The organism is Pseudomonas sp. MCal1 (assembly GCF_026341415.1).
GTDB lineage: Bacteria > Pseudomonadota > Gammaproteobacteria > Pseudomonadales > Pseudomonadaceae > Aquipseudomonas.
Window position 1 is genome coordinate 57,672 of the sequence record NZ_JAKUMP010000009.1, and the last position, 57,671, is coordinate 115,342.

At 61.0% G+C, this 57,671-nt stretch carries 49 protein-coding genes and 1 tRNA gene (2 of these 50 cut by a window edge); 30 read left to right on the forward strand and 20 right to left on the reverse strand.

Annotation, left to right across the window (positions count from 1 at the left end):
- The 13 genes from MKZ87_RS16115 to MKZ87_RS16175 form a co-directional block, all read left to right on the forward strand.
- Positions 1-2,298, forward strand: partial view of a bifunctional diguanylate cyclase/phosphodiesterase gene (locus MKZ87_RS16115; RefSeq protein ID WP_085697724.1) — the 3' portion only. It extends 1,449 nt beyond the left edge of the window; 2,298 of the gene's 3,747 nt are visible here — the last part of the coding sequence; the start codon falls outside the window, past its left edge; the stop codon is at positions 2,296-2,298.
- Between the two features lie 15 nt (positions 2,299-2,313).
- Positions 2,314-2,390 (forward strand) — tRNA-Ile (locus tag MKZ87_RS16120).
- 203 nt (positions 2,391-2,593) lie between these two features.
- Positions 2,594-3,154, forward strand: coding sequence for a PBECR2 nuclease fold domain-containing protein (locus MKZ87_RS16125; protein WP_085702835.1), 561 nt, complete (start codon positions 2,594-2,596; stop codon positions 3,152-3,154).
- A 309-nt stretch (positions 3,155-3,463) separates the two neighbouring features.
- On the forward strand, positions 3,464-3,925 hold the full coding sequence (locus MKZ87_RS16130) for an Lrp/AsnC family transcriptional regulator (protein WP_266201292.1): 462 nt from the start codon (positions 3,464-3,466) through the stop codon (positions 3,923-3,925).
- A gap of 146 nt (positions 3,926-4,071) precedes the next feature.
- Positions 4,072-5,754: a flavin monoamine oxidase family protein gene (locus MKZ87_RS16135; protein ID WP_085702836.1), complete on the forward strand. Its 1,683-nt coding sequence runs from the start codon at positions 4,072-4,074 to the stop codon at positions 5,752-5,754.
- A gap of 12 nt (positions 5,755-5,766) precedes the next feature.
- Positions 5,767-6,561 carry a carbon-nitrogen hydrolase family protein gene (locus MKZ87_RS16140; RefSeq protein ID WP_085702837.1) on the forward strand — a complete coding sequence of 265 codons (795 nt, stop codon included), beginning with the start codon at positions 5,767-5,769 and terminating at the stop codon, positions 6,559-6,561.
- Between the two features lie 38 nt (positions 6,562-6,599).
- Positions 6,600-9,026, forward strand: a complete 2,427-nt coding sequence (pqqF, locus tag MKZ87_RS16145) for a pyrroloquinoline quinone biosynthesis protein PqqF (protein ID WP_085702838.1) — start codon at positions 6,600-6,602, stop codon at positions 9,024-9,026.
- A 159-nt stretch (positions 9,027-9,185) separates the two neighbouring features.
- Complete coding sequence (gene pqqA, locus MKZ87_RS16150) at positions 9,186-9,260, forward strand: pyrroloquinoline quinone precursor peptide PqqA (protein ID WP_003444522.1); 75 nt, start codon at positions 9,186-9,188, stop codon at positions 9,258-9,260.
- Between the two features lie 84 nt (positions 9,261-9,344).
- Entirely contained in the window at positions 9,345-10,256 is a 912-nt protein-coding gene (pqqB, locus tag MKZ87_RS16155; RefSeq protein WP_085702839.1) for a pyrroloquinoline quinone biosynthesis protein PqqB, read from the forward strand.
- A 79-nt stretch (positions 10,257-10,335) separates the two neighbouring features.
- Positions 10,336-11,088 carry a pyrroloquinoline-quinone synthase PqqC gene (pqqC, locus tag MKZ87_RS16160; protein ID WP_085702840.1) on the forward strand — a complete coding sequence of 251 codons (753 nt, stop codon included), beginning with the start codon at positions 10,336-10,338 and terminating at the stop codon, positions 11,086-11,088.
- Positions 11,085-11,360 carry a pyrroloquinoline quinone biosynthesis peptide chaperone PqqD gene (gene pqqD, locus MKZ87_RS16165; protein ID WP_085688496.1) on the forward strand — a complete coding sequence of 92 codons (276 nt, stop codon included), beginning with the start codon at positions 11,085-11,087 and terminating at the stop codon, positions 11,358-11,360. Before pqqC ends, pqqD begins: the two co-directional genes overlap by 4 nt.
- Before the next feature lie 7 nt (positions 11,361-11,367).
- On the forward strand, positions 11,368-12,504 hold the full coding sequence (gene pqqE / locus MKZ87_RS16170) for a pyrroloquinoline quinone biosynthesis protein PqqE (RefSeq protein ID WP_371918973.1): 1,137 nt from the start codon (positions 11,368-11,370) through the stop codon (positions 12,502-12,504).
- Entirely contained in the window at positions 12,470-14,278 is a 1,809-nt protein-coding gene (locus tag MKZ87_RS16175) for a S9 family peptidase (protein WP_085702842.1), read from the forward strand. The genes pqqE and MKZ87_RS16175 overlap by 35 nt, the downstream gene beginning before the upstream one ends.
- A 3-nt stretch (positions 14,279-14,281) precedes the next feature.
- Here the strand turns inward: MKZ87_RS16175 and MKZ87_RS16180 are convergent, their stop codons facing one another.
- Positions 14,282-14,440: a YqaE/Pmp3 family membrane protein gene (locus tag MKZ87_RS16180; RefSeq protein WP_003228885.1), complete on the reverse strand. Its 159-nt coding sequence runs from the start codon at positions 14,438-14,440 to the stop codon at positions 14,282-14,284.
- A 206-nt stretch (positions 14,441-14,646) separates the two neighbouring features.
- Positions 14,647-15,930 (reverse strand): aspartate aminotransferase family protein, encoded by a 1,284-nt coding sequence (locus tag MKZ87_RS16185; RefSeq protein ID WP_085702843.1) that lies wholly within the window; start codon positions 15,928-15,930, stop codon positions 14,647-14,649.
- A 169-nt stretch (positions 15,931-16,099) separates the two neighbouring features.
- Here MKZ87_RS16185 and MKZ87_RS16190 point away from each other — a divergent pair, with 169 nt between their 5' ends.
- Positions 16,100-17,029, forward strand: coding sequence for a LysR family transcriptional regulator (locus MKZ87_RS16190; RefSeq protein ID WP_085697732.1), 930 nt, complete (start codon positions 16,100-16,102; stop codon positions 17,027-17,029).
- A gap of 227 nt (positions 17,030-17,256) precedes the next feature.
- Here MKZ87_RS16190 and MKZ87_RS16195 read toward each other — a convergent pair whose 3' ends face one another.
- The 11 genes from MKZ87_RS16195 to bioB form a co-directional block, all read right to left on the reverse strand.
- Positions 17,257-19,035: an acyl-CoA dehydrogenase C-terminal domain-containing protein gene (locus MKZ87_RS16195; RefSeq protein WP_085702844.1), complete on the reverse strand. Its 1,779-nt coding sequence runs from the start codon at positions 19,033-19,035 to the stop codon at positions 17,257-17,259.
- Between the two features lie 184 nt (positions 19,036-19,219).
- A complete protein-coding gene (locus tag MKZ87_RS16200; RefSeq protein ID WP_234206055.1) occupies positions 19,220-21,016 on the reverse strand; it encodes an acyl-CoA dehydrogenase C-terminal domain-containing protein in 1,797 nt (598 codons plus the stop codon).
- A gap of 90 nt (positions 21,017-21,106) precedes the next feature.
- On the reverse strand, positions 21,107-22,396 hold the full coding sequence (locus MKZ87_RS16205) for a GGDEF domain-containing protein (RefSeq protein WP_085697735.1): 1,290 nt from the start codon (positions 22,394-22,396) through the stop codon (positions 21,107-21,109).
- Positions 22,397-22,605: 209 nt separating this feature from the next.
- Positions 22,606-24,720: a cytochrome-c peroxidase gene (locus tag MKZ87_RS16210; protein WP_085702846.1), complete on the reverse strand. Its 2,115-nt coding sequence runs from the start codon at positions 24,718-24,720 to the stop codon at positions 22,606-22,608.
- A 261-nt stretch (positions 24,721-24,981) separates the two neighbouring features.
- The gene (locus tag MKZ87_RS16215; protein ID WP_074692190.1) at positions 24,982-26,787 is read right to left on the reverse strand and encodes a phenylacyl-CoA dehydrogenase; all 1,806 of its coding nucleotides are present in this window, start codon (positions 26,785-26,787) and stop codon (positions 24,982-24,984) included.
- 275 nt (positions 26,788-27,062) lie between these two features.
- Positions 27,063-27,359: a pyrroloquinoline quinone biosynthesis protein PqqE gene (locus MKZ87_RS16220; protein ID WP_085697737.1), complete on the reverse strand. Its 297-nt coding sequence runs from the start codon at positions 27,357-27,359 to the stop codon at positions 27,063-27,065.
- Between the two features lie 106 nt (positions 27,360-27,465).
- Entirely contained in the window at positions 27,466-28,146 is a 681-nt protein-coding gene (gene bioD, locus MKZ87_RS16225) for a dethiobiotin synthase (RefSeq protein WP_085697738.1), read from the reverse strand.
- Positions 28,143-28,949 (reverse strand): malonyl-ACP O-methyltransferase BioC, encoded by an 807-nt coding sequence (bioC, locus tag MKZ87_RS16230; RefSeq protein ID WP_085702847.1) that lies wholly within the window; start codon positions 28,947-28,949, stop codon positions 28,143-28,145. The genes bioD and bioC overlap by 4 nt, the downstream gene beginning before the upstream one ends.
- Positions 28,942-29,673 carry an alpha/beta fold hydrolase gene (locus MKZ87_RS16235; protein WP_266201298.1) on the reverse strand — a complete coding sequence of 244 codons (732 nt, stop codon included), beginning with the start codon at positions 29,671-29,673 and terminating at the stop codon, positions 28,942-28,944. The genes bioC and MKZ87_RS16235 overlap by 8 nt, the downstream gene beginning before the upstream one ends.
- Positions 29,666-30,844, reverse strand: coding sequence for an 8-amino-7-oxononanoate synthase (gene bioF, locus MKZ87_RS16240; protein WP_085702849.1), 1,179 nt, complete (start codon positions 30,842-30,844; stop codon positions 29,666-29,668). Before bioF ends, MKZ87_RS16235 begins: the two co-directional genes overlap by 8 nt.
- A gap of 161 nt (positions 30,845-31,005) precedes the next feature.
- Positions 31,006-32,061 (reverse strand): biotin synthase BioB, encoded by a 1,056-nt coding sequence (bioB, locus tag MKZ87_RS16245; RefSeq protein ID WP_007959840.1) that lies wholly within the window; start codon positions 32,059-32,061, stop codon positions 31,006-31,008.
- 91 nt (positions 32,062-32,152) lie between these two features.
- Here bioB and MKZ87_RS16250 point away from each other — a divergent pair, with 91 nt between their 5' ends.
- From MKZ87_RS16250 to rarD, 5 genes are all read left to right on the forward strand, one after another.
- The gene (locus tag MKZ87_RS16250; RefSeq protein ID WP_085702850.1) at positions 32,153-32,890 is read left to right on the forward strand and encodes a ComF family protein; all 738 of its coding nucleotides are present in this window, start codon (positions 32,153-32,155) and stop codon (positions 32,888-32,890) included.
- 56 nt (positions 32,891-32,946) lie between these two features.
- Positions 32,947-33,711: a TOBE domain-containing protein gene (locus MKZ87_RS16255; RefSeq protein ID WP_085702851.1), complete on the forward strand. Its 765-nt coding sequence runs from the start codon at positions 32,947-32,949 to the stop codon at positions 33,709-33,711.
- 68 nt (positions 33,712-33,779) lie between these two features.
- Entirely contained in the window at positions 33,780-35,681 is a 1,902-nt protein-coding gene (locus MKZ87_RS16260) for a PhoX family protein (protein WP_085697744.1), read from the forward strand.
- A 116-nt stretch (positions 35,682-35,797) separates the two neighbouring features.
- Positions 35,798-36,772, forward strand: coding sequence for a serine/threonine protein kinase (locus tag MKZ87_RS16265; RefSeq protein ID WP_266201301.1), 975 nt, complete (start codon positions 35,798-35,800; stop codon positions 36,770-36,772).
- Between the two features lie 66 nt (positions 36,773-36,838).
- Positions 36,839-37,726 (forward strand): EamA family transporter RarD, encoded by an 888-nt coding sequence (gene rarD, locus MKZ87_RS16270; protein WP_085697746.1) that lies wholly within the window; start codon positions 36,839-36,841, stop codon positions 37,724-37,726.
- Positions 37,727-37,949: 223 nt separating this feature from the next.
- Here the strand turns inward: rarD and MKZ87_RS16275 are convergent, their stop codons facing one another.
- Positions 37,950-38,468 (reverse strand): glycine cleavage system protein R, encoded by a 519-nt coding sequence (locus MKZ87_RS16275; RefSeq protein WP_007959830.1) that lies wholly within the window; start codon positions 38,466-38,468, stop codon positions 37,950-37,952.
- A 453-nt stretch (positions 38,469-38,921) separates the two neighbouring features.
- On the opposite strand from MKZ87_RS16275, the gene MKZ87_RS16280 reads away from it, so the two are divergent.
- Positions 38,922-41,099: a malate synthase G gene (locus MKZ87_RS16280; RefSeq protein ID WP_266201302.1), complete on the forward strand. Its 2,178-nt coding sequence runs from the start codon at positions 38,922-38,924 to the stop codon at positions 41,097-41,099.
- Between the two features lie 70 nt (positions 41,100-41,169).
- Here MKZ87_RS16280 and MKZ87_RS16285 read toward each other — a convergent pair whose 3' ends face one another.
- Positions 41,170-41,616: a response regulator gene (locus MKZ87_RS16285; protein WP_085609066.1), complete on the reverse strand. Its 447-nt coding sequence runs from the start codon at positions 41,614-41,616 to the stop codon at positions 41,170-41,172.
- A 254-nt stretch (positions 41,617-41,870) separates the two neighbouring features.
- Here MKZ87_RS16285 and MKZ87_RS16290 point away from each other — a divergent pair, with 254 nt between their 5' ends.
- The 8 genes from MKZ87_RS16290 to MKZ87_RS16325 all read left to right on the forward strand — a co-directional run bounded on the left by MKZ87_RS16290 (position 41,871) and on the right by MKZ87_RS16325 (position 50,788).
- The gene (locus MKZ87_RS16290; protein WP_266201306.1) at positions 41,871-43,811 is read left to right on the forward strand and encodes a putative nucleotidyltransferase substrate binding domain-containing protein; all 1,941 of its coding nucleotides are present in this window, start codon (positions 41,871-41,873) and stop codon (positions 43,809-43,811) included.
- The gene (locus MKZ87_RS16295; RefSeq protein WP_085697749.1) at positions 43,808-44,515 is read left to right on the forward strand and encodes a PolC-type DNA polymerase III; all 708 of its coding nucleotides are present in this window, start codon (positions 43,808-43,810) and stop codon (positions 44,513-44,515) included. The genes MKZ87_RS16290 and MKZ87_RS16295 overlap by 4 nt, the downstream gene beginning before the upstream one ends.
- A 110-nt stretch (positions 44,516-44,625) precedes the next feature.
- Entirely contained in the window at positions 44,626-45,144 is a 519-nt protein-coding gene (locus tag MKZ87_RS16300) for an RNA polymerase sigma factor (protein WP_085702854.1), read from the forward strand.
- Positions 45,141-46,112 carry a FecR family protein gene (locus tag MKZ87_RS16305; RefSeq protein WP_085702855.1) on the forward strand — a complete coding sequence of 324 codons (972 nt, stop codon included), beginning with the start codon at positions 45,141-45,143 and terminating at the stop codon, positions 46,110-46,112. The genes MKZ87_RS16300 and MKZ87_RS16305 overlap by 4 nt, the downstream gene beginning before the upstream one ends.
- A gap of 161 nt (positions 46,113-46,273) precedes the next feature.
- Entirely contained in the window at positions 46,274-48,712 is a 2,439-nt protein-coding gene (locus MKZ87_RS16310; protein WP_085702856.1) for a TonB-dependent siderophore receptor, read from the forward strand.
- A 74-nt stretch (positions 48,713-48,786) separates the two neighbouring features.
- A complete protein-coding gene (locus MKZ87_RS16315) occupies positions 48,787-49,917 on the forward strand; it encodes a PepSY-associated TM helix domain-containing protein (RefSeq protein ID WP_085702936.1) in 1,131 nt (376 codons plus the stop codon).
- Complete coding sequence (locus MKZ87_RS16320; RefSeq protein ID WP_085697754.1) at positions 49,914-50,093, forward strand: hypothetical protein; 180 nt, start codon at positions 49,914-49,916, stop codon at positions 50,091-50,093. The genes MKZ87_RS16315 and MKZ87_RS16320 overlap by 4 nt, the downstream gene beginning before the upstream one ends.
- 65 nt (positions 50,094-50,158) lie before the next feature.
- On the forward strand, positions 50,159-50,788 hold the full coding sequence (locus MKZ87_RS16325) for a glutathione S-transferase (protein ID WP_085702857.1): 630 nt from the start codon (positions 50,159-50,161) through the stop codon (positions 50,786-50,788).
- Between the two features lie 202 nt (positions 50,789-50,990).
- Here MKZ87_RS16325 and creD read toward each other — a convergent pair whose 3' ends face one another.
- The 4 genes from creD to MKZ87_RS16345 form a co-directional block, all read right to left on the reverse strand.
- On the reverse strand, positions 50,991-52,361 hold the full coding sequence (gene creD, locus MKZ87_RS16330) for a cell envelope integrity protein CreD (RefSeq protein ID WP_085702859.1): 1,371 nt from the start codon (positions 52,359-52,361) through the stop codon (positions 50,991-50,993).
- Positions 52,362-52,443: 82 nt separating this feature from the next.
- A complete protein-coding gene (gene creC, locus MKZ87_RS16335; RefSeq protein WP_085702860.1) occupies positions 52,444-53,859 on the reverse strand; it encodes a two-component system sensor histidine kinase CreC in 1,416 nt (471 codons plus the stop codon).
- Positions 53,859-54,539, reverse strand: coding sequence for a two-component system response regulator CreB (creB, locus tag MKZ87_RS16340; RefSeq protein WP_085702861.1), 681 nt, complete (start codon positions 54,537-54,539; stop codon positions 53,859-53,861). The genes creC and creB overlap by 1 nt, the downstream gene beginning before the upstream one ends.
- A gap of 232 nt (positions 54,540-54,771) precedes the next feature.
- A complete protein-coding gene (locus MKZ87_RS16345) occupies positions 54,772-55,275 on the reverse strand; it encodes an ATP-dependent zinc protease (RefSeq protein WP_085697759.1) in 504 nt (167 codons plus the stop codon).
- A gap of 238 nt (positions 55,276-55,513) precedes the next feature.
- Between MKZ87_RS16345 and MKZ87_RS16350 the strand changes: the two genes are divergently transcribed.
- Positions 55,514-56,401 (forward strand): acyltransferase, encoded by an 888-nt coding sequence (locus MKZ87_RS16350; protein WP_085697760.1) that lies wholly within the window; start codon positions 55,514-55,516, stop codon positions 56,399-56,401.
- A 1-nt stretch (position 56,402) separates the two neighbouring features.
- On the opposite strand, the gene MKZ87_RS16355 is transcribed toward MKZ87_RS16350, so the two are convergent.
- Positions 56,403-56,960 carry a DUF2780 domain-containing protein gene (locus MKZ87_RS16355; protein ID WP_039768021.1) on the reverse strand — a complete coding sequence of 186 codons (558 nt, stop codon included), beginning with the start codon at positions 56,958-56,960 and terminating at the stop codon, positions 56,403-56,405.
- A 583-nt stretch (positions 56,961-57,543) separates the two neighbouring features.
- Between MKZ87_RS16355 and MKZ87_RS16360 the strand changes: the two genes are divergently transcribed.
- On the forward strand, positions 57,544-57,671 hold the 5' portion of the coding sequence (locus MKZ87_RS16360) for a cold-shock protein (protein ID WP_085688552.1). 88 nt of this gene lie beyond the right edge of the window; the window shows 128 of its 216 coding nt (coding positions 1-128); the start codon lies at positions 57,544-57,546; the stop codon falls past the right edge of the window.

Here is a 57,671-nt window from a genome sequence, read left to right on the forward strand (position 1 = left end):
GCTACCGAACTCAACATCTGGGGCATTCCCGGAGTCGGCCCTGGCCTGCTTCAGCGGCTGCAGGCCGGCAGCATTCGCAACCTGGAGATGCCCTTTCGCCGCAACAATGGCCAGGTGTTCACCGGGCTGATTTCCGCCGAACCTTTCGAGCTCGACACCACACCCGCGCTGGTTGTGGTGGTCCGCGACATTACCCAGCTCAAGGAAACCCAACAGCAACTGCAAACTTCCGAAGAGAAGTTCGCCAAGGCCTTCCACGCCTCGCCAGACGGTCTGCTGCTGTCGCGCCAGAGCGATGGTCTGCTGCTGGAAGTCAACGAAGGTTTCAGTCGTATCACCGGTTTCAACAGCGCCATGTCGGTGGACCGCTCGACGCTGGACCTGGGAATCTGGGTCAACCTTAACGAACGCAAGCAAATGCTCGACCTGCTTCACCGCGACGGGTTCGTTCGCGACTTCAGCTGCCATATCCGCCGCAGTGACGGGCAGATCCGCCTCTGCGAGGTATCCAGCCGTCCGCTGCCGATCGGCGATGAAGATTGCATGCTGACCATCGCCCGGGACATTACCGAACGCCACCTGATGCAGGAAAAACTGCAACAGGCCGCGACCGTGTTCGAAAGCACTGCCGAGGGCGTGCTGATCACCGACACCCAGCAACACATCAGCGCGGTGAACCGGGCCTTCACCGAAATCACCGGCTACAGCGAAAGCGAAGCGCTCGGTCACACTCCGCGCCTGCTTGCATCTGGCCTGCACGACAGCGCGTTCTACGCGGCGATGTGGCATCAATTGACTGCCGAAGGTCATTGGCAGGGCGAAATCTCCAACCGGCGCAAGAACGGCGAGCTGTACCCGAGCTGGCTGACCATCAGCGCCGTACGTAACCGCGACAAATTCATCACCCACTTCGTTGCTGTGTTCGCCGATATCTCCAGCCTCAAGCACGCCCAGGCCAAACTCGACTATCAGGCGCATCACGACCCGCTGACCGGCCTGCCGAACCGCACACTGTTCGAAAGTCGCCTGTTGATGGCTCTCAACAGCCAGCAGGAAAACGGCGGTCAAGGTGCGGTGCTGTTTCTCGACCTCGACCGCTTCAAGCACATCAACGACAGTCTCGGTCACCCGGTCGGCGATCTGCTGCTCAAGGGGATCGCCGTGCGCCTGAAGGAGCAGCTGCGCGATATCGACACCGTCGCGCGCCTGGGGGGCGATGAATTCATCATTCTGTTGCCCGGCCTGCAACAGCCCGGCGATGCCGACAACATCGCCACCAAACTGCTGAACTGCTTTGGCGCACCCTTCCAGGCCGGCGAGCATGAGTTCTTCATCAGCGCCAGCATCGGCACCAGCCTCTACCCGCGCGACGGCTGCGATGTTGCGACCCTGATCAAGAACGCGGACGCGGCGATGTATCGCTCCAAGGCCAAGGGCCGCAACCGGGTCGAAAGCTACACCCGCGATCTCACCGCCCAGGCCAGCGAGCGTGTGGCGCTGGAGCACGAACTTCGCCGAGCCATCGAGCGCGAGGAGTTGTACCTCTATTACCAACCGAAAATCAGCCTCGACGATCACAGTCTGGTCGGCGCCGAAGCCCTGATCCGCTGGCGCCACCCGAACTTCGGCGAAGTGCCGCCAGAGCACTTCATCCCGCTGGCGGAAGAGAACGGGATGATCCTGCAAATCGGCGACTGGGTGCTGGAAACCGCCTGCCGGCAGATGTTCGAGTGGGGCCAGATCTACGAATCTCTCGGCCCGCTGTCGGTGAACCTCGCCGGCGCGCAACTGCGACAGCCAAACCTGCTGGGACGCATCGAGCAACTGCTCAAGGACAACCGCCTGCGGCCGGAATTACTGCAACTGGAAATTACCGAAAACTTCATCATGAGCCAGGCCGAAGAAGCGCTGGCGGTGTTGCACCAGCTCAAACACCTGGGCGTGCAACTGGCCATCGACGACTTCGGCACCGGTTATTCTTCACTGAGTTATCTCAAACGCCTGCCACTGGACATCCTCAAGATCGACCAGTCTTTCGTCCGCGGCCTGCCCGACGACCCGCACGACGCGGCAATCGTGCGCGCAATCATCGCCCTGGGCCGCAGCATGCAATTCACCGTGATCGCCGAAGGCGTGGAAACCCAGGCCCAGCAACAATTCCTCACCGCCGAAGGCTGCGAACAGATCCAGGGCTACATCGTCAGCCTGCCGCTGCCACCTGAAGAGTTCGCCGCGACGTTTCTTCGTATAGCCGTATCAGATTTTTCGGATAGCACAGCCGAGAAACCGTCGCTATAATCCGCGGCCTACTGAGGGCCTATAGCTCAGTTGGTTAGAGCAGAGGACTCATAATCCTTTGGTCCACGGTTCAAGTCCGTGTGGGCCCACCAAACATGAAAAAGCCGCGCACTCGCGCGGCTTTTTTTCGCCAGTCGGTTGGCGTTTACGTTCTTCCCAAACGCAATGTTCGGAAGACTACCGCAAAGTCTGTAGGTTATTTCCCAAGCTGTGTTTTCACTCAGTTTTCGGCCTTGTTGGCCTTTTCTCCGAGCGAGTAATCTCCGGGCGCCGCTGTTCGCCAAGGATTACTTTCATGCTCGTGAATGCTGCGCCGCTGATAAAAGAATCTAGTGGCCAACAAACATGGATCGACTTAGCTCTGCCCGACCTGCGTACGCTGGCCAGGGAGCTTCGCTCAGCCGCAATTGATGAAGTGAAAAGGGCAGACGATGCGCAAGGAGCCCTCAGAATTCTCCTGGTTCACTTCGGATTCATCGATGAAGCGTTGCTCGCAGTTACCATCCTCACCCCGATCGGAAACGTTGCGGTCATGAGGGACAAACTTGCCCACATCGTCGAAAAACGCGCTGACTCACGAGAGCGCTACGTTCGGCATGCGATTGATACGCTGACGGGACCGTTTGAAATATGGAGAGTGCTGTACGACAACGGCGGATACCGCATGGCCTTCATCAATGCCTACGAGGCAAAGAATGACATGCTCGTCGTGGTGGATGTCAGGCACGGACATGTCCTGTGGAACTTCATGCATGCCCCGGCTAGAGCGATGAACAAGCACCGCCAAGGCGAGCTTCTCTACAAGAGATACGTTCTTCAGGACAAACAAAAAGGGGAGCCTGTTGGCTCCCCTTGAATATTTGAATCCTGATATTGGCATCCTCAGGAAATGGGATGAAGAGGTCTCACCTTACACCGATGTTGCAGCATCGCTGAGGTACCTACGTCTGCTGAAGCCCTGCAAGGCAGCAGATTTCGCGCTCTTGAGGCCATTTTTGATAAAGGCAGCAGGCAAGTCAAATCATTTGTCTGTTCTTTTGTTTCGGTAAAATCCCCCGATCCGATGACTGCCTAATCCCCCGCCGCTCAATCAGCGCTTACAAGCGCCTCGCGTGACGAGCCTGTAACATGCAGCCCCATTGATCCATACCGCTGGAGCCTGCCCTTGCCCGACATCCGCCCACCCGTGCTCGATGAAATCGACCGCCAGCTGATCGCCGCCCTGCAAATCAATGCCCGTGAGAGCGTGGCGATGCTGGCCCGGCAATTGGGGATCGCCCGTACCACCGTGACTTCGCGACTGGCGAGGCTGGAAAAGGCCAAGGTCATCACAGGTTATGGCGTGCGTCTGGGCCAACGCGTGGTGGATGGCGGTTTGCAGGCCTACGTCGGGATCAAGGTGCAGCCACGCTCCGGCAAAGAGGTACTGCGCCGCTTGAGCGCAATGGCTCAGGTACAGCAATTGTGCGCAGTGAGTGGCGAATTCGATTACGTGGCGTGGCTGCGTACTGATTCACCGGAACAGCTCGATCAGCTTCTGGATCAGATCGGCAGTGTAGACGGGGTAGAGAAGACCACGACGTCGATCATCCTCAGCGGCAAGATTGATCGCGGACATCCAGTCTGATCACTGCCTTCGTCATATTGCAGCATCAATGCTCAAAACGACGACACATTGCGTCTTATTAACGTGTTCTACGCTCCCTAGAATGGCTGGCATCTTTTCCTATACTCAGACGCGCATCCAGCGTCGGGTCGCCAGCAAGGTCAGCCATGAACAAGAACAATCGCCATCCTGCAGACGGTAAGAAACCAGTCACCATTTTTGGCCCGGACTTCCCTTTCGCCTTCGACGACTGGATTGAACACCCGGCCGGCCTCGGCAGCATTCCCGAGCACAATCACGGTGCCGAAGTGGCAATCGTCGGGGCCGGTATCGCCGGTCTGGTGGCGGCTTATGAGCTGATGAAACTCGGCTTGAAACCCGTCGTGTATGAGGCCTCGAAGCTCGGCGGCCGTCTGCGTTCGCAAGCGTTCAATGGCACCGATGGCATCGTCGCCGAACTCGGCGGCATGCGTTTTCCGGTGTCGTCCACCGCGTTCTATCACTACGTCGACAAACTCGGTCTGGAAACCAAGCCCTTCCCCAACCCGCTGACGGCGGCGTCCGGCAGTACCGTGATCGACCTGGAAGGCAAAACTCATTACGCACAAAGCCTGAAGGATCTTCCTGCACTGTTCCAGGAAGTTGCCGATGCCTGGGCTGACGCTCTGGAGGCCGGCTCGCAGTTTTCGGATATCCAGCAAGCGATTCGTGACCGTGACGTGCCACGCCTCAAAGAATTGTGGAACACCCTGGTGCCGCTATGGGACGACCGCACGTTCTACGACTTCGTCGCCACCTCCAAAGCTTTCGCCAAATTGTCGTTCCATCACCGCGAAGTGTTCGGCCAGGTCGGTTTCGGCACCGGCGGCTGGGATTCGGACTTCCCCAACTCGATGCTGGAAATTTTCCGCGTGGTGATGACCAACTGCGACGATCACCAACATCTGGTGGTCGGCGGTGTGGAACAAGTGCCACAGGGTATCTGGCGTCATGCGCCGGAGCGCTGCGTCCACTGGCCACAGGGCACCAGCCTGAAATCGCTGCACCACGGCGCACCGCGCTCCGGGGTAAAGAAAATTGCTCACGCACCCGACGGGCGTTTCGCAGTCACCGACAACAACGGCGACACCCGCGAATATGCGGCCGTACTGACCACCTGCCAGAGCTGGCTGCTGACCACCCAGATCGAATGCGACGAAACCCTGTTCTCGCAAAAGATGTGGATGGCACTGGACCGCACGCGCTACATGCAATCGTCGAAAACGTTCGTGATGGTCGACCGCCCGTTCTGGAAGGACAAGGATCCGGAAACCGGTCGCGATCTGATGAGCATGACCCTCACCGATCGCCTGACCCGTGGTACTTACCTGTTCGACAACGGCGACGATAAACCGGGCGTGATCTGCCTGTCGTACTCGTGGATGAGCGATGCGCTGAAGATGCTCCCGCACCCGGTGGAAAAACGCGTGAAGCTGGCGCTGGATGCGTTGAAGAAGATCTACCCGAAAGTCGACATCGCCGCGCGAATCATCGGCGATCCGATCACCGTATCGTGGGAAGCCGATCCGCACTTCCTCGGCGCGTTCAAGGGCGCCCTGCCCGGCCACTATCGCTACAACCAGCGCATGTACGCACACTTCATGCAGGACGACATGCCGCCGGAGCAGCGCGGGATTTTCATCGCCGGCGACGACGTGTCGTGGACGCCAGCGTGGGTCGAGGGCGCGGTGCAGACTTCGCTCAACGCGGTATGGGGAATCATGAAGCACTTCGGCGGGTCCACACATAAAGAGAACCCCGGCCCGGGAGATGTGTTCAACGACATCGGCCCGATCGCCCTGCCCGAGTAAGAGGAATCCCTGATGCGTGTAGCCCTTTACCAATGTCCACCGCTGCCACTGGAACCTGCTGCCAACCTCCAGCGCCTGCATCAACTGGCGATGGAGGCCAAAGGCGCCGATCTGCTGGTGGTGCCGGAAATGTTCCTGACCGGCTACAACATCGGCAAGGAGGCGGTTGCGACATTGGCCGAGGTCCACAACGGTGAATGGGCGCAGCAGATTGGACGAATCGCCAAGGCTGCCGGTCTGGCAATTCTTTACGGTTACCCGGAGCGAACCGCCGAAGGACAGATCTATAACGCCGTGCAACTGATCGACTCGAACGGTGAGCGCCTGTGCAATTACCGCAAGACGCATCTGTTCGGTGATCTGGACCGTTCGATGTTCAGCCCCGGCGATGGCGACTTTCCCATCGTCGAGCTCAACGGCTGGAAGCTCGGTTTTCTGATCTGCTACGACCTGGAATTCCCGGAAAACGCCCGGCGCCTGGCCCTCGAAGGCGCCGAGCTGATTCTGGTACCGACAGCCAACATGATTCCTTTCGACTTCATTGCCGATGTTTCCGTCCGCTCCCGCGCCTTTGAAAACCAGTGCTACGTGGCTTACGCCAACTACTGCGGCCACGAAGGCGACATCCATTACTGCGGACAAAGCAGCATTGCCGCGCCGGATGGCAGCCGCATCGCAAAGGCCGGACTGGACGAAGCACTGATCGTCGGCGAGCTGGATCGCCAGTTGATGGCCGACTCCCGTAGCGCCAACCGCTACTTCAACGACCGCCGCCCCGAACTTTACGACGCGCTCAGCAAGCGCTAATCCGCTAGCATTGGCACTTCACTGTTCTGGAAGTGCCCATGCCTGCGCCGACTCACCCCCGCCCCCACACCGAAACCCTGGCCAACGGCTTGCGCGTGACCCTGCGTCACGTGCCCGGCCTGAAGCGCAGCGCCGCTGCGTTGCGGGTGGCTGCCGGCAGTCATGACGTGCCATTGGCGTGGCCGGGGCTGGCGCATTTCCTTGAGCATTTGCTGTTCCTCGGCACCGAGCGCTTTCCTGCACAGCAAGGGCTGATGGCCTATGTACAAGGTCACGGCGGCCAGGTGAATGCCAGCACCCGCGAGCGCACCACCGATTTCTTCTTTGAGTTGCCGCCAGCGTCCTTCAGCGGTGGGCTGGAGCGCCTGTCAGACATGCTCGCCCATCCGCGTATGAATCCGGACGATCAGTTGCGGGAACGGGAAGTATTGCAGGCAGAGTTTATTGCGTGGTCGCAGGATGCGGCGGCTCAGCAGAAAGAGGCGCTGTTCGAGGGGCTGGCGGCAGCACATCCTTTGCGCGGCTTTCATGCCGGAAACCGCGAAAGCCTGCCGGTAGATCAAGCGGATTTTCAGCAGGCGTTGAAAGACTTTCATCAGCAGTTTTACCGCACCGGGCAGATGAGCCTGAGCCTGGTCGGGCCGCAGAGTGTTGAAGAACTGCGAGCGCTGGCCGAACAGTTTGCCGCCATGCTGACGCCAGGGGATAAAACTGCCCAGGCAGCGCCCGTTCGCTTGATGAATAATCCACAGGCAAGTTATCAACAGGCCGGCGATTGGCACGGCAACCTGCTGTTTGCGTTGGAGGAGTTGCCGGAGTCGTCGGCCGAAGCGCTGGCGTTTCTCTGTCACTGGTTGAACAGCGCCAAACCCGGCGGGTTGCTCGCGCATTTGCAGCAGATGGGGCTTGCGGAAGATTTACAGGCCTGTGTGCTGTATCAGTTTGCTGAGCAGGCGTTGCTGCATCTTCAATTCACGGCGGCATCCGGATCACTCGACGCCATCCAGGCACAGTTTCTCGACGGGCTGAGCTTCTTCGCTGCGCAGCAAGACTGGCCGGCACTTCGCGAGGAATATTCGGCACAGCATCAACGCCAGCAGCAGGTCAGCGGTGCATTGCAGCTTGCGCGACTAGACAGCGAACAACTCGAAAGAGGGCTTTCTGAATCAGCCGTTGCGGCGCTCAATGTGATTCTCGGCAAAATCGGCACTGTGGATAACTTCAGCAATCACTGGCACCTGCCCGCTGCCAACCCGTTTCTGCGCGCAGCCGAGCCGCTGGCCAACGCCGGACTTATCCGCGGCCAGACCAGCGCCCACCGAGGCCTGCGCACGTTTGCTCAGGATCGCTCGCGCAACCGCCGCGAACGTTCGCCGATGCAATTCAGCCAGGCGCTGCCGGACAACAGCGACGAAGGGGCGGTGTATGTGCGCTGGCAGACAGAGGCGGCGGCCACGGCCGAGCTGCAGGCGAAACTGCAACGCAGTCTGCGGGAGGTTTCCGACGACGCACGTCTGGCCGGAGTCGAGTTGTCCTTCAGCGCCACAGGTAATCAGTGGCTGTTGAGACTCAACGGCCTGCAGGACACGCTGCCTGTTGTGCTGGAACACGCGCTGAAATCTCTGACACAAGTGGGCGTCGATTGCGCAAAAGGCGAACCGAAAACGGCGCTGATACCGATCCGCCAGCTGCTCAAAGTACTGCCCGAACTGTACCTGCCAGCGGTAGGTGAATCCGATGACGCCGCGCACCTGTGGGCAACTTCTAGCTGGGACGGTCTGGCTTTGGGGCTAAACCCACAGACCCAGTCAGCCATGGGCCTGGCCCTGAGCCGCATCCCGGGCATCCCGGACAATCAAATCCCCTCACCGTCGGCAATCCATAACGGATACCGGTGGAGTCAGATCGACAGCGCGTCCAGCGAACACGCCTTGCTGCTGTTCTGTCCGACCGCCAGCCGTGAAATCGACGACGAAGCCGCGTGGCGCCTGCTCGCCCACCTGTGCCAGACACCGTTTTACCAACGCCTGAGAGTCGAACTGCAATTGGGTTATGCGGTGTTCAGCGGCCTGCGTCAGCTACACGGCCAGACCGGATTACTGTTCGGTGTGCAATCGCCCTCGGCCACCGCCGCGCAATTGCTCGAGCACATTCAGCAGTTTCTCGAAGGACTGCCAGCCCTTGTCGAACAACTCGACGACGCCGGCCTCGCCCGGCAACGCCAGACACTTTCCGATCAATTCGATGACAGCGTCCTGTCCGGCAAAGATGCGGCCGAGATCCTGTGGCAGGCTCGACTCGCCGGCCACTCGTCGGATTATCGGGTGCAATTGCGCAGCGCCATCGCTCGACTGGATCACCCGGCATTGCTGACCGCCGCACAACGTCTGATCCGCGCCGAAGGCGGCTGGCACGGCCTGGCCAACGGCCCCGCGCCAGGCGCGCCATGGCAATCGGCAAAATGATCATTACCGGGGCTGCAAGGAGCTTTCTCAAAGATTCACGGGCCAACCTTCTGAAATTTTGAGTAACATAGCCACCTAACTATTTGGAACATCCCTGCGCTGCCGTGGACTATACCTATGGATAGCGCTATCTCACCCACCTGAAAAAGGAGTCACCCGATGGCTTGGACCAAACCTGCTTACACCGACCTGCGCATCGGCTTCGAAGTCACCATGTACTTCGCCAGCCGCTGAGTCCTGCCTCAAGCAGAACACTGCAGTGCAACGCCTCGGCTCGCCGGGGCGTTTTATTTTCAGCGTTGAAATGATGGAGCGTTCATGTTCGTCCAGATTCTGGGTTCGGCCGCCGGTGGCGGTTTTCCGCAGTGGAACTGCAACTGCGTCAATTGCGCCGGTTTTCGCGACGGCAGCCTGAATGCCCAGGCCCGTACCCAATCGTCCATCGCGATTTCCGATGACGGCGTGAATTGGGTGCTGTGCAATGCCTCGCCGGACATCCGCGCGCAGCTCCAGAGCTTCGCCCCGATGCAACCGGGCCGGTCCCTGCGTGACACCGGCATCAGCGCGATCATCTTGATGGACAGCCAGATCGACCACACCACCGGCCTGCTCAGCCTGCGCGAAGGCTGCCCGCATCAGGTCTGGTGCACGGACATGGTTCACGAAGACCTGAGCACCGGTTTCCCGCTGTTCACCATGCTCAAGCACTGGAACGGCGGGCTCGACTGGAACCGCATCGAACTCGACCAAAGCTTCACCGTAGCCGCCTGCCCGAACCTGCGCTTCACCCCGCTGCCGCTGCGCAGCGCCGCGCCGCCCTACTCGCCGCACCGCTTCGACCCGCACCCGGGCGACAACATCGGCCTGATCGTCGAAGACCTCAGCACCGGCGGCAAACTGTTCTATGCGCCAGGCCTGGGCAAGGTCGACGCGCCGCTGCTGGAAATCATGGCCGGCAGCGATTGCGTACTGGTGGACGGGACGATGTGGGACGACGATGAAATGCAGCGCCGTGGTGTCGGCACCCGCACCGGCCGCGAAATGGGCCACCTGGCGCAGAACGGCCCCGGCGGCATGCTCGAAGTGCTGGAACAGCTTCCCGAGCAGCGCAAGGTGCTTATCCACATCAACAACACCAACCCGATTCTCGACGAGGACTCCCCGGAACGCGCGGAGCTGGTTCGGCGCAATGTTGAAGTGGCGTATGACGGCATGAGTATTGTGCTGTAGCTGAGGGCCTCATCGCTGGCCAGTCGAAGGCGTCCTGACAGACACCAAAGAATCCAATGGTTGTTCCCGGAGAACAGACATGACTGACACTCCAATGTCCCCCGCCGAATTCGAAGCGGCCCTGCGCGCCAAGGGCGCCTATTACCACATTCATCACCCGTATCACGTGGCGATGTATGAAGGCCGCGCCACCCGTGAGCAGATCCAGGGTTGGGTCGCCAACCGCTTCTACTATCAGGTGAACATTCCCCTGAAAGACGCAGCGATCCTCGCCAACTGCCCGGATCGCGAGATCCGCCGCGAGTGGATCCAGCGGCTGCTCGACCACGACGGCGCTCCCGGTGAAGACGGCGGCATCGAAGCCTGGCTGCGACTGGGCCAGGCCGTCGGTCTCGATCCGGCTCAATTGCGCTCCCAGGAACTGGTGCTGCCCGGCGTTCGGTTCGCCGTCGATGCCTACGTCAACTTCGCCCGCCGTGCCAGTTGGCAGGAAGCCGCCAGCAGCTCGTTGACCGAACTGTTCGCGCCGCAGATTCACCAGTCGCGGCTCGACAGCTGGCCGCAGCATTACCCGTGGATCGACCCGGCCGGCTACGAATATTTCCGCACCCGTCTCGGTCAGGCCCGACGCGATGTCGAGCATGGTCTGGCGATCACGCTGGAGCACTACAAGACTCGCGAAGGCCAGGAACGCATGCTGGAAATTCTCCAGTTCAAACTGGACATCCTTTGGAGCATGCTCGATGCCATGAGCATGGCCTACGAACTGAACCGCCCGCCGTATCACAGCGTCACCGATCAACGGGTCTGGCATAAAGGAATCGCCTTATGAGTTTCGACCGCAGCAAGACCCCGAACTGGCGTCCCGGCTACCGTTTCCAGTACGAACCGGCCCAGAAAGGCCATGTGCTGCTGTACCCGGAGGGCATGATCAAGCTCAACGAAAGTGCCGCGCTGATCGGCGGCCTGATCGACGGTGAGCGGGATGTCGCGGCGATCATCGCCGAACTCGACAAACAGTTTCCCGGCGTACCCGAGCTCGGTGACGACATCGAGCAATTCATGGAGGTTGCCCGTGCGCAGCACTGGATCGAACTTGCCTGAGTCCTCGGTGCAAGTCCCGGCCAAACCGGAAATCGGCCTGCCGCTATGGCTGCTCGCCGAGCTGACTTATCGCTGCCCGCTGCAATGCCCGTACTGCTCCAATCCGCTGGATTTTGCCGGGCAGGGCAAAGAGCTGAGCACCGAGCAGTGGATCAAGGTGTTCCGTGAAGCGCGGGAGATGGGTGCGGCGCAACTGGGCTTTTCCGGCGGTGAACCGCTGGTGCGCCAGGACCTTGCCGAGCTGATCCGTGAAGCGCGCCAGTTGGGTTTCTACACCAACCTGATCACCTCCGGCATCGGCCTGACCGAGCAGAAGATCAGCGACTTCAAGAAGGCCGGGCTCGATCACATCCAGATCAGTTTCCAGGCCAGCGACGAGCAAGTGAACAACCTGCTCGCCGGCTCGAAAAAAGCCTTCGCGCAGAAACTGGAAATGGCCCGCGCCGTGAAAGCCCACGGCTATCCGATGGTGCTGAACTTCGTCACTCATCGGCACAACATCGACAAGATCGACCGCATCATCGAGCTGTGCATCGCGCTGGAAGCGGACTTCGTCGAACTCGCCACGTGCCAGTTCTACGGCTGGGCGCAGCTCAATCGTGTCGGCCTGTTGCCGACCAGGGAACAACTGGTCCGCGCCGAACGCATCACCAACGAATACCGCGCCAAGCTGGAGGCCGAAGGGCATCCGTGCAAACTGATTTTCGTCACCCCGGACTATTACGAAGAGCGCCCGAAAGCCTGCATGAACGGCTGGGGCAGTCTGTTTCTGACGGTCACACCGGACGGCACCGCCCTGCCCTGTCATGGCGCCCGACAGCTGCCGGTGCAATTTCCCAATGTGCGCGACCACAGCATGCAGCACATCTGGTACGACTCGTTCGGCTTCAACCGTTTCCGCGGCTACGATTGGATGCCCGAGCCGTGCCGCTCCTGCGATGAAAAGGAACAGGATTTCGGCGGCTGCCGCTGCCAGGCCTTCATGCTCACCGGCGATGCCAGCAATGCCGATCCGGTGTGCAGCAAGTCCGAACATCACGGTGTGATTCTCAAGGCCCGCGAAGAAGCCGAGCACGCCACCCAGACCATCGAACAACTGGCCTTTCGCAATGAACGAAACTCGCGCCTCATCGCCAAAGGCTGAGCCTTTCAGCGCCACTGCCGCCGTTGCTGCCGGTGTGGATTTCGCCGAACTGCAGCTCGGCGCCCATGGTTTGTTCTGGAACGAATACCGGCCGGCAGACGCCGCGTGCCGGATCTGGCACTGGCGCGATGGCTCGGCGAAATGTCTGACACCCGCGGGTTTCAGCGTGCGCAGTCGGGTGTACGAATATGGCGGTGGGGCGTTTTGTCTGACGCCTGAGGGAGTGGTTTTCGTCAACGAGGCGGACCAGCAGTTGTACCGACAGGCGCTGGACGGCGAACCCGTAGCATTGACGTCCGGGGAATGCCGATATGGTGATCTGCATTTTGCCAACGGGCAGGTGCTGGCTGTTGAAGAGAACGGTGATCGGCATCGGCTGGTGGCTATTGATCTGGCGAGTGGCGAACGCCACAGGCTGGTTGATGGCGCGGATTTTTACGCGTCGCCCATTATCAGCCCGGACGGCCAACGCCTTGCATGGATCGAGTGGAGCCGCCCGCATCAGCCGTGGACCTCCACCCGTTTGATGATCGCCGAGCGCACAGGTAATGGATTTTCTGCTCCACGTTGCGTGGCAGGTGAAACGCTTGAAGAGTCGATCCAGCAACCGCGCTTCGATGCCAGTGGCCGACTGGGCTGTCTGACTGATCGTGGCGGATATTGGCAACCGTGGATCGAGTCCGCAGCCGGTTTGCGAATGCTGCCCTGTGCCGAAGCCGATCACGCACCAGCGCCGTGGCAACTCGGCGGCTGCACCTGGCTGCCCGTCGGCGAAAGCCATTTGGCGAGTTGGAGCGAAGACGGTTTTGGTCGTCTGGCGCTCAACGGCGAAGACTTCACCGGCGACTACAGTCGCTTCCGCCATCTGGCTGTCGATGATCAGTTCATTTACTGCATCGCCGCTTCACCGATCAGCCCTTCAGCGGTACTTGCCATTGATCTCGAGTCGCGTGAAGTGAAGGTGCTGGCCGGCGGCGTTGCGCCGCTGCCCGCTGAACGCATCAGCCGTCCGCAAACCCTGCGCTATCCCAGCGGTTCAGGTGAAGCGCACGGTTTCTTTTATCCGGCCACCAATGGCGATGCCAAACCGCCGCTGGTGGTCTTCATCCACGGCGGCCCGACGTCGGCGTGCTACCCGATGCTCGACCCGCGCATCCAGTACTGGACGCAACGCGGCTTCGCCGTCGCGGACCTCAATTACCGAGGCAGCAGCGGCTATGGCCGGGAGTATCGACAGGCGCTGCATCTGAGTTGGGGCGCGGTGGATGTCGAGGATGCCTGTGCGGTGGTGGCCTACCTGAATGATCGCGGCATGATCGATGGCGACCGTGCATTCATCCGTGGCGGCAGCGCCGGTGGTTACACGACGCTATGTGCCCTGGCGTTCCATCAGGTATTCCGCGCCGGTGCCAGCCTTTATGGCGTCAGTGACCCGGTTGCTCTCGGTCGCGCGACACACAAGTTCGAAGGCGATTACCTGGACTGGCTGATCGGCGATCCGGAGCAGGACGCCGAGCGCTACGCCGCCCGCACGCCATTGCTGCACGCAGACAACATTCGCGTACCGATGATTTTCTTTCAGGGCGAACTGGATGCCGTTGTCGTACCGCAACAGACCCGCGACATGGTCGCGGCCCTGGAGCAAAACGGCATTGAGGTCCAAGCGCATTACTACGCCGATGAGCGCCACGGCTTCCGCCGGGCCGCCAATCAGGCCCATGCGCTGGAGCAGGAATGGCGGTTCTATCGGCGAGTAATGGGTTTGACGGACTGAGACTCAGCGCTTGGCGATGATGTACACCGCGTGCACGATCCCCGGGATATAACCGCACAGCGTCAGCAGAATGTTCAGCCAGAACGCGCCGCCGAACCCGACTTGCAGAAACACGCCCAGTGGCGGCAACAGAATGGCGATGATGATGCGGATAAAGTCCATGGGGCAGCTCCTGATTGGGGGTTGGCTCACCTGAGCCATACAAGCTAATCGACCTTTGCCGTTTGTCAGGGTTCAGTGCAAACCGCGGTCTCGCCATCTGATGGCCATTACCGACCACAAAAAAAACGCCCCACGCCAAAAGAATCAGGCGTGGGGCGTGCGTTATACCGCGAGACGGTTCTTGAATTCGGGTGGGAAACTTCAGCTCAGACGGCAATCCCTTTTCGGCATTGCAGTTGCGCCGTGCGTACCCGGGAGAAGGCGCGGGTCAGGCGCAGGAGCATTTCGTCGATGTTGGCCTTGCTGACGTTGAGCGCCGGGGTGAAGCGCAGGCAGTCGGCTTGTGGGGCGTTGAGCAGTAAGCCCTCGTGAAGCGCGGCTTTTACCACGGCTTCGGCGGAGTCTTCCGACAGGGTCAGTCCCCAGAACAACCCTTGTCCACGCAACTCGCCATGTTCATAACGATGGGCCAGACGGGCGAGCCCTTCGCGCAGGTGCTGGCCGTTGTCCCGGATTTGTTCGAGGAATGCGCGGTCCTGCACGCTGTCGAGCACCACCAGCCCTGCGGCGGTCATTAACGCGTTGCCGTGATGAGTGCCGCCCAACTCGCCGGAATCGAAACAGCAGGCCTTGCCTCGCGCCAGCAACGCCGCCAAGGGAACACCACCGCCAAGGCCTTTGCCGAGCACGACGATATCGGCGCGCACGCCGTAGGATTGTTCGGCGAGCAAGGTGCCGCAGCGGCCGATGCCGGTCTGAACCTCGTCCAGGATCAGCAAAATCCCCAGCTCACGGCACAGACGCTCGACACCCTTGAGGTAATGCTCGGTGGCAGGAATCACACCGGCATCGCTCTGGATCGGTTCGAGCATGATTGCCACGGTCTGCGCATCGACCGCGGCATGCAGCGCCGGCAGATCGTTGAACGGCACCAGATCGAAACCCGGCAGCAACGGTGCGAAGCGGTTGTGCAGGTTGCAACTGTCCGACGCCGAAATAGTCGCCAGACTACGTCCGTGACAGCCTTGTCTGGCGACAATGATCCGCGAGGCGCCGCCGCGATGCAGTTGGCCCCATTTGCGCGCCAGTTTGATTGCCGCTTCACAAGCTTCACTGCCACTGTTGAGCAGATACGCTTGATCGCTGGCAGTGCTGGCACACAGGCGTTCGGCCAGGCTGAGCATGCCGCGGTTATGCAGATTGAAGCCGGGATTGATTAACGCTTGAGCCTGGTTGGCGATCGCCTTGACCAGCGCCGAAGGGCTGTGGCCGAGGCTGTTGGCACCACCGGCCTGGGAAAAGTCCAGGTAGGCGCGATCATTGCTGTCCCACAGCCAGGAGCCCTGGCCACGAACGAATACCTGCTGCGGGCGCTCGACGCTGGGCATCAGGCGCTCGGCATTCAAGCCATCAGCGGCGTCCGATTCCCGGGTTTCAAAAGACAGGTCATCGAGGCTCGGCGTCTGGCGCCGCAAACTGAACAGATTCATTGAAAAAAACCTCGATCGAGGTTTTTTGAACTGCCTATGTAAACACTTTCAAAACAAACGCTGGTCATTGCGCTTTCCGGCCCTGCAAGCCTTGTGAATGCGGTTAGACTAGGCCCGTTTACGGCGTCGAGCCATTTCGATTTCCCAGCATTTTCAATAAGTGTTACTTATGGATTTCAAACAACTGCGTTATTTCGTCGCGGTCTACGAAGAAGGTCATGTCGGACGCGCCGCCGAGCGCCTGTCGATCTCTCAACCCGCGTTGTCCCAGCAGATTCGCCACCTGGAACAAAACCTCGACGTCACCTTGTTCGAACGCAGCAGCAAACGCCTGTTGCCGACGCTCGCCGCCCACACCTTGTACAACCACGCCCTGCCGCTGCTCGACGGCATGCAGCGGGCGCGTGAGGCGCTGGGCAACTTCAAGGGTCAGGCATTGCGGACACTGGCGATCGGCGTTCTGCAGACCGTGCACACCAGCCTGGTGCCGCAAATGCTCGAGCGAGTGCGCAAGGCCCAGCCGCATCTGGTGGTGCAGATTTATGAATTGACGGGGCTGGAGATCGAACGGCGTCTGCTCAATGGCCTGCTGGATATCGGCATCAGCTATCTGCCGCCACGGCAGCCCGGTCTGCACGGCGTAATGTTGTACGAAGATGAACTGACACTGGTCATTCCGGCGGATCATCCGCTGCGGGAATTCAAGAAAGTCTCGATGAGTCAGGCGGCCGAATTACCGATGTTGCTATTGGGTGAAGAGTTTCAGATCCGCCAGATCTGGCAGGCGCAATTGGCCAATCTCGGACGACGCCCGCAAGTGCAGGCGGAACTGAACAATATGGTGGGGATTCTCGACAGCCTGCCGCACACGCGTCTGGCGACGGTGCTGCCCGGTCGTTCGCAAAAGGAGTACGACGATCAGGATCTGCTGTGGAAACCGTTGAGTGAGCCGCGTGTGCCGTTGAAGGTCGGGCTGGTGTGTCGCGATGTGCAGCGCCAACAGGCACCATTGGCCTTGCTGCGAACGTTGCTGGAAGAGGTGATGCAGCGTGAGGACAAACCGCTGAAAGGTACGCCGCCACTGGATGCGCTGAACTGAAAACTTTTTTGCGGGCATAAGAAAACCCCGCCGAAGCGGGGCTTTGCAGACTGTTTCCCTGACATCCATTTCACTCCGCCACCCTGGCAGAATCCTACGTGTCCGTGTTGTTACTTTGCGCTTCCTGCGCGACGTCCATGGAAAATAGATTAGCTCTGGATCCAATCTTCGCCTATGGGAGAACAGCAGCACGTCATGTAAGAGATCGCTTACATGACGTTACATCATCAAAACTGCGCAGCGTCCAGCAGGAACAGCGACTCGCTGCCGGCCTTGACCGACGCGTTCAGCGAGTGAATCCGCGGCAGCAGACGGGCGAAATAGAACCGCGCCGTACCGAGTTTGCTCGCGTAGAAATCGTCCTGCGCTTCTTTGCCCAGCGATGCCTTGGCCATCAGCGCCCACATGTAGGCGTAAGCGGTGTAGCCGAACACCTGCAGGTACTCGACCGACGCCGCGCCGATTTCGTTCGGGTTGGTTTTCGCCCGGTCCAGCAGCCACGAGGTCAGCTCGTCGAGGATGTCGACGGCATCATTCAGCGGTTTGGTGAACTCGCCCAGATCGGCACTGGCAGTCGCGGTGAAATGGCGGATCTCGTCGGCGAACAGCTTGTAGAACGCGCCGCCGCTGCCGACGATCTTGCGACCCACCAGGTCCAGCGCCTGAATGCCGTTGGTGCCTTCATAGATCTGGGTGATGCGCACGTCACGCACCAGTTGTTCCTGACCCCACTCGCGGATGTAGCCGTGGCCGCCGAAAATCTGCTGGCCGTGGACGGTGGTTTCCAGACCCAGATCCGTCAGGAACGCCTTGGCCACTGGCGTCAGCAAGGCCACCAGATCTTCCGCACGTTTGCGGGTGGCGGCGTCTTCGCTGAACTTGGCGGTATCGAGTTGCATCGCCACGTAGGTGGAGAACGCACGACCGCCTTCGTTCGAGGCTTTCATGGTCAGCAACATGCGACGCACGTCCGGGTGGACGATGATCGGGTCAGCAACCTTGTCCTTGTTCTGCGCGCCGGTCGGCGAACGGCTTTGCAGACGGTCACGGGCGTATTCGATGGCGTTCTGATACGAACGCTCGCCGGTGGCCAGGCCCTGGATGCCGACGCCCAGACGCTCGTAGTTCATCATGGTGAACATCGCGGCCAGGCCTTTGTTCGGCTCGCCGACCAGATAACCCACGGCTTCGTCGAAGTTCATCACGCAGGTGGCGGATGCCTGAATACCCATCTTGTGTTCGATCGAACCGCAGTTCGCCGGGTTGCGCGCACCCAGGCTGCCATCGGCATTGACCATGAACTTCGGCACCAGGAACAGCGAAATGCCTTTCGGCCCAGCCGGAGCGTCCGGCAGTTTGGCCAGCACCAGGTGGATGATGTTTTCGGTCAGATCGTGCTCACCGCCGGTGATGAAGATCTTGGTGCCGCTGACCTTGTAGGAACCGTCGGCCTGAGGCTCGGCCTTGGTGCGGATAATGCCCAGGTCGGTACCGGCGTGCGGTTCGGTCAGGCACATGGAACCGGCCCAGACACCGGCGTACATGTTCGGCAGGTAAGCGGCTTTCAGCTCTTCGCTGGCGTGGGCATTGATCGACAGGCAGGCGCCGGCGGTCAGCATCGGGTACAGGCCGAAAGCCAGACTGGCGGAGTTGACCATTTCTTCGACCTGAGCCGACACGGCTTTTGGCATGCCCATGCCGCCGTAGGCCGGATCACCGCCCACACCGACCCAGCCACCTTCGGCATAAGTCTGATAGGCCTGTGGGAAACCGGCCGGCGTGGTGACGGCACCGTCGGCCCAGTGGCAGCCTTCTTCGTCGGCGGCCCGGCTCAGGGGCGCGATGCTTTTGCTGGTGACCTTGCCGGCCTCTTCGAGAATGGCTTCAACGGTTTCCGCGTCCACGGTTTCGGCCAGGGCCGGCAGTTCGGCCCAGAGTTTGGCGACTTCGAACACTTCATTGAGGACGAAGCGCATATCGCGCAGCGGCGCTTTGTAGTCAGCCATGGCAAACCTCGCAAAGATCTAAACAGGTGATTCGTGGAAGGGTGTTTTCGTTGAGCTGGAGTGTAACCCAACAACTTTTGCGACACATAGGGTCAGGCGGTGACTGTTTTGTTATTTTTAGTCATCAACAATCAACCATAAAGAAGCCCGCAATCAGCGGGCTCTTTTGTTTAACAGGGGCGTGTTACAGCGAGAACAACTGGGCCGGCAGTTTCATCAGGCAATCGCTGCCCGCCTCGATCGCCGAACGATGCGCCTCCGTACGCGGCAACAGACGCTTGAAGTAGAACTCGCACGTCGCCAGTTTGCCCTGGCAGAAATCGCCATCACCCTCGCCCGACTCCAGCTGCGCCTGGGCGACCAGGGCCATGCGCAGCCACAGGTAGCCCAGAACGATGTAACCGCTGTACATCAGGTAGTCCACCGACGCGGCGCCAACTTCATCGGGATTTTTCATCGCGGCCATGCCGACCTTCATGGTCAGTTCGCCCCACTGCTGATTGAGGCCATCGAGCTGCGCGACAAACCCGCCCAATTGCGCGTGCCCGGCGTTGGCGGCGCAGAACTTGTGGACGATTTTGGTGAAGTTGCGCAGCAGCTTGCCCTGGCTGCCCAGCACCTTGCGTCCGAGCAGATCCAGCGCCTGAATGCCGTTGGTGCCCTCGTAGATCGGCGCGATCCGGCAATCACGAACCAGTTGCTCCATGCCCCACTCGCGGATAAATCCGTGGCCGCCGAACACCTGCATGCCGTGGTTAGTCACCTCCAGCCCGGTATCGGTCATGAAGGCTTTGCAGATCGGAGTCAGGAACGCCAGAAGGTCTTCGGCCTCCTGACGCGCCTCGGCGTCCGAGCTCAGATGCGCGACATCGAGCATTTGCGCGGTGAAATAGGTCAGCGCACGGTTGCCTTCGTTAAAGGCCTTCATGGTCAGCAGCATGCGTCGCACGTCCGGGTGGACGATGATCGGGTCGGCCGGTTTGTCCGGGGCTTTGGCGCCGGTCAGGGCACGCATCTGCAGACGGTCGTTGGCGTATTTGATGGCGCCCTGGAAACTTGCCTCGCCCAGACACAGGCCCTGCATCCCGGTACCGAGACGCGCATGGTTCATCATGGTGAACATGCAGTTCAGGCCCTTGTTCGGCTCGCCGATCAGGAAGCCTTTGGCGTCGTCGAAGTTCAGCACGCAGGTGGCCGAGGCCTTGATACCCATTTTGTGTTCGATCGAACCGCAGGAAACGCCATTGCGCTCGCCGGCCTCACCGGAGGCGTCCGGAAGGAATTTCGGCACGATGAACAGCGAGATGCCTTTGGTCCCCGCTGGCGCGTCCGGCAATTTGGCCAACACCAGATGAATGATGTTGTCGCTCATGTCGTGCTCGCCGGCGGAGATGAAAATCTTGCTGCCGGTCACTGCATAACTGCCGTCGGCCTGAGGCACGGCACGGGTCTTGATGATGCCCAGATCAGTCCCGCAATGGGCTTCGGTCAGGCACATGGTGCCGGTCCACTGGCCAGCGGTGAGTTTGCGCAGATAGGTGTTTTTCTGTTCCTCGGTGCCGTGGGCGTGGATCGCCGACATGGCGCCGTGAGTCAGGCCCGGGTACATGCCCCACGACGTGTTGCTGGAGGCGACCATTTCGCTGATCACCAGCCCCAGCGAACTCGGCAGGCCCTGGCCACCGTAGGTCGGATCTGCCGCCAGACCGTGCCAGCCACCTTCCACGTATTGTGCGAAGGCCTGCTTGAAACCTGTAGGCGTTGTCACCACGCCATTGTCGAAATGGCAGCCCTCTTCGTCACCGCTGCGATTGAGCGGTGCCAGAACGTTCTCACAGAACTTCGCACCTTCGTCGAGGATCGCGTTGATCATGTCCGGGCTGGCGTCGTGGGCGCCGAGGGCCGCGTACTGAGTGTGGAAGTCAAAGACGTGGTCGATCAGAAAGCGCATGTCGCGCAGGGGAGCTTTGTACTCGGGCATGGTGGCTTCTCCTTCAGCAGATTGCTTCAACCTACTGCCGGCCACCCTGCCCCACAATCACTGTCCAGACGCTGAATGCGCCGTCATCACTCAACCTGCGGCGCTGTCCATGCGCACCGCGCCACGGCGGTTTTGACCGAACGCCATCACACAGTTTCGCCCTGCGCCCTTGGCGCTGTAGAGCGCCTGGTCGGCGGATTTCAGCACTTCCTCCGGGGTGCGCTGTTCCAGACGTTCGGCTACGCCGATACTGACCGTGACCGACACGCTGGACGCGCCCGAACCCGAGCGACGCTGACGTCCCTGCTGATCATCCTGCGGGCGGCTTTCCTGATTACGTAACTGGATGTTGTAGGACGCAATCGATTCGCGGATGACCTCAAGGTGCGGCATGCACTCCTCGAGGGTCTTGCCTGCAAACACCAGGGCAAATTCCTCACCGCCATAGCGATAAGCCCTACCGCCGCCGCTGATTTTGGACAGCTTGCTGGCGACCAGGCGCAAGACCTGATCCCCCACGTCGTGGCCGTGGGTGTCGTTGAATTTCTTGAAGTGATCGACGTCGCTCATCGCCAGCACATAGTTGCGCCCCAGACGCTGCATGCGCTCGTTGAGTGCGCGGCGCCCGGGCAGGCCGGTGAGCTCGTCGCGGAAAGCCATTTGATAAGCCTCGTGCGCCACCGCCGCGGCAATCATCAACATCACCTGGCTGCACATGATGTTCAGGGTGAACGGCAGGATGAAGGTTTTCGGCAGCATCCAGAACACGCCGAGCAACCCCACCAGTTGCGCCGCATGCAGCGGACGCGGGTTGCGCCAGTATTGCCAGGCCAGCAGCAGGAACGCCGAGATGAACACCGGATACGACAACTGGATCAGGCTCATCCACGCGCCGTGCAGCGCCGGCCAGCGGATTTCGGAAAGCCACATCAGCAACGCCTGCGGATAACTTTGCTCAAGCCCCAGCGCCACGCTGCCAAAGGCCAGCAGCACGGCGAAGCGCGCGACCATGTCCTGAAACAGGTGCGTGCGCTCTTGCCACGCGGCGAACAGACCGAACAGCAGCGGCAACAGCAGACAGACCAGATGGAACACCACGGCCGCGTCGTCGCGGACCTTGCCGTTGTCGCGGTAATAGTCGGTCTGGGTATCGAGCAGGAAGTAGGCGATGTAGACCGTGACCATCAGAAACAGCTCGCGCTGACGTCGGTAAACCGCACAGTACGAACCGCCCAACAGCAGCACCAAGGTCGGCAACACGTTGAACAGCGAAGTGAAGAACACGTTGAGGTCTTTGACGTACGCAGCCGCCAACCCCGCGAGCAACAACAGCAGTGAAGGTAGGAAATGACTGAAACGTACAGCTGAAGAACGCGGCAAGGGTAAAGCTCCGACCCGTCATGGCAAAGAGATGGCATTGTGCCTGCAATATGGCCAGTTAAGCACACACAATGTGATCCAGATCACAGGCTGTCTCTTTAACGGCCGAAATCGTCGGTAGCTGAGGGATTCAGTAAGGTTTTTTGCGGAATGGCCGCTAGACGGCCACCATGGCCATCATTCTTGATGGCCATGGTCTGTTTTTCTTTTCAGAGATCGTTGTAGAACGGCTGTAATGGCCCTTCGGACGCGGGCCTGCCTTCAGCACCGTAAGGCTTGAGATTGAGCGATGCGTCCATCGCCTGACGGGTGGTGACTTTCGGACTGGCCGGGCGCTGGGTCACGGCATTTTCATCGCCGATATGGCCTTGCGGGATCACCAGCGACGGATGATCGAACGGTGCTCGCTCCCAGGCCACGCGCGGATCGGTCAAGCCGACTTCCATGAATTTCACCAGCGCATCGATTTCATCGGGCGTCAGGTTCAGCGCCGTCATGTCCGGGTCGAGGTTGGAAGTGTTGTGCTGGTTCACCGCCGGATGCTCGAAGCCGCTGGTGTTGTTGGCGTCTTCCCCGCGCCGGTCCCCGCCACGGTTGTAGAACTCCATCACCTGTTTGAGCGTCGAGCGGCTGCCGTTGTGGAAGTACGGCCCGGTCAGCGCGATGTTGCGCAGAGTCGGGGTCTTGAACGCGCCGTCGACCGAATCGCGGAAACCGACATTCGGCTTGAGCGTGGCATCGCATGGAATGGCCGCGCTCAACGGCGCCTCGAACGTGCAGACATCGACGTCCAGCGGATCGGCCGATTTTCCGCCCTGCAACACCGTGTTGTACTGCCGAGTGAACGACCACGGGTTGCCCCACGCATCCGCGCCCCCGAGGGCCAGGTCTTCCGAGGTCGGACGCACGCCGGTGTTGTAGAAGCCGTTGTCGTAGAGAGTGGTCAGGTTGTCGGCCATCACCATCCGTTCGATGCGTTCGCGCGGATGCATCAGCAGGCGGCTGGCGGCGTTGGTCAGCTCCGGACCGCCGTGGCAATTGACGCATTTACCCTTGCCGAGAAACAGATTCATGCCCTCGACCTGTTGCGCGTTCATCGCGGTGTGATCGCCTTGCAGGTAGGCGTCGATCGGCGCCTGATCGGACACCAGCGTCGCCTCATACATCTGGATCGCCAGGCCGAAGAACAGCGGGAAGTTGGCCTCCATCTGGGTGTACGGCGCACCGCCCACCAGAACGTTTTGCGTGGCGTTCCACAGCCGGGGCTGGAAGGCGTTCTTGATCAGCTCGCGATAGGTCGGCCGTCGTGCGCCGGACACAGGACCCAGTACCGAATCGGTGGATGAGATCCGTTGCTGCTTGAGCATCAACGTGTCGAGCATCCTGCGGCCGATGTCGGCAAAGGTGCGACCGCCGCAGGACATTTCCACCGGGCTACCGGGCGGGCCGACCGCTTGCGAGGCGGCTGACGCATCGTTGAGCGCCAGCCGCACTTTGGTCGCGATTGTGCTGCGCTCGCTGGTCACGTAGATCCCGGCATCCGGATCGCGATTGCCGAACGGCGAGAAGCCGTTGAACACGTTGTTGGCCCGACCGTCCCAGAAGTTGCGCACGTTGAACGCGGCATTGATCACCGACGGCGCATTGCGCCCGGTGCTGCGGCGAACGTTGATGCCACCGACCTGGAAAATACCGTCCGGCTGCTGAGTGCATTTGTCGAAACGCGCCTGATTGGGTTTGACGAAGTTGGCGTCGAACACGCCTTGCGAGCCGACCACATCGTCCGTCGAGTACACGATGGGCGAGTTGCGCTCCAGCGGATTGCTCAGCACGTGAGTCGGGAAGTCGGTTTTCTTCAGCGTGTAGTTCGGGCCACCCTTGCCGCCGGACAACGTTGCGTAGGACGCCACGTCACCCGGAATGTCCGAGGCCACAAACGGCTTGTTGAAGATCGACGCGACGTTGGCGTTGGTGTGTGCCTGGCCGGGGTTGAGCTGGTTGGTGATGCGGTGATCGACGCCGGCGTGGTAGTGGCAGGAGGCGCAGGCGGTGGCGCCATCGCTGCCGATCTCCATGTCCCAGAACAGCGCCTTGCCCAGCAGGATCGCGGCCTGGCGATTGAGCACGTAGTCGGTCATCAGGTCGACCTTGCGTCCGCCCTCGGTCCCGGACGGATCGGGGGGCACCATTCCGCGCAACGATTGCAGCGAGGGAACCTCCGGCACGGGAGGATCGACTTCGGCGGGGTCGGCGGCCCATGCGCTGTGGACTGCCAGCGCGACGGGTAACCAAAAGGTCAAACGAGCGAGTCGACTGATGTTCATAGGCTTCACCCTGACTGTTGTTGTTAAGTGCCGGGCGTCTTGCTTCTTTGAGCAGGCAGTTCTGATAAGCACCGGTAAATCGGGCGGTGCAATTAATTGGCCACTCTTCTGGAAACATTTTGAATCAATAAGCGCAAGGGTTCGGCTGAGCAGCGCCCTTATCCATGCTGGGGAATGAGCCCCGGGATTGGGGAAATCCGGGTACAAAAAAAACCGCTGCCCCCGAAGGAGCAGCGGTTTTTTGAAGGACTGCGTTAAGGCTTAGTAGCCCAGTGCGAAGTCTTCTTCTTTCATGTCCATCAGGTTGTTGGCGCCCGACAGCATGGTGGCCACGTGTGTACGGGTACGCGGCAGGATGCGCTGGAAGTAGAAGCGCGCGGTTTGCAGCTTGGCGGTGTAGAACGCCTCGTCGGTGGTACCGGCAGCCAGTTTTTCAGCAGCCAGACGCGCCATGTCAGCCCAGAAGTAGGCCAGGCAGGCGTAACCGGAGTACATCAGGTAGTCCACGGAGGCCGCGCCGACTTCTTCGCGATCTTTCATGGCGGCCATACCGACCTTCATGGTCAGCTCGCCCCACTCTTTGTTCAGTGCAGCCAACGGTGCGACGAATTCTTTGACGGCTTCGTTGCCTTCGTTGTTCTGGCAGAACTTGTGGACGATCTTGGTGAAGCCCTTCAAAGCCTCGCCCTGAGTCATCAGCACCTTACGGCCCAGCAGGTCGAGTGCCTGGATGCCGGTGGTGCCTTCGTACAGCATCGAAATGCGGCTGTCGCGAACGTTCTGCTCCATGCCCCACTCGGCGATGAAGCCGTGGCCGCCGTAGATCTGTACGCCGTGGTTGGCGGATTCGAAACCGACTTCGGTCATGAACGCTTTGGCGATCGGAGTCATGAAGGCCAGCAGTGCGTCGGCTTTCTTCTTCTCTTCTTCGTCCACGCCGTATTTGACGATGTCGACCTGTTTGGCGGTGAAGTACACCATCGCACGGTTGCCTTCGGCGAATGCCTTCATGGTCAACAGCATGCGGCGTACGTCCGGGTGAACGATGATCGGGTCAGCCGCTTTGTCCGGCGCTTTCGGGCCAGTCAGGGAACGCATTTGCAGACGATCGCGAGCGTATTTCAAGCCGCCCTGGAAGCCGATTTCGGCGTGGGCCAGACCTTGCAGCGCGGTACCCAGACGTGCGGTGTTCATGAAGGTGAACATGCAGTTCAGGCCTTTGTTCGCCGGGCCGATCAGGAAACCGGTCGCGCCGTCGAAGTTCATCACGCAGGTCGCATTGCCGTGGATGCCCATCTTGTGTTCGATCGAACCGCAGGTCACAGCATTGCGTGCACCGACGGTGCCGTCGGCGTTCGGCAGGAACTTGGGAACGATGAACAGCGAGATGCCTTTGGTGCCGGCCGGTGCGTCCGGCAGGCGGGCCAGCACGATGTGGACGATGTTGTCGGCCATGTCGTGTTCACCGGCCGAGATGAAGATCTTGGTACCGGAGACTTTGTAGGAACCGTCGGCCTGAGGTTCGGCCTTGGTGCGCAGCATGCCCAGGTCTGTGCCGCAGTGCGGTTCGGTCAGGCACATGGTGCCGGTCCATTCGCCGGAGACCAGTTTGGTCAGATAGGCTTCTTGCTGCTCTGGGGTGCCGTGTTCGGAGATGGTGTTCATCGCGCCATGCGACAGGCCAGGGTACATGCCCCACGACCAGTTGGCTTCGCCGACCATCTCGCTGACGGCCAGACCCAACGACTCAGGCAGGCCCTGACCGCCGTGCTCGACGTCATGGGCCAGGCTTGGCCAGCCACCTTCCACGAATTGCTTGTAGGCCTCTTTGAAGCCGGTCGGGGTTTTCACGCCGGACTCGCTCCAGGTGCAGCCTTCGGTGTCACCCACTCGGTTCAGCGGTGCCAGCACCTGCTCACAAAACTTGGCGCCCTCTTCGAGAATGGCGTCAACCATGTCCGGCGTTGCTTCTGCGCACGCTGGAAGGCTCTGATAGTGCGCTTCGTAGCCGAGCAGTTCGTCACGAACGAAGCGAATATCACGCAAGGGGGCCTTGTAGTCAGGCATAGCGATAAACCTCTGCTGATGTAACCGGGAATGAACGACCGCGTTGATTTGTTGTGACGGTCAAACAGTTGTTTGAAACATACGTTTACGCCGAAATCTTGTCAAGCGTCGTTCTTTTGCCATTCGTCATCACATTTTCCGAACGCCGGACAGAGCAATACGACATGCGCCCGACCGAGGCATGTGCACTGAAAAAAGATTAGTTGAGGGAGAAGGACTTACAACGAAAAACGCCGCGAACAGTCGCGGCGTCTGGCAAAGCGCAGGTCAGAAAATCAGGCGAAGGTATCGATGATCGTACCGAGCACTTCGTCGGAAGCCTTGGCGACTTTCACACCCAGTTCCGCTTGAAACTTGCCTTGGGCCATCTCGACCATGTTGCTGGCCAGGTCCGATTGCTGGGCGCGGTCCACAGAACGCAGACGATCGACCTGCACTTCCGAAGACTGACTGGTGACCGAACGCTCGATGGTGCTGCTGGCGATCTGGCTGGCGGCCTGGTCGACGCGGTTCTGTCCGGTCTGAATGGTGCTCAGACCTGCATAAAAAGCTGTATTTCCAGAGATTTCCATGGGAGCTCTCATCCTTGGGAAGGATCAATGGGTGCCATTGAACCAGAGGCGCCAGAAAAACACCCGTCAAAAACACTAATGGCACAGTGCCTTGCCATAGCCAAAATCAGTCGAGCAGATCCAGTTGCAAGTGATCGGCAACCGCTTCGGCGCTGACCGCCTTGAGTTTCGGCACTCGCCCCAGGCACGGCGCCGGAATTCGCTCGGCGAGTGTCGCGAGGTTTTCTTCAAGCCGCGACGTCTTCGGATCAATGATGTTCGCCACCCAACCGGCCAGTTGCAGGCCGTCCCGGGCAATCGCCTCGGCAGTCAGCAATGCATGGCTGATGCATCCCAGACGCACACCGACCACCAGAATCACCGGCAGCTTCAGCGCGATGGCCAGATCCGAGAGATTGTCCTGATCCGCTAACGGCACCCGCCAACCGCCCGCGCCTTCGATCAGCGTGAAGTCGGCGTTCATGGCCAGAATCTCGCGCATCGGCGCCAGCAACGATTGCACGGTCAGCGCCACACCGGCCTCACGCGCTGCCAGATGCGGCGCGATCGCCGGCTCGAACGCCACCGGGTTGACCTGTTGATACGTCAGCGGCAACGAGCATTCGGCCTGCAACGCCAGCGCATCGGAGTTGCGCAAACCTTTGGGCGTCACTACACAACCGGACGCCACCGGTTTGCCCGCCGCCGTACTCAGCCCCGCCGACCGCGCAGCGTGCAGCAACCCGGCGGCCACGGTGGTCTTGCCAACGTCGGTGTCGGTTCCGGTGATGAAATAGGCTGCGCTCATAAGGGTTTCTCCAACACGGCGTAGACTACCTGATAGGTCGCCGGCAGTCCCGCAGGCTGGCGGAACTGCTCGTAAGCCTCGACCAAGCCCAGAATCCGCGCCCGCCCGGTCAATCCACCCGGCCGACCGGGGTTCAGGTTATGCGCGCCCAAGGCCTTGAGTTCATGAGTCAGGCTGCGCACATCCGGGTAATGCAGCACATGCGGCCGGTTCTCCAGACAAACACTGCACAAGCCACTGGCCGCGCACAATTGCTCATAACGTGCGAACTCGCGGAAACGGTTGACGTGCACCAGGCCGTCTACCTGACGCCAACTGTCGCGCAGTTCGTACAGCGTCCCTGCACAAAGACTAGCAAACGCGAAAATCCCCCCAGGTTTCAGCACTCGAAACGCTTCGCCGAGCACCGCTCCAAAGTCCGCGCACCATTGCACGGCGAGGCTGGAGAAGATCAGATCACACGTTGAATCCTGCAACGGCAAACGCTCGGCATCGCCAGCGATGAAGTGCGTGGCGCCGCCCAACGGCCGGGCGTGATTGAGCATGCCCTCAGCGATATCCAGCGCCAGCCCCTCACCAAATCGCTCGGCCAGCGCCCGTGTGAAATACCCTGTGCCACAGCCGAGATCCAGCCAGCGTGACGACCGAAAACCCACCGGCAAGCGATTCATCAACTGTGTACCGACATCGCGCTGTAACTCGGCGACGCTGTCATAACTGGCTGCCGCGCGAGAAAAAGAAGCCGCGACCTGGCGCTTGTCAGGCAAGCCGCCGGGCAACGCAGCAACAGACAAATCAGTCATCACCACACTCACTTAAAAACGCCTGGATCGCACCCGCCACACCGTGGGGGTCTTCCAGAAGAAACGCATGGCTGGCCTGCTCGATCAGACCCACTTCGACATCCGCCAGCAACGCGAACAGCTCGCCCGCAGACTCCGCCGGCACCAACCCGTCCAGCCCACCAAACAAATGCAGTTGCGGGCCACGAAACGCCTGCAAGGCTTCCCGCGTATCGATCTGCGCCAACAATTCCAGACCCGCCATCAAAGCGGCCGGCGAAGTATTCGGCGCGCCGCCGAGCAACAACCGCGACAAGCCGCGCGCATCTTGCGCGCCTTGGGCGCAGAGCAAAGAGAATCGCTTCAGGGTCGCCCGCGGATCAGCGCTGCAACCGGCAAGAAACGCATCGAAGGTCTCGCCGGGCATCGCACAAGGCCACTGTTCATGAGCGACAAACGAAGGATTACTCGCCAGGGTCAGCAAGCCGCAGCAATGTTCGCCACGCCGTGCCGCCAGCTCGGAAGCGAGCATGCCGCCCAGCGACCAGCCGCCGAGCCAGGCATCTTCGGGGATGCGCTCATCGAGTTCGTCGAGCCAGTCTTGCAGATCGCTGGAATCCAGCTCCGGCAACGGTTCGACGTCGACCTGCAGGTGTTCATCGAGTCCACGCAACGCAGCGGCCAGCGGCTCCAGCGGCGAAACGCCGAGCCCCCAACCCGGTAGCAGAATCAGACGATCACGCATGGCTTGGCTCCGACTTGAGTTTGGCAAAGCAATCGGCCAGTCCTTCCAACAATAGCTGCACCTGCGCCTCGCTGTGGGCGGCGGTCAGCGTCACCCGCAACCGCGCACTGCCGGCGGGCACGGTCGGCGGGCGGATCGCAGTGACCATCAGCCCACGCTCGCGCAGCATCTGCGACAGACGCACGGCGCGACCGGCATCGCCGATCAGGATCGGCTGGATCGGCGTGAAGCTGTCCATCAGTTCCAGACCAATCTGCTCGGCGCCGTGGCGGAACTGGCGGATCAGCGTGCGCAGATGCTCGCGACGCCAGTGTTCGCTGCGCAGCAGTTCCAGACTTTTCAATGTTGCACAGGCCAGCGCCGGCGGCTGGCTGGTGGTGTAGATGTACGGACGGGCGAACTGGATCAGGCTTTCGATCAGCTCTTCACTGCCCGCGACGAACGCACCCGCCGTGCCGAACGCTTTGCCAAGAGTCCCGACCAATACCGGCACATCCTCCTGGCTCAAACCGAAATGCTCGACGATCCCGCCACCATTCGCGCCCAAAGGACCGAAGCCGTGGGCGTCATCGACCATCAACCACGCGCCTTTGGCCTTGGTTTCCCGGGCCAGGGCCGGCAGATCGGCAAGGTCGCCGTCCATGCTGAACACGCCGTCAGTGACCACCAGCGTATTGCCGGTGGCTTTCTCCAGACGCTTGGCCAGACTGTCGGCGTCGTTGTGCAGATAACGATTGAAGCGCGCGCCGGACAACAATCCGGCATCCAGCAACGAGGCATGATTGAGCCGGTCTTCCAGCACCGTATCGCCCTGCCCGACCAATGCGGTGACCGCGCCGAGGTTGGCCATGTAACCGGTGGTGAACAACAGCGCGCGAGGCCGTCCGGTGAGATCCGCCAAAGCCTCTTCCAGCGCGTGATGCGGGCCACTGTGGCCGATCACCAGATGCGAGGCTCCACCGCCGACGCCCCACTTCGAAGCACCGGCGCGCCAGGCTTCGATCACTTGCGGGTGATTGGCCAGCCCCAGGTAATCGTTGTTGCAGAACGCCAGCAATGGCTGGCCGTCGACCACCACTTGCGGCCCTTGTGGGCTTTCAAGCAATGGCCGCTGGCGATAAAGATTTTCGGCACGACGGGCAGCAAGGCGTGCGGCGAGATCGAAAGACATGCAAGCCTCGACATTCAAGTGACACAGATCCCCTTGTGGGAGCGGGCCTGCTCGCGAGGAGGCCTTCACATCCGACATCAATGTCGACTGAAGCACCGCTATCGCGAGCAAGCTCGCTCCCATAGGGGTTTGCATTCCTTCAGAGGAATCCGCGCAGGTTTTTACACCGCCGCGTTGTAGAACTGCTCGCTGCTCTTCTGCTCCACCAGCGCCTGCTCGATGGCGGCCTGATGCACTTCGTCGGCATGCTCTTCGCGGGCTTCCGGCTGAATGCCCAGACGCGCAAACAGCTGCATGTCCTTGTCGGCCTGCGGGTTGGCGGTGGTCAGCAGTTTGTCGCCGTAGAAGATCGAGTTGGCGCCGGCGAAAAACGCCAGGGCCTGCATCTGCTCGTTCATTGCTTCGCGGCCGGCGGACAGGCGCACGTGAGATTGCGGCATCAGGATGCGCGCCACGGCGAGCATGCGGATGAAATCGAACGGATCGACGTCGTCGGCGTTTTCCAGCGGCGTGCCGGCGACTTTCACCAGCATGTTGATCGGCACCGATTCCGGGTGCTCCGGCAGGTTGGCCAACTGGATCAGCAGGTTCGCGCGGTCATCGAGGGACTCGCCCATGCCGAGAATGCCGCCGGAGCAGATCTTCATCCCCGCATCGCGCACGTACGCCAGGGTTTGCAGGCGCTCGCTGTAAGTGCGGGTGGTGATGATGCTGCCGTAGAACTCCGGCGAGGTGTCGAGGTTGTGGTTGTAGTAGTCGAGCCCGGCCTTGGCCAGCGCTTCGGTCTGATCCTGATCGAGACGACCGAGGGTCATGCAGGTTTCCAGGCCCATGGCCTTCACGCCTTCGACCATCTTCAGTACGTAAGGCATGTCCTTGGCCGACGGGTGTTTCCACGCCGCGCCCATGCAGAAGCGGGTTGAGCCGATAGCTTTGGCGCGGGCAGCCTCTTCGAGGACTTTCTGCACTTCCATCAACTTTTCTTTTTCCAGCCCGGTGTTGTAGTGACCGGACTGCGGACAATATTTGCAATCTTCCGGACAGGCGCCGGTCTTGATCGACAACAGGGTGGAAACCTGGACGCGGTTGGCGTCGAAATGCGCGCGGTGCACCGTCTGCGCCTGGAACAGCAAATCGTTGAATGGCTGAACGAAAAGTGCTTTGACTTCGGCCAAAGTCCAGTCGTGACGCAGGGTGGCAGTGGTGCTGGCGCTCATGGGCGTTTCCTTGGTTATGCTTGGCTGGCGCCTGGGGAAACGGAATACCCACAGGCACGACACGGATGTTCGGCATATTTAAGGAAGAGTCATGCGCTGTCAACCACACTACAAAAGGCCGGTTTACATCTGGTTAAAAAACAAACAACACTGTTTATTGTGTGACGAACCGGCAGACGGGCAAATCCCGATCTGCACTGCCTGTGAAACCGATCTGCCGTGGCTGGGCGATCAATGCGTGACCTGCGCCCTGCCCCTCGCCGCCAGCCTGACCTGTGGTGCCTGCCTGCAGGATCCACCGGCCTTTGAACAAGTCGCCGTGCCATGGACTTACAGCTTTCCCATGGACACGCTGATCACCCGCTTCAAGCACAACGGCAAATGGCCGCTTGGCCACTTGCTCGCCGACGTTCTCGGCGAGTTCCTGCAACATCGCTTCGAAGAAGACCTGCCTCGCCCGGACGCCCTGCTGCCGGTGCCGCTTGCACCGAAACGCCTGCGCCAGCGCGGCTTCAATCAAGCGGCGATGCTGGCGCAGTGGCTGGGCAAGTCACTCGACCTGCCTTGCGAAGAGCACAACCTCTTGCGCGTGCAGGATACCGACGCCCAGCAAGCCCTCAATGCCAAGGCACGTAAAAGCAATCTGCGACACGCCTTCGCCCTCAGTCCCGATGCCCAGGTGAAAGGCCGGCACCTGGCCCTGGTCGACGACGTGCTGACCACCGGCGCCACCGCCCAGGCGCTGGCCCGTTTGCTGATGAACGCCGGCGCCGCACGGGTGGATGTGTACTGCCTGGCCCGCACGCCAAAACCCGGCGACCCGGCTTGACGGATACGCCTCGAGCCGCCAACGTCCTCCCTCAACCCTTCAGCAAAGCGTCCGCCATGTCCTTGCCCACCCTGTTGTCCCAGCACATCGTCCGCCGTCCGCAGCGCATCGCCTTGCTGCAACACATCGCCGAGCAGGGTTCGATCACCCGCGCCGCGAAAAGCGCCGGCCTGAGTTACAAGGCGGCGTGGGATGCCATCGATGAGCTGAACAACCTCGCGCAAAAGCCTCTGGTCGAGCGCGCGGTCGGCGGCAAGGGCGGAGGTGGCGCCAAACTGTCGAGCGAGGGCGAGCGAGTGCTGCGCCTCTATCAGAAGCTGCAAGCCTTGCAGGCCCAGGTACTTGAAGCCGCCGAGGATGCCAGCGATCTGGACCTGCTCGGTCGGCTGATGCTCAGGACCAGCGCGCGCAATCAACTGCACGGCAAAGTCGTGCAGATCGAAGGTCAGGGCCGCAACGATCTGATCCGCCTTGAGCTGGCCGAAGGTCTGTCGATCGACGCGCAGATCACCCACGACAGCACTGTGCACCTGGAGCTGCAACCGGGCACGGAAGTGGTGGCGCTGATCAAGGCCGGCTGGCTCGAACTGCTCGCGCCCGAGGCTACGCCTGCCGTCGGACACAACCTTTTGAACGGTCGGATCGAGGCGATTCTCGACGCCGAAGACGGCCCCAGCGAAGTACGCATCGCCCTGCCCAATGGCCAGACCCTTTGCGCGCTGGCCGAACCGCTGGACTTGCGCAGCCGTGGTCTGAAGGTCGAGCAACCGGTGCAGGTGCAGTTTTCCCCGTCGAATGTGCTGCTGGGCACACCGCTCTGACAGCGCTGCAACGAAAGCGTCATCGACCCGCATTAAGGTGGCTGCCAAAACCATGCAGGGAGCCTGATGTGAGCCTATTAGAAGAAAACCAATCCACAGACCTGGAAAAAATGGTCGGCCTGAGCCGTCGCGGTTTCATCAGTGCCGGCGCGCTGTGCGGCGCGGCGATGTTCCTCGGCGGCAACCTGCTGAGTCGCAGCGTACTGGCCGCCAGTGTCAGCGCCGGCAACAGCCGTTTGCTCGGCTTCGACAGCATTCCGGCGGCCACCACCGACACCATCAGCCTGCCCAAGGGCTACAAGTCGTCGGTGCTGATCAGCTGGGGTCAACCGCTGCACAAGAACGGCCCGGCCTTCGACCCGAGCGGCAATGGAACCGCGGCCGCACAGGAAGTGCAGTTCGGCGACAACAACGACGGCATGAGCCTGTTTGAATTCCCGGGCGAGAAAAACCGTGCGTTGATGGCGATCAACAACGAATACACAAACTACCGCTACCTCTATCCGCACGGCGGCCTGCCGCAATCGGCCGAAGACGTGCGCAAGGCCCTGGCCTGCGAAGGTGTGTCGGTAATCGAAGTCCAGCGCAAGAACGGCCAATGGCAGTTCGTTCAGGGCTCGCGCTACAACCGGCGGATTCACGGTAACTCGCCGCTGCGGATCAGCGGCCCGGCCGCCGGCCACGAGCTGATGAAAACCAGCGCCGACAAGCATGGCAAGAAAGTCCTCGGCACCTTCCAGAACTGCGCCAACGGCAAGACGCCGTGGGGCACTTACCTGACCTGCGAAGAGAACTTCACCGACTGCTTCGGCAGCAGCAACGCCCAGCAGCAGTTCGACCCGGCGCAGAAACGCTACGGCGTGACAGCCGCCAGCCGCGAGATCAACTGGCATCCGTTCGATCCGCGCTTCGACCTGGCGAAGAACCCGAACGAGCTGAACCGTCACGGCTGGGTCGTGGAAATCGACCCGTTCGACCCGCAATCGACCCCGGTCAAACGTACCGCCCTCGGTCGCTTCAAACATGAAAACGCCGCACTGGCCGAGACCGACGACGGTCGCGCCGTGGTCTACATGGGCGACGACGAACGCGGCGAGTTCATCTACAAATTCGTCAGCCGCGACAAGATCAATCATCGCAACGCCAAGGCCAACCGCGACATCCTCGATCACGGCACGCTGTATGTGGCCAGGTTCGATGCCGGTGACGGTAATCCGGATCACCCGAAAGGCCAGGGCCAGTGGATCGAGCTGACCCACGGCAAGAACGGCATCGACGCCAGCAGCGGTTTCGCCGATCAGGCCGAAGTGCTGATTCACGCGCGTCTCGCCGCCAGCGTGGTCGGCGCCACGCGCATGGACCGTCCGGAATGGATCGTGGTCAGCCCGAAAGACGGCCAGGTTTATTGCACCCTGACCAACAACGCCAAACGCGGCGAGGACGGGCAACCGGTGGGCGGGCCGAACCCGCGCGAGAAGAACGTCTACGGGCAGATCCTGCGCTGGCGCACCGACCGCGACGATCACGGTTCGAAGACCTTCGCCTGGGATCTGTTCGTGGTGGCCGGCAACCCGAGCGTGCACGCCGGTACACCGAAGGGCGGCTCATCGAATATCACCCCGCAGAACATGTTCAACAGCCCCGACGGCCTCGGTTTCGACAAGGCCGGACGGTTGTGGATTCTCACCGACGGCGACTCGAGCAACACCGGTGATTTCGCCGGGATGGGCAACAACCAGATGCTCTGCGCCGATCCTGCGACCGGTGAGATTCGCCGGTTCATGGTCGGACCGATCGGTTGCGAAGTCACCGGGATCAGCTTCTCGCCGGATCAGAAAACCCTGTTCGTCGGGATTCAGCACCCGGGCGAGAACGGCGGTTCGACCTTCCCCGAGCATTTGCCGAACGGCAAGCCGCGCTCATCGGTGATGGCAATTACCCGTGAGGATGGCGGGATCGTCGGCGCCTGATCGGGCGACGTTCTGATCGTTCCTGTGCGCTGCACGGGAACGATCCCACTCAAGACAGCCCGTCTGCGCTACCATGCCGAGCCGGACGCAGCAGCCTGCTGCGCGCAGGAGTCAGCATGGCCCACCCGTTTGAAACCCTCACCCCAGACCTCGTGCTCGATGCCGTCGAAAGCATCGGCTTCCTGAGCGACGCGCGCATTCTGGCGCTCAACAGTTACGAAAACCGCGTCTATCAGGTCGGCATCGAAGACTCCGAACCGCTGATCGCCAAGTTCTATCGCCCGCAGCGCTGGACCAATGAAGCGATTCTGGAAGAGCACCAGTTCACCTTCGAACTGGCTGACGTCGAAATTCCGGTGGTGGCGCCATTGATCCATAACGGTAAAACCCTGCACGAACACGCCGGCTTTCGTTTTACCCTGTTTCCCCGTCGCGGCGGCCGGGCGCCGGAGCCGGGCAATCTCGATCAGCTGTATCGCCTCGGCCAGTTGCTCGGGCGCATGCACGCAGTCGGCGGGACCCAACCGTTCGAGCACCGCGAAGCGTTGGCCGTGCAGAACTTCGGCCATGACTCGCTGACCACGTTGCTGGAAGGCAACTTCATCCCCAAGAGTCTGCTGCCGGCCTACGAGTCCGTCGCCCGCGACCTGCTCAAGCGTGTGGAAGACGTCTACGCCAACACCCCGCACCGGAACATCCGCATGCATGGCGACTGCCACCCCGGCAACATGATGTGCCGCGACGAGATATTCCACATCGTCGACCTCGACGACTGCCGCATGGGCCCGGCGGTGCAGGACATCTGGATGATGCTCGCCGGCGATCGTCAGGATTGTCTGGGACAGTTGTCGGAATTGATGGACGGCTACAACGAATTTCATGACTTCGACCCGCGCGAACTGGCGCTGATCGAACCGCTGCGCGCCTTGCGCCTGATGCATTACAGCGCCTGGCTGGCACGGCGCTGGGACGATCCGGCGTTCCCTCGCAGCTTTCCATGGTTCGGCAGCGAGCGGTATTGGGGCGATCAGGTATTGGCGTTGCGTGAGCAACTGTCGGCGCTGAACGAAGAGCCGTTGAAGCTTTTCTGACACGACACGTCTATACAACTGCCCGTACAATCGCTGCTTTGTTAGCTGCCTAAGCAAGGATTCTGCATGCAAGCCGCCAACCCGCGTCGCGGGTACATTCTGGGCCTCAGTGCCTACATCATCTGGGGATTGTTCCCGCTTTACTTCAAAGCCATCGCCGAAGTGCCGGCAGTGGAAATCATCATTCACCGGGTGCTGTGGTCGGCGCTGTTCGGCGCGCTGCTGTTGATGGTGTGGAAGCATCCCGGCTGGTGGCAGGAACTGCGCGACAACCCGAAACGCCTGGCGATTCTCGCGCTCAGCGGCACCTTGATCGCGGCCAACTGGCTGACCTACGTCTGGTCGGTGAACAACGGCCGGATGCTGGAAGCGAGCCTCGGTTACTACATCAACCCGCTGGTGAATGTGTTGCTGGGCATGCTGATTCTGGGCGAACGCCTGCGGCGCATGCAGTGGCTGGCGGTCGGTCTGGCAACGGTCGGCGTGGCTCAGCAGGTCTGGCAGGTGGGAAGTCTGCCGTGGGTGTCGCTGGTGCTGGCGCTGACTTTTGGTTTCTATGGGCTGATCCGCAAGCAGGCACCGGTCAAGGCGCTGCCGGGGCTGGTGGTCGAAACCTGGATGCTGGTGCCGATCGCCCTCGCGTGGCTGCTGTTCAATCCGACCGCGACCAGCGCCCAGGCCGAGTTCTGGACGACATCCGAAGCCTGGTGGCTGGTGGCGGCCGGCCCGGTGACACTGGTGCCGCTGGTGTGCTTCAACGCAGCGGCACGGCACCTGCCTTACACCACCCTCGGTTTCCTGCAATACCTGGCGCCGACGTTGGTACTGCTGCAAGCCGTATTGCTGTTCGGCGAACACTTGTCGTCCAGCACGCTGATCGCCTTCATGTTTATCTGGGCCGGCCTTGCGGTGTACAGCGTCGATGCGTGGATGAGCCTGCGCCGGCGCAGCTGATCAAAAAACGTACAAACCTCCACAGGCCACGTTTCTCGTGGCCTGTATCGTTCCTTCCCAAGGTTATCCACAGCGTGATCCCCGCCGTTTGTGCGCAAGTCACTGAATGTTGGCGGTTTTTTGATCAGTCCTCGCCAAGCCACGGCTGACGTGGCCTGACGCGCGGTCTCTACAGGTTATCCACAGGCAGGTGCACGCTAAAACTGGATAACCCTTCCCGCGCTCACGGATCGGTGCGCAGCACCAGTTCCACCATCAAGTCATCGGCCAGGGTTTCCAGCCGCGATTGCAGAACATCCAGCGACAGGGTCAGCGGCACCGCGAGAATCGCCTCGGCGTGGAACAGCGGTTCGCTGCTCATCGGCGCCGGGCGCACTTCAGTCACCAGTCGTTCGAGGTTGACGCCCTGCTCGCTCAGCAACCGGGTAATGTCGCGCACGATGCCCGGACGATCATTGCCCACCAGTTCCATGGCGATCGGTTTCCAGGTGCAGGCCTGCTCGATACCGCTTTCGGCCACCAGCACGCGAATGCCCTGCGCCGACAAAGCCTGTAGGGCATCGACTAATTCGTCGTAAGCCTCTGCCGGCACTCCCACCCGCAGAATCCCGGCGAACTGCCCGGCCATCCGCGACATGCGGCTTTCCAGCCAGTTACCGCCGTGTTCGGCGATGCATTGGGCGATGCGCTCGACCTGCCCGGGCTTGTCCGGTGCGAAGACGGTGAGTACGAGGTGATCCATGGCGCAGCCCTCTGTCATGACTTTTGTTATAGAAAAGCAAGTATAGGCAAGCGTTCGACAGACGCCTCAGACGCTCGAAATCACAAATCGTGTACAACTTTTTATATTTAGCTGGAACAATCCATTGGTTTTTTGAGAACATCCCGTTCCGCGCCGTGACCGCAATGCGTCATGGGGTCGCAGAACGACGTAATTAGTCTGATTTTCACAACCGCAACTCATCATGTAGTATGCCGCAGCGCGCACTACATAACGCTGGATCGATGTCTGCCCAAGGCACGTTCGCAACCCTGAAAGCCCCGTCAGCAAGGCCCCCAAGCCGTTGATTGGTCCCAACCCAGCCGCCAGCGATGGCATGTACTGGTCGAGGGGTTTGTGGTTTAAATGGCCAGAGGCTTCATTGTTAAATTGAAGAGCTGAAAAGCGAAATAGCTGAGCAGAGTGAGGCAAGCAATGACTGAACACGTTCAAGTCGGTGGCCTGCAGGTCGCCAAAGTCCTGTTCGACTTCGTGAACAACGAAGCCATTCCCGGTACCGGCCTCACCGCCGAAAAATTCTGGGAAGGTGCCGACAAGGTCATTCACGACCTGGCGCCGAAGAACAAAGCCCTACTCGCCAAACGCGATGACTTCCAGGCTCGTATCGATGGCTGGCACCAGAGCCGTGCCGGTCAGCCGCACGACGCCGTGGCCTATAAAGCCTTCCTCCAAGAGATCGGTTATCTGCTGCCAGAAGCGGCTGATTTCCAGGCAACGACGCAAAACGTCGATGACGAAATCGCCCGTACCGCCGGCCCGCAACTCGTGGTTCCGGTGATGAACGCCCGCTTCGCCCTCAACGCCTCGAACGCCCGCTGGGGTTCGCTGTACGACGCCTTGTATGGCACCGACGCCATCAGCGAAGCCGGCGGCGCGGAAAAAGGCAAAGGCTACAACAAGGTGCGTGGCGACAAAGTCATCGCCTTCGCCCGTGCGTTCCTCGACGAAGCCGCGCCACTGGCGACCGGCTCCCACATCGACTCCACCGGCTACAAGATCGCTGACGGCAAACTGGTCGTCACCCTCAAGGGCGGCAGCACCAGCGGCCTGCGCAACGACGCACAGCTGATCGGCTTCCAGGGCGACGCCAATGCGCCGATCGCGATCCTGCTGAAGAACAATGGCCTGCATTTCGAAATCCAGATCGATGCCAGCACCCCGGTCGGCCAGACCGATGCCGCCGGCGTCAAAGACATCCTGATGGAAGCGGCACTGACCACCATCATGGACTGCGAAGACTCCGTGGCTGCCGTCGATGCCGACGACAAGGTGGTGATCTACCGCAACTGGCTGGGCCTGATGAAGGGCGACCTGGCGGAATCCGTCACCAAGGGCGGCCAGACCTTCACCCGCACCATGAACCCGGATCGCACCTACACCAAGGTCGACGGCAGCGAACTGACCCTGCACGGCCGCTCGCTGTTGTTCGTGCGCAACGTCGGCCACCTGATGACCATCGACGCGATCCTCGACAAGCACGGCAACGAAGTGCCGGAAGGCATCCTCGACGGTCTGGTGACTTGCCTGGCGGCGATGCACAACCTGAACGGCAACACTTCGCGCAAGAACACCCGCACCGGTTCCGTCTACATCGTTAAACCGAAGATGCACGGCCCGGAAGAAGCGGCGTTCACCAACGAGCTGTTCGGTCGCATCGAAGACGTGCTGGGCCTTGCGCGCAACACCCTGAAAGTCGGGATCATGGACGAGGAACGCCGCACCACGGTCAACCTCAAGGCCTGCATCCAGGCGGCCAGCGAGCGCGTGGTGTTCATCAACACCGGTTTCCTCGACCGCACCGGCGACGAAATCCACACCTCCATGGAAGCCGGCCCGATGGTGCGCAAGGCTGACATGAAGGCCGAGAAGTGGATCGGCGCCTACGAGAACTGGAACGTCGATATCGGTCTGAGCACCGGCCTGCAAGGTCGTGCACAAATCGGTAAAGGCATGTGGGCGATGCCCGATCTGATGGCAGCGATGCTGGAACAGAAAATCGCTCACCCGATGGCCGGCGCCAACACTGCCTGGGTTCCATCGCCGACCGCCGCTGCGCTGCACGCGCTGCACTACCACAAAGTCGACGTGTTCGCCCGTCAGGCCGAGCTGGCCAAACGTGCCCGCGCTTCGGTCGATGACATCCTGACCATTCCGCTGGCGGTCAACCCGAACTGGACTCCGGAGCAGATCAAGAACGAACTGGACAACAACGCCCAGGGCATTCTCGGTTACGTGGTGCGCTGGATCGACCAGGGCGTGGGTTGCTCGAAAGTGCCGGACATCAACGACGTCGGCCTGATGGAAGACCGTGCGACGCTGCGTATCTCCAGCCAGCACATTGCCAACTGGCTGCGCCACGGCATCGTGACCGAAGCGCAAGTGATGGAAAGCCTCAAGCGCATGGCGCCGGTGGTGGACCGTCAGAACGCCAACGACCCGCTGTACCGTCCGCTGGCCCCGAACTTCGACAGCAACATCGCCTTCCAGGCGGCGGTCGAACTGGTGATCGAGGGCACCAAACAGCCGAACGGCTACACCGAGCCGGTCCTGCACCGTCGTCGTCGCGAGTTCAAGGCTGCCAACGGCCTGTAACCTGCGCTGATGCCGGAAATGAAAAAGCCCTGATCTTTCGATCAGGGCTTTTTTGTTTGCGCCGCACTGGCTAAGGCTCGATGCCCAGCTCATGCCTGACCAGTCCAAGCAACTTGGCCGTATCGATCGGCTTGAGCAGAAAGTCCACCACGCTCAAATGCATCGCCGCAATCGCATCCTTCACGTCCGCATCGCCCGAGACGATGATGATCGGCATCGCTGCCCGTACCGATTCACGCACTTGCCGAATCAAGTCCAGCCCACCGACATTGCCCATCCGCAGATCAGTGATTACCAGGCCAATGGAAGGTTTTTCTTCAAGCATCTTCAGTGCGGACTCGCCGCTGGCCGCAGTCAGGCAGCGAATGCCATCCAGTGCCAGGATCTCCGACAACAACTCGCGGGCATCCTTGTCGTCGTCGACGATCAGTACCCGCTGCGGCGGCAGATCGGGTTCCAGCATGACGGCGCTGAGTGCTTCGCGCTCGGCGTCGCTCAAAATATCGTGGTCGGACATGGCGTTCTCTACGTTTTCAAAATCGATCCCCTGGCACAGTGGTCAGACATCGCTGGGCAGAGCTTAAATGTGCACTTCGTCGGATTTTTTTCCAAGGGGCGAACCGAAGAATTTCCGACTGATTTTGTAGGGCATATCCGAAAACTCCCCAATGGCATGCCAAACCTAGACTTACGTCCAATGGGCACCCCGCGCGATGGGGTCGACCATGGCTGCAACGATCCGACAACAACAATTCGAAAAAGACTGCGGTAATGGTTATGAGTAAAGCGGACGCCTTCACCCAGGCAGGGAAAACCGCGGTGTTGCAGAACATTCAGGGCACTTTGCAATTTCTCCAGCGCTTCCCCCCATTCAATCAAATGGAACATGCCCACCTGGCCTACCTGGTGGAGCAATGTCAGCTGCGCTTCTACGGTCAGGGCGAGAGCATCATCAAACCTGCCGACGGGCCGGTCGAACACTTCTACATCGTCAAGCAGGGCCGGGTGGTCGGCGAGCGTCCGCATACGGCCAAGGGCGGCACCGAAACCACGTTTGAAATCACTACCGGCGAGTGTTTTCCCCTCGCCGCGCTGCTCGGCGAACGGGCGACCCGCACCGAACACCTGGCCGGCGAAGACACCTTCTGCCTGCAACTGAACAAACTGGCATTCATCAAACTGTTCGCCCTCTCCGGCACCTTCCGTGATTTCGCCCTGCGCGGGGTCAGCAGCCTGCTCGATCAGGTCAATCAGCAAGTCCAGCAAAAAGCCGTGGAAACCCTCGGCACCCAATACTCGCTGAACACCCGTCTCGGCGAATTGGCCATGCGCCATCCGGTGATTTGCAGCCCTGCCACCCCACTGCGCGAAGCAGTGAAGCTGATGCACGAACAACAGGTCGGCAGCATCGTCGCGGTGGACGAACACAAGGCGCCGCTGGGGATTTTCACCCTGCGCGACCTGCGGCATGTCGTGGCTGAAGGGGTTGGCGATTTCAGCGAGCCGATCGAACGGCACATGACCCGCTCGCCGTTCTATCTGTCGCCGGATCACAGCGCCTTCGACGCGGCAATTGCCATGACCGAACGGCACATCGCTCACGTATGTCTGGTCAAGGATCGACGTCTGTGCGGCGTGGTTTCCGAGCGGGACCTGTTCTCGCTGCAACGGGTCGATCTGGTGCACCTGGCACGGACCATTCGCAGCGCCCAACGGGTTGAACAACTGGTGACCCTGCGCGGCGAGATCGGCCAACTGGTGGAGCGCATGCTCGCTCACGGCGCGTCTTCGACCCAGATCACCCACATCATCACCCTGCTCAACGATCACACCGTGAGCCGGGTTATCGAACTGACCCTTGCCGAAAAAGGCGATCCCGGCGTGCCATTCAGTTGGCTGTGCTTTGGCAGCGAAGGCCGGCGCGAGCAGACCCTGCACACCGATCAGGACAACGGCATTCTGTTCGACGCGCGGGATGCAGCCCATGCGGCGGAGATTCGCGGCGAGTTGCTGCCGATCGCCCAGCAGATCAATAACAGCCTGGCGCAATGCGGCTTCACCCTGTGCAAAGGCAATGTCATGGCCGGCAATCCGCAGCTGTGCCTGTCCCGCGCCGAATGGGCCCGACGCTTTGCCGCGTTCATTCGCGAGGCGACGCCGGAGAACCTGCTGGGCTCCAGCATTTATTTCGACCTGCGGGTGGTCTGGGGTGACGAACAGGGCTGCGAGCAATTGCGCCGGGGAATTCTCGATCAGGTTGGCGACAACCGGCTGTTCCAGCGGATGATGGCCGAGAACGCCTTGCGCAACCGTCCGCCGGTCGGCCGCTTCCGTGAGTTCGTGCTGACGAAAAAGAACGGCGAGAAAGCCACGCTGGACCTGAAAATCCAGGGCCTGACCCCCTTTGTCGACGGTGCCCGTCTGCTGGCGCTGGCCCATGGCATCGACGCCAACAACACCCTCGAACGCTTCCGCCAGCTGGTGGATAAACAAGTCATCGACCGGCTGGATGGCGCCGCGTACGAAGAGGCCTACCATTTCATCCAGCAAACGCGCATGCAGCAGCATCAACTGCAGAGCCGGGAAAACCTGCCGTACTCGAACCGGGTCGATCCCGACAGCCTCAATCATCTGGACCGGCGCATCCTGCGTGAATCCCTGCGCCAGGCCCAGCGCCTGCAAAGCAGCCTGACCTTGCGGTATCAGCTATGAGCCTGTTTTCGTGGATGCGCCCGGCCAGCCCCGTTGTGCCGGTCGACTTGCAACAACGCCTGACGAAACTCCCGGCCATCGGCGAACTGCGCGAATGCAGCCTGCGCGAACAGCGCTGGGTGGTGCTGGATCTGGAAACCACCGGGCTGAACCTGAACAAGGATCGGGTGCTGTCGATCGGCGCGGTGGTGATCGAGGACGGTGCGATCGACTTCAGCCAGCAGTTCGAACGCACCCTGCAATGTCGCGAGCTGAAACTCGGCCCGAGCGTGTTGATTCACGGCCTGGCCCCGAGCGCGATTGCCGCCGGCAGCGAGCCCTCCGAAGCTCTGGTCGAGTTGCTGGAGTTTATCGGCGACAGTCCGGTGCTGGCGTTTCACGCCTCGTTTGACCAGCACATGCTCGGCCGCGCATTGAAGGAACATCTGGGGCACAAGTTGCAGACGGTGTTCCTCGATGTGGCGCAGATCGCTCCGCTGCTATGCCCGCAGGCACACATTCGCGAGGCGGGGCTGGACGAGTGGATCGACTGGTTCAAGCTCGAAGTGTTCGAGCGTCACCATGCAAGTGCCGATGCGCTGGCCACGGCGGAACTGGCGCTGATCCTGTTCAGCCGGGCACGCCAGCAGCAGATCCACAGCCCGCTGAATCTGCAGCAACGCCTGAGTCAGTGGAAACGCCGCCAACAGACGCATTCGTTCTGAATCCGGGTTGTCGCCCGACAACCCGACCGGTGGCCAATTGCTAACCATTCCCACCTCTGCCACAATCGCGAACAATTCTCGTTAGTTAACACTTCCCAGTCGGTGTCGTCGTGTCTTCAGCCCAAAGCCCTCACAGTGAGCTCGTCGGTGCGTTGTATCGCGACCACCGCGGCTGGCTGCTGGCCTGGCTGCGCCGCAACGTGGCTTGCCCGCAACGCGCCGAAGACCTGAGCCAGGACACCTTCGTGCGCCTGCTCGGCCGCGACGAGTTGCTGACGCCCCGCGAGCCCCGGGCGTTTCTGGTGGCAATCGCCAAAGGCCTGCTGTTCGACTACTTCCGCCGTGCAGCGTTGGAACAGGCGTATCTGGCCGAACTGATGCTGATCCCCGAGGGCGAACAGCCCTCTGTCGAAGAACAGCAACTGATCCTCGAAGACCTCAAGGCCATCGACCGCATGCTGGGCAAGCTGTCGACCAAGGCCCGCGCCGCTTTCCTCTATAACCGTATCGATGGCCTGACTCATGCCGAGATCGCCGACAAACTCGGCGTGTCGGTCCCGCGCGTGCGCCAATACCTGGCCCAGGGCATCCGCCAGTGCTACATCGCGCTGTACGGTGAGCCGACATGAGCCCGGCCAGTTCCCGACCGGTTCCGGCCCATGTGCTGGACGCGGCGATTGCCTGGCAATTGACCCTCGATTCCAGCACGCCACTGGAGCGCGAAGAGTTCGCCAAATGGCACGCGGCCAACGAAGAACACGCACGCGCCTGGCGCCAGCTGGGCATGCTCGACCAGCGTTTGAGCGTGGCCAATGGCCCGGCGCGCAGCGCATTGCTGCAATCGCGCGAAGGCATTCGCCGTCGGGTGCGCAAGCTGGGCAGCGGGCTGGCCAGTGTTGTCGCGGTGATCGGTCTGGCGTTGTTTGCCGGCGAACGTTATCTGCCGCTGGATTACTGGCTCGCCGACCAACGCACCGCCACCGGCGAACAGCGCACCGTGCGCCTGGCCGACGGCACCGTGCTCAACCTGAATACCCACAGCGCGGTGGATGTCCGCTTCAATGAAAAGCAGCGGCTGATCGTGTTGCAGGAAGGCGAAATCCTCGTCGAAACCGGGCACGGCGATGCGCGGCCGTTCATCGTTGAAACCGCCGAGGGCAGCATGCGCGCCCTGGGCACGCGGTTCCTGGTCAAGCGCGAAGACGCCGGCACCCGTCTGAGCGTGCTGCAATCAGCGGTCGCGGCGCATCCGCAATCCGATCCGAAGGAACAGATCCTGCGCGAAGGCCAGCAAGTGCTGATCCGCCACAACGGTCTGGATTCGGTGCTGGCGCTCAACCCCGGCGCCGATGCCTGGACCCGCGGCATGTTGGTGGTGGACAACGCGCGCCTGGAAGACCTGGTGCATGAACTCGGTCGTTATCGTCGCGGCCATCTGGGTATTGCGCCGGACGTTGCCGACCTGCGCATCACCGGCAGCTTCCCCCTGCACGACACCGACAAGGCGCTGAACGCCTTGCTGCCGAGCCTGCCGGTGCAGATCGAGCAGCACACACCGTGGTGGGTGACCGTGGCCAAGGCTGATCCGAAGCCCTGACACACCGCGTTGCCTGCTCGCCCCCATGAAAACGGACTTTCTGCTGACTCGCGCAGCGATGTCGTTCGTTAATCGAAATTATTTTCATCCAGCCCTATCACTTTTCGAATCTCGTCCGGCACACAGGCAATTGAGAAATATTTCCATTCAGGAGCCGCCGTATGTCCCGTTCGCTAGACACCTTGTTGCGCCCCAGTTTGCTGGCGGTCGCCATCGCCCTTTGCACCCCGCTGGCCAGCAGCCAACTGATCGCCGCTGAACAGGCGTCGAGCGTGCGCGCCTACAACCTGCCGGCGGCACCGCTGTCGACCACCCTGAACCAGATCGCCAGCCAGGGCGGCCTCACACTGTCGCTGAACCCCTCGCTGGCGGCGGGCAAGACCTCGGCGCCAGTCAATGGCCAATATGACGCGGCCGGCGCCCTGCGCGCGGCCCTGCGTGGCACCGGTCTGCAACTGGAACAGAGCAGCGCCGGTACTTACACCCTGGTCGCCGTGCCGGAAGGCGTGATGGCTCTGCCGGAAACCTCGGTGATCGGCGTGGAAAACTATGAAAGCGCCTGGGGCCCGGTCGAAGGCTACACCGCCACTCGCACCGCCGCCGGCACCAAGACCGACACCGCGCTGGTCGAGGCGCCGCGTTCGATTTCGGTCGCCACTCGCCAGCAAATGGAAGACCGTGGCGTGCACAGCCTCGATGACGCCGTGCGCTACATGCCGGGCATCACCGCCAGCAGCTACGGCAGCGACACCCGGATCGACTGGCTGCGCGTGCGCGGTTTCGAACCGACCCAATTCCTCGACGGCCTGCCGCTGCCTCGCGGCATTTATGCCAACCCGAAACCGGAAACCTGGAACCTCGACCGCCTCGCCCTGCTGCGCGGCCCGGCTTCTTCGGTATACGGCCAGACTCCGCCGGGCGGACTGCTGGACATGGTCAGCCGTCGTCCAAGCGATGTGCAAAGCAGCGAAATCCAGTTGCAGTACGGCAGCGACAACCACCGTCAGATCAACTTCGCCAGCACCGGCAAGATCGACGACGCCGGTCAGTTCCTGTATGGCATCAGCGGCGTGGTGCGTGACAGCGACACACAGATCGACCACATCGAAAACAAGCGCTACAACATCGCCCCGAGCCTGACCTGGAACATCGACGAAGACACCAGGCTGACCTTGCTCTCGCAGTTCACCCGCGACGATACCGGCGTCACCAGCCAGTTCTACCCGATCCAGGGCACCAAGATCGACATGCCGTTCGGCAAGATCTCCCATCACAAGAACCTGGGCGATCCTGACTACGACTTCTACGACCGCACTTACTACGCGCTCGGCTATGCCTTTGAACACCGCATCAACGACGTTTGGCAGTTCAAACAGAATCTGCGTTACACCAAGTCCGACCTGTCGTTCCAGACGGTGACCGTCAACAGCTACAACCCATCCTTCGCCGGCTTCACCGTCGACGATCAGGGCAATGTCGGTCGCGGTACCACCAACGTCGATGAGGACATCAGCCAGTTCGCCGTGGACAACAACTTCCAGGCGGACTTCGCCACCGGCGATATCCGTCACACCTTGCTGCTCGGTCTCGACCATCAGCGCAGCAACGACAACTACACCTCGATCTTCGGCTCCGCACCGGACATCAACGTCAACAACCCGGTCTACGGCCAGACGATCATTCGTCCACCGCGCTCCTCGGCGTTCTATGACTACAACCAGAAAACCTACCAGAGCGGCCTCTACGTGCAGGACCAGATGGCCCTGGACCAGTGGCGCCTGACCCTGGGCGGCCGCGAAGACTGGGTGCACACCAGCACCAGGTTCTTCAACAAGGGCGACGCCACCAACACCCAGCGTGACAAGGCGTTCAGCGGTAACGCGGCGATCAGCTATGTGTTCGACTCGGGTTTCGTGCCGTACCTGTCGTACGCCGAATCCTTCCAGCCAACCAGCGGCGCCGATGCCACTGCCACCGACTCGTTCAAGCCCACCGAGGGCAAGCAGTGGGAACTGGGCATCAAGTACCAGCCACCGGGCAGCAAGACTCTGCTCAGCGCAGCGGTGTATGACCTGACCCAGAAGAACGTCTCGGTCAACTCAATCGTCAACAACGTGACCATCACCAGCCAGACCGGTGAAGTGAAAGTCAAAGGCCTGGAGCTGGAAGCCGTCTCCGACGTTACCGATAACCTGAAAGTCATCGCCGCCTACACCCTGGCCAAATCCGAAGTGCAGAAAGGTGTCGACAAGGGCAACCGTCTGCAACTGATGCCGAACCAGCAAGCCTCGCTGTGGACCGACTACACCTGGCACAGCGGCGTACTCGACGGCTTCGGCATCGGCGGCGGTGTGCGCTACACCGGCAACACCTACGGCGACAAGGCCAACACCTGGCTGGGCAAGGCGGACGCCTACACCGTGTTCGACGCCGCTGTGCATTACGACCTCGGCCGTCTGGACAACAGCCTCAAAGGCGCGTCGCTGGCACTCAACGCGACCAACCTGTTCGACAAGGACTACATCTCCACCTGCGACGGCTTCTATTGCTACTACGGTGACCAGCGCAGCGTCATCGCCAGCGCCACCTACAAGTGGTAAGCGCCTGAACTGAAACAGGCCCTGCAACCAGGCCGTTCCTCGTGGACGGCCTGGGTGTTTTTGAAGGTCATGAAATGAAAAGTAAAACAATTCGTCGCTGGTCCTTCGTCCACACCTGGACCAGCCTCATTTGCACCGTGTTTTTGCTGCTGTTGGCCCTGACCGGCCTGCCGCTGATTTTCCATCACGAAATCGACCACCTGTTGGGCGATGCGCCCGAGTTGCGGTTGATGCCGGCGGACACGCCGCATCTGAACCTGGCGCAACTGGTCGAAGCGGCGGAGAAGCATCGGCCCGGTGAAGTCGTACAGTATTTCGGCTTCGAAGACGACGAGCCGAATGCAGTGCTGACCATCATGGCCAAGACCGCCGGCACCGAGCCCAACTCCTCGCACACCTTCATGCTCGATGCGCGTACCGGCGAAGCGCTGGAGATGCCATCGGCCAACGGGGGGCTGATGCTGTTCATCCTGCGTCTGCACGTCGACATGTTCGCCGGGCTGCCGGGCAAGCTGCTGCTGGCGTTCATGGGTTTGCTGTTCGTAGTCGCGATCGTGTCCGGCACGGTGTTGTACCTGCCGTTCATGCGCCGTTTGAAGTTCGGCACGGTGCGCCAGGACAAATCCACCCGCCTGCGCTGGCTCGACCTGCACAACCTGATCGGCGTGGTGACCCTGACCTGGGCGCTGGTGGTGGGTGTGACCGGCGTGATCAGCGCCTGCGCCGATCTGCTGATCGCCGCATGGCGCGCCGATGCGCTGACCACCCTGATCGCGCCCTACCGCGATGCCCCGCCGCTGACGCAACTGGCCCCGGCCACCCGGGTGCTGGACATCGCCGCAAGCGTCACACCGGAGATGAAGCCGGACTTCATCGCATTCCCCGGCACCCGCTTCTCCAGCGAGCACCATTACTCGGTGTTCATGAAAGGCGGCACTCACCTGACCTCGCACCTGCTGACCCCGGTACTGATCGACGCCAGCACCCTGCAAGTCACGGCGGTGGCAGAACGACCGTGGTACATGGACGCCATGGGCATGTCGCAGCCGCTGCACTTCGGTGACTACGGTGGCATGCCGATGAAAATCCTCTGGGCCACGCTGGACGTGCTGACCATCATCGTCCTCGCCAGTGGCGTGTATTTGTGGGTGGTACGGCGCAAGGCTGCGAAACCGGTACTGGAAGCGGCGGAGGCCTCTGCATGAAGCCGCGTCAGTCGAATTTCTGGAAGGTCTTCAGCACGCCGCTGGTGATCGCGCTGCTGAGTGCGGCGGGCCTGTTCGCGGCGCTGCTGGGCGACGGGATCTGGGATGGCTTGAGCTGGATTGGCCTGGGCGTTCCGGCCGCCATTGCCCTGCGCGGATTGCTGCAACGTCGCTGAACGGCTTGAGCCTGACGGGCAACGCGCTATGCTGCCCGTCATTGCCCCTGACCGAGACCCTGCCGATGTCCGCTCCCAGCATGACCCTGTTCCACAACACCCTGTCCCCGTTCGTGCGCAAAGTCATGGTGCTGCTGCACGAGACCGGCCAGCAGGATCGCGTCGCGCTGCAGGACTGCGTGCTCAGCCCTGTCAGCCCGGACGCCGCCCTCAACGAAGACAACCCGCTGGGCAAGATCCCGGCCCTGCGCCTGGCCGACGGCAACGTCATCCATGACAGCCGGGTGATCCTCGATTACCTCGACCACCAGCACGTCGGCAACCCGTTGATCCCCCGCGACGGCTCGGCCCGCTGGCGGCGCCTGACCCTGGCCTCGATGGCCGACGGAATCATGGACGCCTCGGTCATGGTGCGTTACGAGCAAGCGCTGCGTGCTCCGGAAAAACACTGGGACGAATGGCTCGAGGCCCAGCGCGAGAAAATCCGCCGCGCCCTCGCCCTGCTGGAGCGCGACGCGATTGCCGAGCTGACCTGCCACTTCGACGTCGCCTCGATCAGCGTGGCCTGTGCGCTGGATTATCTGGATCTGCGCTTCCCGGATCTGGGCTGGCGTGACGCCAACCCGCAACTGGCCAACTGGTTCTTTGAAGTGAGCCAGCGGCCGTCGATGATTGCGACCATGCCGAAGGTCTAGGCCGACTGTTCCGGCCCCTTCGCGAGCAAGCTCGCTCCCACACTGGTCCTGGATGCGACGGAGCAATCTGAAGCAACACCCTTCCTGTGGGAGCGAGCTTGCTCGCGAATGCAACAGCGCGGTCCAACTGGCAGAAACCCGATAATCAGCGTCATTAACACCTCGGCCTCCCGCTGCTCCTCACGCAACCCCACGAACCGGCTCATTGCACCGCTCCGATATCGAATTCCAGCGGTTTGGCCGGTTTCTGCCCGATCCCGTACCAGTCCAGATTGCGGGTCAGCACCATGAACACACCGAGCAGACCGAACAGCAGCAACGAGCCCATCAGCAGCGCGTAATCCTCGGCACTCAGCAGGCCATAGAGCAAGCCGTACAACGCCGCCAACCCCGCCGAAAAACTCAAGCCATGCCGCACGCTGCGCAGTACGTGGCAGACATAGAAGCCGATCAACAACACACAACCGCTGGCCGACAACAGATACGCCAGGGCAAATCCGATGTGCTCGGACAACGACAGCAACAACAGATAAAAGAACGCCAGCGCCACCCCCACCAGCGCGTATTGCACCGGGTGCACCGCCAGGCTTTTCAGCACTTCGAACAGGAAGAAACCGGCGAACGTCAGGACGATGAACAACAGCGCATATTTGATCGCCCGGTCACTCTTCAGATATTGATCCACCGGATCGATGAAGCTCACGCCGAAACTGCGCCCGTTGAACGCCTCGCAATCATTGCCCGACACGCAACGGCTCATCGCTTCTTGCAAATTGGTGGAGAAAAACGAGGTCTGCCAGTCAGCGGTAAAACCCTGATCGTTGATCTCGCGCTTGGCCGGCAGGAAGTTACCGATGAAGCTTGGGTGCGGCCAGTTGGCAGCGAGGTTAACCCGGCTGGTCTTGCCCACCGGCAGCACCTGCAACGAGCCGGTGCCTTGCAGGCGCAGGTCGAAGCCGAAGGCCAGTTCCGTGGTCTTGCCGGTGTCCAGCGCCGGCAGCGTCACTCGCACCCCCTCGCCCAGCCAGCCGACCTGAGTGCCGGGCACGAAGTCCAGGCGTTGCGCACCCAGTTCCAGCTTCAGCGCGTTTTCGATCCCGCGAATGTCGCTGATGCCGACCGCCAGGAATGGCGCATCGAAGGTGTAATCGACGAAGTCTTCCTTGATCCCCAACTGTGCCGGCAGCGAGAAATGCCCGCTGATGCGGTTGTCGGCATGGAACAGCCGCGCCTCATAAATGCCCCGGGCGCGCAGCTCGGTCTGCACCTGGCCGTCGAGCTCAAAACGCTCCGGCAGGAAATACAGGCGCCCACGTTCTTCGCCGATTTCCTGGTATCGCTCGTCGCTCTTCTCTTTGGTCTTCCAGGTGCGCACCACTTTGCGATACGGCACAACCATCACCGGCCCGCTGAGTTGCTGGCTGTAGCTCGAGCTTCTGGCGATGTCTTCCAGCACACCGTCACGCAGTTGCTGGCGATCATCGATGATGCCGTCGATCATCAGCAGCGGCACCAGCAACACCAGGATCAGCAGGGCAATGGCCCCGAGTTTTATCGTCAGACTTTTGTTCATGGGACTCTCCCTGTTTCGATGGGCAGAGTCTGCAAAGGGGATGTGGGGGTTTTGTGGGAGGAATGTGGAGTTTGTGTGGAGACTACAACTGCAGAACGACTTCCACCCCGCCTTCAACGTTGCCGATGCGCAGCGAACCACCGTGCAACTTGACCACCTCTTCGACGAAGTTGAGCCCGAGACCGGTGCTTTTACGTCCGCTGTCCGGACGGGGCAAAGAGTAGAAGCGCTCGCTCAAGCGGGGTAAGGCATAGTCGGGAATCGGCGTGGTTTCGTTGAACAGTCGAAGCACGACCTGCTCGCCAACCCGCTCGGCACTGAAGCGCAGCGAACCGTTTTGCGGCGTGAAATCCAGCGCGTTTTCCAGCAGATTGGCCAGCGCCTGACGCAGCAGAAACGGCTCGCCGATCAACGCCAGATCCGGCGCGATGGTTTGCTCGATCCGCAGTTGCCGGCCTTCGATACGCGCCATTTGTGCCTGTAGCAACTCATTCACCAGCGCCGCCAACGGCACGGCGACGCGCTCCTCAAGGCCCTGCCGCTGCTCGACCTGGGCAAGGTTCAGCAGGCGTTCGATCAACTGCTGCATGCGGGCACTTTCATTGTCGATATTGCCGACGAAACGCAGGCGCTGATCCGTCGGCATCTCGCCCTGCAACAACTCGGCGGCACCGCGAATCGCCGCCAGCGGGCTCTTCAATTCATGGGTCAGGGTGTGCACATAGCGTTCGACGTAGGCCTTGCCTTCGAGCTGGATGCGCATCTGTTCCACGGCGGTCGCCAACTGCTCCAGCTCGCCACCGCGATAGTGCGGCACCGCCACCCGACGGCCCTCGCTCACCGCCTGGGCGTACACGGTCAAGCGGTGCAGCGCGCGGCTCAGCCACCACGACAGCCCGGCGCCCAACAGCAGGCCGAGGCCGATCAACCCAGCGCCGTAACCGAGCAAACGCCGTTCCGTGCGATCGACATAGGGTTGCAGTGAACTGTTGGGTTTGGCCACGGTGACCACGCCGATGATCGCGCCGTTGTCGCGGATCGGTGCGCCGACGTGCATCACTGAAGAGTTCGGGTCATTCGGGTCGCTGCGGCTGGAGCGTGCGCCGTACTCGCCGCGCAGGGTCAGGTAGACGTCGTTCCAGCGCGAGTAGTCCTGACCGACGGCCAGACCACTGGAGTCCAGCACCACAATGCCCTTGGCGTCGGTGACGTAGATGCGGTGGTTGACCTGGTTCTTCGCCAGGCCCCAGATTGTCGCCTTCGGCTGGCGCTCACCATAGGCGCGGAGCAATTCGGGCCAGCGGTTCTGATTGAGCGTGCCGGCCTTGAAATCGTCCCGCAGGATTTCCGCCATCAGGTTGGCGGTATCGACCAGGGTTTCTTCGGTGGACTGGCGCACGCCGGGGCGGATTTCTTCCATCACGGTGTTGAGCACGAAATACCCGGTCAGGCCGATGAACAGCACGTACACCAGGAAAATCCGCAGCCCCAGCGACATCAGCTGTGCCCCGGGCTGTAGCTGTAACCGAGGCCGCGATGGGTCTGGATCGGCTCGGCCTCGGCGCGCACCAGACGCAATTTGGCGCGCACGCTTTTGATATGGCTGTCGATGCTGCGCTCGTAACCGGCATCCGCCGCCACGCCCAGCGCATCAAGCAGTTGCTCGCGGCTGAACACCCGCTCGGGCTGTTCGAGCAGGCATTGCAGCAGGCGGAATTCGTGGCGGGTCAGGCTCAGGGGTTGGCCGCGATAGCTGATCTGTACGCGCTCGGGATCGATGCGAAACACTCCCGACCAGGCATCAGCTGGCGGACGTGGCGCCATGCGTTTGAGAATCGCCCGGACCCGGGCCGCCACTTCACGTGGGCTGAACGGCTTGACCACGTAATCGTCGGCGCCGATCTCCAGCCCCACCACGCGATCGATTTCGGCGTTGCGCGCGCTGAGAAACAGCACCGGCACTTCACTGAAACGACGCAACTGCTTGCAGGTTTCAAAGCCGCTGATGTCCGGCAGACCGATGTCGAGGATGATCAGATCCGCCGGGGTCTGGCGCTGATGCTCCAGCGCCGCCGCACCCAGATTCAGCCAGGTCGTGGTGAAGCCCTCGCCCTGCAAGGCAAAAATCAGCGTGTCGGCAATCGCCGCTTCGTCTTCGACAATCAGGATATGAGGCATGGCGTCCGAGCCTGTGGGTTAAGTGCGCGAACGGTGCCCCAAGCCCGGCGTTACGTCAATGAGACCACCAGCGTCGCGTCTCACAAATGCGTTCCTTTTTTGACGAGTGGCTGTTGTCGTCAGGCAAGGCGCCGCGACGAGTCATAGCCCGCTATGGCGAGGAGCGGCAACGCAGCATGACGGCAACAGACACCGTCAAAAAGGAACAGCATTTGCGAGACACGACGCTCGATCAGCAATCAGGTTTGTCCGCCGTGAAGCGCCGCGCCGGGTTCACCGCCGCGCCAAACTCACGCAGAGCCTTGGCGCCGATCAGCAACGGGTAGTTGAAGTTGCTGCGGTCGGTCAGGTTGACCTCCACGGTACGCTTGATGTCGCCCAGGCACAGCTCCAGATCGACCACCGGGCGCTTGGCCACTTCGGTGCTTTCGCCCTCGTCTTCTTCATCCGAGCGGCTCTTGATCTTGCTGATCCGCGCGACCTTGTGTTCGTACACCTTGTTGCTCGCGTCCTTGGTGGCCAGGCGGAAACGCACCCAGTCTTCGCCGTCGCGTTTGAACGTCTCGATGTCCTTGGCCGACAGCGAGGCGGTCAGCGCGCCGGTGTCCATCTTGGCCTTGAGCACTTCACCGCCGATTTCCGGCAGCGCGATGTATTCGTAACGACCGTACAGGGTCGGCTCGGCGGCGAGAACCGGCAGGGCTACGAGGGAAAGCAATGCAAGGAGGGATTTCACGTAAGGGGCTTCCTTGGGAAATGGGGGCGTCAGACGCGAGATTTTAGACCGTTGTTTACTTGATCGTTCCCACGCTCCGCGTGGGAATGCATCAGGTGACGCTCCGCGTCACAGGGACGCAGAGCGTGGGGACGATCAGGCTAACGCGCCAAAGGTGAAACATTCGTCACCGGACGATTTGGCCTGCTGGCCGAAGCCACTTATCATGGCGCGCCCATCCGTTTTCCAAGAGTTGCTTATGCGCCGCTTGCTCACCGGCTGTCTCGTCACCCTGCTGCTGTTGTCCAACACCCTCGTGCTCTTCGGCCCGCTGATGGTGTTCGCCCTGCTCAAGCTGGTCCTGCCGGGGCGCTTTCGCGACTACGCCTCGTGGGCGGTGATGTGGATCGCCGAAACCTGGGCAGAAATCGACAAGCTGATCTTTCGCCTGTGCATCCCCACCCAATGGGACATTCGCGGCGGCGAAGACCTGCGCAGCGACACTTCCTACCTGGTGATCAGCAACCATCAGTCCTGGGTCGATATTCCGGCGCTGATCCAGACCCTCAACCGGCGCACGCCGTTCTTCAAGTTCTTCCTCAAGAAAGAACTGATCTGGGTACCGTTCCTGGGCCTGGCCTGGTGGGCGCTGGATTACCCGTTCATGAAGCGCTACACCAAGGCGTTCCTGGCGAAGAACCCGGAGCTGGCCGGCAAGGATCTGGAAATCACCAAGGCTGCGTGCGAGCTGTTCAAGCGCCAGCCGGTGACGGTGGTGAATTATCTGGAAGGCACGCGTTACACGGCTGCCAAAAGCACTCAGCAGCAGTCACCGTTCAGCCACCTGCTCAAGCCCAAGGCGGGCGGCGTGGCGTTCGTACTGGCGGCGATGGGCGAACAGCTGGACGCGATTCTCGATGTGACCGTGGTTTATCCACAGCAGAAGATTCCGGGGTTCTGGGACCTGATCAGCGGCAACGTGCCGCGCGTGATCATCGACATCCAGACCCGCGAGCTGGATCCGGCCTTGTGGCAGGGCGATTACGAAAACGATCCGGTGTTTCGCGAGAAGGTCCAGAACTGGGTCAATCAGCTCTGGACCCTCAAGGATCAGCGCATCAACGAACTCAAGGACGAGCGCCGCTGAGTCAACCGTTGGTGCCGGTGCCCCAGATGCTGCCCAGGCTTTGCAGCAACGAACCACCGACACCCTGCTGACCAAGGTATTGCAGGAGGATCGGGGCAAACTGGCCGACCATCCCGCTGTCCATGCCCAACGCACCGAAGGCGTTGTTCAGGTCATTGGTGTCTTTGACGTTGCCCAGCGCATTTTCCAGCCCGGCTGACTTGCCGGACGAGCCGAGCAAGCCGCTCAACGCCGCCAGACTGCCAGCGCCGCCCGACAATTGGTCGATACCGGGCACTTCCTTGGCCAGTTCGGAATAATCAGTGCTGCTCAATTGGTTCTTCGCCAGGCCCAACATGGCACTGGTGCCACCCACGGCTTGTTGGGGCGTCAGGTCCAGCGCGCTCAGCGCACTCAACAAGCCAGCGGTTTCCGAGGTCGGCGCTGCGGTTGCAGCCTTGTCCCCGCCCTGCATGCCCGATACCACGCCGGCCACGTCGTTCAAACTGAAACCGGCAAACACCGGTCCTGCCGCCAGGGTCAGGAGCGATGCCAGGGCAAAACCGCGTGAAATCTTCATTCAGACATCCTCTTGTGGCGTGAAGATCGCCCGGATACTGGCGATCAAACTGCCGGTTTGACCGGGTAGGCGGCAGCATGTTCCGGCGTGCAACTGGATATTCACATCCTGTTTGTGAAGGAAGCGTGACGCGCTTTCAGCCGAAGGACCGACCCTTTATTTCTCACCTTCATAAAAAGGCGGGCGTTGATGCCGAAAGGATTTCTTTACCTGTCAGATATGACAGTTACCGAGTCATCGGAACTGGAATACGGTGAAGTGGCATCAATGATTCGGAAACAGCGAGGGTCAGGCGCCAGCCATTTGAATGGGAGATACGGCGATGGAAAAGCAATGCGTAGAGCGCAATGAAATACCAGACTCAAAAGTCTCGCCGATCATCTTCTGCATCGACCGGGGCCATCCGGACTTCAAACATATCAAAGCGGGGCGAAAGGTCACTTATGACCTTGTGCAAAGTGATAAAGGCCAGTTTTATGCAATCAACATCCGACTGGCTCAAGACGAGGACGTAGCCAGACCGGCTCGGTTCTCTAAGCTTTTGTAACGCGTCAATCAATCAAACGAAGCGGGAAGCACGAACATGTCAGATGAAAGAGTGAAAGGAACCGTCAAATGGTTCAATGATGAAAAAGGGTTCGGATTCATTACCCCACAAGGTGGAGGCGATGACCTTTTTGTCCATTTCAAAGCGATCCAGAGTGACGGCTT

What these genes read in the sequence shown, in the direction of transcription:
- MKZ87_RS16125 (WP_085702835.1), top strand. Translation starts at nt 2,594, where the DNA reads ATGCTCGTGAATGCTGCGCCGCTGATAAAAGAATCTAGTGGCCAACAA.
- MKZ87_RS16135 (WP_085702836.1), top strand. Translation starts at nt 4,072, where the DNA reads ATGAACAAGAACAATCGCCATCCTGCAGACGGTAAGAAACCAGTCACC.
- MKZ87_RS16140 (WP_085702837.1), top strand. Translation starts at nt 5,767, where the DNA reads ATGCGTGTAGCCCTTTACCAATGTCCACCGCTGCCACTGGAACCTGCT.
- pqqF (WP_085702838.1), top strand. Translation starts at nt 6,600, where the DNA reads ATGCCTGCGCCGACTCACCCCCGCCCCCACACCGAAACCCTGGCCAAC.
- pqqB (WP_085702839.1), top strand. Translation starts at nt 9,345, where the DNA reads ATGTTCGTCCAGATTCTGGGTTCGGCCGCCGGTGGCGGTTTTCCGCAG.
- pqqC (WP_085702840.1), top strand. Translation starts at nt 10,336, where the DNA reads ATGACTGACACTCCAATGTCCCCCGCCGAATTCGAAGCGGCCCTGCGC.
- pqqD (WP_085688496.1), top strand. Translation starts at nt 11,085, where the DNA reads ATGAGTTTCGACCGCAGCAAGACCCCGAACTGGCGTCCCGGCTACCGT.
- MKZ87_RS16175 (WP_085702842.1), top strand. Translation starts at nt 12,470, where the DNA reads ATGAACGAAACTCGCGCCTCATCGCCAAAGGCTGAGCCTTTCAGCGCC.
- MKZ87_RS16180 (WP_003228885.1), bottom strand. Translation starts at nt 14,440, where the DNA reads ATGGACTTTATCCGCATCATCATCGCCATTCTGTTGCCGCCACTGGGC.
- MKZ87_RS16185 (WP_085702843.1), bottom strand. Translation starts at nt 15,930, where the DNA reads ATGAATCTGTTCAGTTTGCGGCGCCAGACGCCGAGCCTCGATGACCTG.
- MKZ87_RS16190 (WP_085697732.1), top strand. Translation starts at nt 16,100, where the DNA reads ATGGATTTCAAACAACTGCGTTATTTCGTCGCGGTCTACGAAGAAGGT.
- MKZ87_RS16195 (WP_085702844.1), bottom strand. Translation starts at nt 19,035, where the DNA reads ATGGCTGACTACAAAGCGCCGCTGCGCGATATGCGCTTCGTCCTCAAT.
- MKZ87_RS16200 (WP_234206055.1), bottom strand. Translation starts at nt 21,016, where the DNA reads ATGCCCGAGTACAAAGCTCCCCTGCGCGACATGCGCTTTCTGATCGAC.
- MKZ87_RS16210 (WP_085702846.1), bottom strand. Translation starts at nt 24,720, where the DNA reads ATGAACATCAGTCGACTCGCTCGTTTGACCTTTTGGTTACCCGTCGCG.
- MKZ87_RS16215 (WP_074692190.1), bottom strand. Translation starts at nt 26,787, where the DNA reads ATGCCTGACTACAAGGCCCCCTTGCGTGATATTCGCTTCGTTCGTGAC.
- MKZ87_RS16220 (WP_085697737.1), bottom strand. Translation starts at nt 27,359, where the DNA reads ATGGAAATCTCTGGAAATACAGCTTTTTATGCAGGTCTGAGCACCATT.
- bioD (WP_085697738.1), bottom strand. Translation starts at nt 28,146, where the DNA reads ATGAGCGCAGCCTATTTCATCACCGGAACCGACACCGACGTTGGCAAG.
- bioC (WP_085702847.1), bottom strand. Translation starts at nt 28,949, where the DNA reads ATGACTGATTTGTCTGTTGCTGCGTTGCCCGGCGGCTTGCCTGACAAG.
- MKZ87_RS16235 (WP_266201298.1), bottom strand. Translation starts at nt 29,673, where the DNA reads ATGCGTGATCGTCTGATTCTGCTACCGGGTTGGGGGCTCGGCGTTTCG.
- bioF (WP_085702849.1), bottom strand. Translation starts at nt 30,844, where the DNA reads ATGTCTTTCGATCTCGCCGCACGCCTTGCTGCCCGTCGTGCCGAAAAT.
- bioB (WP_007959840.1), bottom strand. Translation starts at nt 32,061, where the DNA reads ATGAGCGCCAGCACCACTGCCACCCTGCGTCACGACTGGACTTTGGCC.
- MKZ87_RS16250 (WP_085702850.1), top strand. Translation starts at nt 32,153, where the DNA reads ATGCGCTGTCAACCACACTACAAAAGGCCGGTTTACATCTGGTTAAAA.
- MKZ87_RS16255 (WP_085702851.1), top strand. Translation starts at nt 32,947, where the DNA reads ATGTCCTTGCCCACCCTGTTGTCCCAGCACATCGTCCGCCGTCCGCAG.
- MKZ87_RS16265 (WP_266201301.1), top strand. Translation starts at nt 35,798, where the DNA reads ATGGCCCACCCGTTTGAAACCCTCACCCCAGACCTCGTGCTCGATGCC.
- rarD (WP_085697746.1), top strand. Translation starts at nt 36,839, where the DNA reads ATGCAAGCCGCCAACCCGCGTCGCGGGTACATTCTGGGCCTCAGTGCC.
- MKZ87_RS16275 (WP_007959830.1), bottom strand. Translation starts at nt 38,468, where the DNA reads ATGGATCACCTCGTACTCACCGTCTTCGCACCGGACAAGCCCGGGCAG.
- MKZ87_RS16280 (WP_266201302.1), top strand. Translation starts at nt 38,922, where the DNA reads ATGACTGAACACGTTCAAGTCGGTGGCCTGCAGGTCGCCAAAGTCCTG.
- MKZ87_RS16285 (WP_085609066.1), bottom strand. Translation starts at nt 41,616, where the DNA reads ATGTCCGACCACGATATTTTGAGCGACGCCGAGCGCGAAGCACTCAGC.
- MKZ87_RS16290 (WP_266201306.1), top strand. Translation starts at nt 41,871, where the DNA reads ATGGTTATGAGTAAAGCGGACGCCTTCACCCAGGCAGGGAAAACCGCG.
- MKZ87_RS16295 (WP_085697749.1), top strand. Translation starts at nt 43,808, where the DNA reads ATGAGCCTGTTTTCGTGGATGCGCCCGGCCAGCCCCGTTGTGCCGGTC.
- MKZ87_RS16305 (WP_085702855.1), top strand. Translation starts at nt 45,141, where the DNA reads ATGAGCCCGGCCAGTTCCCGACCGGTTCCGGCCCATGTGCTGGACGCG.
- MKZ87_RS16310 (WP_085702856.1), top strand. Translation starts at nt 46,274, where the DNA reads ATGTCCCGTTCGCTAGACACCTTGTTGCGCCCCAGTTTGCTGGCGGTC.
- MKZ87_RS16315 (WP_085702936.1), top strand. Translation starts at nt 48,787, where the DNA reads ATGAAAAGTAAAACAATTCGTCGCTGGTCCTTCGTCCACACCTGGACC.
- MKZ87_RS16320 (WP_085697754.1), top strand. Translation starts at nt 49,914, where the DNA reads ATGAAGCCGCGTCAGTCGAATTTCTGGAAGGTCTTCAGCACGCCGCTG.
- MKZ87_RS16325 (WP_085702857.1), top strand. Translation starts at nt 50,159, where the DNA reads ATGTCCGCTCCCAGCATGACCCTGTTCCACAACACCCTGTCCCCGTTC.
- creD (WP_085702859.1), bottom strand. Translation starts at nt 52,361, where the DNA reads ATGAACAAAAGTCTGACGATAAAACTCGGGGCCATTGCCCTGCTGATC.
- creC (WP_085702860.1), bottom strand. Translation starts at nt 53,859, where the DNA reads ATGTCGCTGGGGCTGCGGATTTTCCTGGTGTACGTGCTGTTCATCGGC.
- creB (WP_085702861.1), bottom strand. Translation starts at nt 54,539, where the DNA reads ATGCCTCATATCCTGATTGTCGAAGACGAAGCGGCGATTGCCGACACG.
- MKZ87_RS16350 (WP_085697760.1), top strand. Translation starts at nt 55,514, where the DNA reads ATGCGCCGCTTGCTCACCGGCTGTCTCGTCACCCTGCTGCTGTTGTCC.
- MKZ87_RS16355 (WP_039768021.1), bottom strand. Translation starts at nt 56,960, where the DNA reads ATGAAGATTTCACGCGGTTTTGCCCTGGCATCGCTCCTGACCCTGGCG.